The sequence below is a fragment of the Arthrobacter sp. ISL-95 genome (assembly GCF_018613695.1).
In the GTDB taxonomy this organism is placed as follows: domain Bacteria; phylum Actinomycetota; class Actinomycetes; order Actinomycetales; family Micrococcaceae; genus Arthrobacter.
This window is the reverse complement of sequence record NZ_JAGGPR010000005.1, coordinates 1-57,671: the sequence shown is the minus strand read 5'-3', so window position 1 is coordinate 57,671 and position 57,671 is coordinate 1. Positions and strand designations below refer to the sequence as shown.

Annotated in this window: 52 protein-coding genes and 1 tRNA gene; 22 read left to right on the top strand and 31 right to left on the bottom strand. The window is 62.5% G+C overall.

Annotated features, from left to right (window positions below):
• The gene (locus J7I86_RS06440; RefSeq protein ID WP_214817702.1) at window positions 1-606 is read right to left on the bottom strand and encodes a helix-turn-helix transcriptional regulator; all 606 of its coding nucleotides are present in this window, start codon (window positions 604-606) and stop codon (window positions 1-3) included.
• Between the two features lie 122 nt (window positions 607-728).
• On the bottom strand, window positions 729-1,955 hold the full coding sequence (locus J7I86_RS06435) for an acetoin utilization protein AcuC (RefSeq protein WP_214817692.1): 1,227 nt from the start codon (window positions 1,953-1,955) through the stop codon (window positions 729-731).
• 102 nt (window positions 1,956-2,057) lie between these two features.
• Here J7I86_RS06435 and J7I86_RS06430 point away from each other — a divergent pair, with 102 nt between their 5' ends.
• Entirely contained in the window at window positions 2,058-3,491 is a 1,434-nt protein-coding gene (locus J7I86_RS06430) for a TrkH family potassium uptake protein (RefSeq protein ID WP_214817689.1), read from the top strand.
• Between the two features lie 40 nt (window positions 3,492-3,531).
• Entirely contained in the window at window positions 3,532-4,170 is a 639-nt protein-coding gene (locus J7I86_RS06425) for a TrkA family potassium uptake protein (RefSeq protein ID WP_011775951.1), read from the top strand.
• A 6-nt stretch (window positions 4,171-4,176) separates the two neighbouring features.
• Here the strand turns inward: J7I86_RS06425 and proC are convergent, their stop codons facing one another.
• The 7 genes from proC to J7I86_RS06390 form a co-directional block, all read right to left on the bottom strand.
• Entirely contained in the window at window positions 4,177-5,007 is an 831-nt protein-coding gene (gene proC / locus J7I86_RS06420; protein WP_214817686.1) for a pyrroline-5-carboxylate reductase, read from the bottom strand.
• 340 nt (window positions 5,008-5,347) lie between these two features.
• Window positions 5,348-6,181 (bottom strand): sugar phosphate isomerase/epimerase, encoded by an 834-nt coding sequence (locus J7I86_RS06415; RefSeq protein WP_105693287.1) that lies wholly within the window; start codon window positions 6,179-6,181, stop codon window positions 5,348-5,350.
• A 1-nt stretch (window position 6,182) separates the two neighbouring features.
• A complete protein-coding gene (locus J7I86_RS06410) occupies window positions 6,183-7,307 on the bottom strand; it encodes a Ppx/GppA phosphatase family protein (protein WP_214817683.1) in 1,125 nt (374 codons plus the stop codon).
• A gap of 89 nt (window positions 7,308-7,396) precedes the next feature.
• Window positions 7,397-7,831, bottom strand: a complete 435-nt coding sequence (locus J7I86_RS06405; protein WP_141281152.1) for an SseB family protein — start codon at window positions 7,829-7,831, stop codon at window positions 7,397-7,399.
• A 66-nt stretch (window positions 7,832-7,897) separates the two neighbouring features.
• Complete coding sequence (gene topA, locus J7I86_RS06400) at window positions 7,898-10,621, bottom strand: type I DNA topoisomerase (protein WP_214817680.1); 2,724 nt, start codon at window positions 10,619-10,621, stop codon at window positions 7,898-7,900.
• 125 nt (window positions 10,622-10,746) lie between these two features.
• Entirely contained in the window at window positions 10,747-11,385 is a 639-nt protein-coding gene (locus J7I86_RS06395; protein ID WP_396019857.1) for an ArsR/SmtB family transcription factor, read from the bottom strand.
• Window positions 11,386-11,450: 65 nt separating this feature from the next.
• The gene (locus tag J7I86_RS06390) at window positions 11,451-13,100 is read right to left on the bottom strand and encodes a methyltransferase (RefSeq protein ID WP_309476677.1); all 1,650 of its coding nucleotides are present in this window, start codon (window positions 13,098-13,100) and stop codon (window positions 11,451-11,453) included.
• Between the two features lie 93 nt (window positions 13,101-13,193).
• On the opposite strand from J7I86_RS06390, the gene J7I86_RS06385 reads away from it, so the two are divergent.
• Both J7I86_RS06385 and J7I86_RS06380 read left to right on the top strand, forming a co-directional pair.
• Window positions 13,194-13,637, top strand: coding sequence for a hypothetical protein (locus tag J7I86_RS06385; RefSeq protein ID WP_286179435.1), 444 nt, complete (start codon window positions 13,194-13,196; stop codon window positions 13,635-13,637).
• 65 nt (window positions 13,638-13,702) lie between these two features.
• Window positions 13,703-14,233, top strand: coding sequence for a hypothetical protein (locus tag J7I86_RS06380; RefSeq protein ID WP_214817671.1), 531 nt, complete (start codon window positions 13,703-13,705; stop codon window positions 14,231-14,233).
• 8 nt (window positions 14,234-14,241) lie between these two features.
• Here the strand turns inward: J7I86_RS06380 and J7I86_RS06375 are convergent, their stop codons facing one another.
• A complete protein-coding gene (locus J7I86_RS06375) occupies window positions 14,242-15,138 on the bottom strand; it encodes a rhodanese-related sulfurtransferase (protein ID WP_214817668.1) in 897 nt (298 codons plus the stop codon).
• A gap of 148 nt (window positions 15,139-15,286) precedes the next feature.
• Here J7I86_RS06375 and J7I86_RS06370 point away from each other — a divergent pair, with 148 nt between their 5' ends.
• Together J7I86_RS06370 and J7I86_RS06365 are read left to right on the top strand one after the other, a co-directional pair.
• Complete coding sequence (locus tag J7I86_RS06370) at window positions 15,287-15,979, top strand: GNAT family N-acetyltransferase (RefSeq protein WP_214817665.1); 693 nt, start codon at window positions 15,287-15,289, stop codon at window positions 15,977-15,979.
• A gap of 83 nt (window positions 15,980-16,062) precedes the next feature.
• Complete coding sequence (locus J7I86_RS06365) at window positions 16,063-18,405, top strand: DEAD/DEAH box helicase (protein WP_214817662.1); 2,343 nt, start codon at window positions 16,063-16,065, stop codon at window positions 18,403-18,405.
• A 50-nt stretch (window positions 18,406-18,455) separates the two neighbouring features.
• Here the strand turns inward: J7I86_RS06365 and J7I86_RS06360 are convergent, their stop codons facing one another.
• From J7I86_RS06360 to ssd, 7 genes are all read right to left on the bottom strand, one after another.
• Entirely contained in the window at window positions 18,456-18,818 is a 363-nt protein-coding gene (locus J7I86_RS06360; protein ID WP_214817660.1) for an Rv3654c family TadE-like protein, read from the bottom strand.
• Window positions 18,815-19,201 (bottom strand): TadE family type IV pilus minor pilin, encoded by a 387-nt coding sequence (locus tag J7I86_RS06355; protein WP_214817658.1) that lies wholly within the window; start codon window positions 19,199-19,201, stop codon window positions 18,815-18,817. The genes J7I86_RS06360 and J7I86_RS06355 overlap by 4 nt, the downstream gene beginning before the upstream one ends.
• Window positions 19,198-19,629, bottom strand: coding sequence for a DUF4244 domain-containing protein (locus tag J7I86_RS06350; RefSeq protein ID WP_214817649.1), 432 nt, complete (start codon window positions 19,627-19,629; stop codon window positions 19,198-19,200). The genes J7I86_RS06355 and J7I86_RS06350 overlap by 4 nt, the downstream gene beginning before the upstream one ends.
• A gap of 159 nt (window positions 19,630-19,788) precedes the next feature.
• A complete protein-coding gene (locus J7I86_RS06345) occupies window positions 19,789-20,385 on the bottom strand; it encodes a type II secretion system F family protein (RefSeq protein ID WP_214819571.1) in 597 nt (198 codons plus the stop codon).
• 2 nt (window positions 20,386-20,387) lie between these two features.
• Window positions 20,388-20,984, bottom strand: coding sequence for a hypothetical protein (locus J7I86_RS06340; RefSeq protein ID WP_309476676.1), 597 nt, complete (start codon window positions 20,982-20,984; stop codon window positions 20,388-20,390).
• Window positions 20,985-21,178: 194 nt separating this feature from the next.
• Complete coding sequence (locus J7I86_RS06335; RefSeq protein ID WP_309476675.1) at window positions 21,179-22,543, bottom strand: TadA family conjugal transfer-associated ATPase; 1,365 nt, start codon at window positions 22,541-22,543, stop codon at window positions 21,179-21,181.
• Entirely contained in the window at window positions 22,540-23,697 is a 1,158-nt protein-coding gene (ssd, locus tag J7I86_RS06330; RefSeq protein ID WP_309476674.1) for a septum site-determining protein Ssd, read from the bottom strand. Before ssd ends, J7I86_RS06335 begins: the two co-directional genes overlap by 4 nt.
• A 153-nt stretch (window positions 23,698-23,850) precedes the next feature.
• Here ssd and J7I86_RS06325 point away from each other — a divergent pair, with 153 nt between their 5' ends.
• Both J7I86_RS06325 and J7I86_RS06320 read left to right on the top strand, forming a co-directional pair.
• Complete coding sequence (locus J7I86_RS06325) at window positions 23,851-25,542, top strand: bifunctional 3'-5' exonuclease/DNA polymerase (protein ID WP_214819566.1); 1,692 nt, start codon at window positions 23,851-23,853, stop codon at window positions 25,540-25,542.
• 184 nt (window positions 25,543-25,726) lie between these two features.
• The gene (locus J7I86_RS06320; protein WP_214817645.1) at window positions 25,727-25,927 is read left to right on the top strand and encodes a DUF1508 domain-containing protein; all 201 of its coding nucleotides are present in this window, start codon (window positions 25,727-25,729) and stop codon (window positions 25,925-25,927) included.
• Between the two features lie 9 nt (window positions 25,928-25,936).
• Here J7I86_RS06320 and J7I86_RS06315 read toward each other — a convergent pair whose 3' ends face one another.
• From J7I86_RS06315 to J7I86_RS06305, 3 genes are read right to left on the bottom strand one after another with little or no spacing between them, the layout of a single operon-like run.
• Window positions 25,937-26,614: a CoA pyrophosphatase gene (locus J7I86_RS06315; RefSeq protein WP_214817643.1), complete on the bottom strand. Its 678-nt coding sequence runs from the start codon at window positions 26,612-26,614 to the stop codon at window positions 25,937-25,939.
• The gene (gene nth, locus J7I86_RS06310) at window positions 26,611-27,405 is read right to left on the bottom strand and encodes an endonuclease III (RefSeq protein WP_214817629.1); all 795 of its coding nucleotides are present in this window, start codon (window positions 27,403-27,405) and stop codon (window positions 26,611-26,613) included. Before nth ends, J7I86_RS06315 begins: the two co-directional genes overlap by 4 nt.
• Window positions 27,406-27,416: 11 nt before the next feature.
• A complete protein-coding gene (locus J7I86_RS06305; RefSeq protein ID WP_214817626.1) occupies window positions 27,417-29,003 on the bottom strand; it encodes a hypothetical protein in 1,587 nt (528 codons plus the stop codon).
• Window positions 29,004-29,474: 471 nt separating this feature from the next.
• On the opposite strand from J7I86_RS06305, the gene acs reads away from it, so the two are divergent.
• The 4 genes from acs (at window position 29,475) to J7I86_RS06285 (ending at window position 34,819) form a co-directional block, all read left to right on the top strand.
• On the top strand, window positions 29,475-31,520 hold the full coding sequence (acs, locus tag J7I86_RS06300; protein ID WP_214819564.1) for an acetate--CoA ligase: 2,046 nt from the start codon (window positions 29,475-29,477) through the stop codon (window positions 31,518-31,520).
• Window positions 31,521-31,724: 204 nt separating this feature from the next.
• A complete protein-coding gene (locus J7I86_RS06295) occupies window positions 31,725-32,513 on the top strand; it encodes a DeoR/GlpR family DNA-binding transcription regulator (RefSeq protein WP_141281483.1) in 789 nt (262 codons plus the stop codon).
• A 151-nt stretch (window positions 32,514-32,664) separates the two neighbouring features.
• The gene (locus J7I86_RS06290) at window positions 32,665-33,456 is read left to right on the top strand and encodes an ABC transporter ATP-binding protein (protein ID WP_214817623.1); all 792 of its coding nucleotides are present in this window, start codon (window positions 32,665-32,667) and stop codon (window positions 33,454-33,456) included.
• On the top strand, window positions 33,449-34,819 hold the full coding sequence (locus tag J7I86_RS06285) for an FtsX-like permease family protein (protein ID WP_286179434.1): 1,371 nt from the start codon (window positions 33,449-33,451) through the stop codon (window positions 34,817-34,819). The genes J7I86_RS06290 and J7I86_RS06285 overlap by 8 nt, the downstream gene beginning before the upstream one ends.
• 198 nt (window positions 34,820-35,017) lie before the next feature.
• Here the strand turns inward: J7I86_RS06285 and J7I86_RS06280 are convergent, their stop codons facing one another.
• Window positions 35,018-35,695 (bottom strand): Crp/Fnr family transcriptional regulator, encoded by a 678-nt coding sequence (locus J7I86_RS06280; RefSeq protein WP_011775987.1) that lies wholly within the window; start codon window positions 35,693-35,695, stop codon window positions 35,018-35,020.
• A 234-nt stretch (window positions 35,696-35,929) separates the two neighbouring features.
• Here J7I86_RS06280 and J7I86_RS06275 point away from each other — a divergent pair, with 234 nt between their 5' ends.
• Both J7I86_RS06275 and aroQ read left to right on the top strand, forming a co-directional pair.
• Window positions 35,930-37,114 (top strand): MarP family serine protease, encoded by a 1,185-nt coding sequence (locus J7I86_RS06275; RefSeq protein WP_214817620.1) that lies wholly within the window; start codon window positions 35,930-35,932, stop codon window positions 37,112-37,114.
• Between the two features lie 94 nt (window positions 37,115-37,208).
• On the top strand, window positions 37,209-37,673 hold the full coding sequence (gene aroQ, locus J7I86_RS06270; RefSeq protein ID WP_214817606.1) for a type II 3-dehydroquinate dehydratase: 465 nt from the start codon (window positions 37,209-37,211) through the stop codon (window positions 37,671-37,673).
• 61 nt (window positions 37,674-37,734) lie between these two features.
• Here aroQ and J7I86_RS06265 read toward each other — a convergent pair whose 3' ends face one another.
• The 3 genes from J7I86_RS06265 to J7I86_RS06255 are packed head-to-tail and all read right to left on the bottom strand — an operon-like array spanning window position 37,735 to window position 39,358.
• Window positions 37,735-38,646: an NUDIX hydrolase gene (locus J7I86_RS06265; RefSeq protein WP_214817604.1), complete on the bottom strand. Its 912-nt coding sequence runs from the start codon at window positions 38,644-38,646 to the stop codon at window positions 37,735-37,737.
• 17 nt (window positions 38,647-38,663) lie between these two features.
• Window positions 38,664-39,200, bottom strand: coding sequence for a RidA family protein (locus J7I86_RS06260; protein ID WP_214817600.1), 537 nt, complete (start codon window positions 39,198-39,200; stop codon window positions 38,664-38,666).
• A gap of 2 nt (window positions 39,201-39,202) precedes the next feature.
• Window positions 39,203-39,358 (bottom strand): DUF4177 domain-containing protein, encoded by a 156-nt coding sequence (locus tag J7I86_RS06255; protein WP_011775990.1) that lies wholly within the window; start codon window positions 39,356-39,358, stop codon window positions 39,203-39,205.
• On the opposite strand from J7I86_RS06255, the gene J7I86_RS06250 reads away from it, so the two are divergent.
• The 5 genes from J7I86_RS06250 (at window position 39,357) to J7I86_RS06230 (ending at window position 46,581) form a co-directional block, all read left to right on the top strand.
• Window positions 39,357-41,675, top strand: a complete 2,319-nt coding sequence (locus J7I86_RS06250) for a transglycosylase domain-containing protein (RefSeq protein WP_214817583.1) — start codon at window positions 39,357-39,359, stop codon at window positions 41,673-41,675. The genes J7I86_RS06255 and J7I86_RS06250 overlap by 2 nt on opposite strands.
• 2 nt (window positions 41,676-41,677) lie before the next feature.
• Window positions 41,678-42,625: a metallophosphoesterase gene (locus tag J7I86_RS06245; protein WP_214817568.1), complete on the top strand. Its 948-nt coding sequence runs from the start codon at window positions 41,678-41,680 to the stop codon at window positions 42,623-42,625.
• A gap of 152 nt (window positions 42,626-42,777) precedes the next feature.
• Window positions 42,778-44,577: an ABC transporter ATP-binding protein gene (locus J7I86_RS06240; RefSeq protein WP_214817566.1), complete on the top strand. Its 1,800-nt coding sequence runs from the start codon at window positions 42,778-42,780 to the stop codon at window positions 44,575-44,577.
• Window positions 44,574-46,406 (top strand): ABC transporter ATP-binding protein, encoded by a 1,833-nt coding sequence (locus J7I86_RS06235; RefSeq protein WP_214817563.1) that lies wholly within the window; start codon window positions 44,574-44,576, stop codon window positions 46,404-46,406. Before J7I86_RS06240 ends, J7I86_RS06235 begins: the two co-directional genes overlap by 4 nt.
• A 98-nt stretch (window positions 46,407-46,504) precedes the next feature.
• Window positions 46,505-46,581 (top strand) — tRNA-Pro (locus J7I86_RS06230).
• A gap of 200 nt (window positions 46,582-46,781) precedes the next feature.
• Here J7I86_RS06230 and J7I86_RS06225 read toward each other — a convergent pair.
• Window positions 46,782-47,006, bottom strand: coding sequence for a hypothetical protein (locus tag J7I86_RS06225; protein WP_214817560.1), 225 nt, complete (start codon window positions 47,004-47,006; stop codon window positions 46,782-46,784).
• Window positions 47,007-47,133: 127 nt separating this feature from the next.
• Between J7I86_RS06225 and J7I86_RS06220 the strand changes: the two genes are divergently transcribed.
• Window positions 47,134-48,399, top strand: a complete 1,266-nt coding sequence (locus tag J7I86_RS06220) for a helix-turn-helix transcriptional regulator (protein WP_024818003.1) — start codon at window positions 47,134-47,136, stop codon at window positions 48,397-48,399.
• A gap of 75 nt (window positions 48,400-48,474) precedes the next feature.
• Here J7I86_RS06220 and J7I86_RS06215 read toward each other — a convergent pair whose 3' ends face one another.
• Window positions 48,475-49,413 (bottom strand): phosphoribosylaminoimidazolesuccinocarboxamide synthase, encoded by a 939-nt coding sequence (locus tag J7I86_RS06215; RefSeq protein WP_214817557.1) that lies wholly within the window; start codon window positions 49,411-49,413, stop codon window positions 48,475-48,477.
• A gap of 2 nt (window positions 49,414-49,415) precedes the next feature.
• On the bottom strand, window positions 49,416-50,726 hold the full coding sequence (gene purD, locus J7I86_RS06210) for a phosphoribosylamine--glycine ligase (RefSeq protein ID WP_159736340.1): 1,311 nt from the start codon (window positions 50,724-50,726) through the stop codon (window positions 49,416-49,418).
• Between the two features lie 131 nt (window positions 50,727-50,857).
• Between purD and J7I86_RS06205 the strand changes: the two genes are divergently transcribed.
• Window positions 50,858-51,874, top strand: coding sequence for an asparaginase (locus J7I86_RS06205; RefSeq protein WP_214817554.1), 1,017 nt, complete (start codon window positions 50,858-50,860; stop codon window positions 51,872-51,874).
• Window positions 51,875-51,914: 40 nt separating this feature from the next.
• A complete protein-coding gene (locus J7I86_RS06200; RefSeq protein WP_214817551.1) occupies window positions 51,915-52,322 on the top strand; it encodes a sterol carrier family protein in 408 nt (135 codons plus the stop codon).
• 69 nt (window positions 52,323-52,391) lie between these two features.
• Here J7I86_RS06200 and J7I86_RS06195 read toward each other — a convergent pair whose 3' ends face one another.
• The 4 genes from J7I86_RS06195 to J7I86_RS06180 all read right to left on the bottom strand — a co-directional run bounded on the left by J7I86_RS06195 (window position 52,392) and on the right by J7I86_RS06180 (window position 57,368).
• Window positions 52,392-53,879 (bottom strand): cation:dicarboxylate symporter family transporter, encoded by a 1,488-nt coding sequence (locus tag J7I86_RS06195; RefSeq protein ID WP_214817548.1) that lies wholly within the window; start codon window positions 53,877-53,879, stop codon window positions 52,392-52,394.
• A gap of 264 nt (window positions 53,880-54,143) precedes the next feature.
• Window positions 54,144-54,911 carry an SDR family oxidoreductase gene (locus tag J7I86_RS06190; RefSeq protein ID WP_214817546.1) on the bottom strand — a complete coding sequence of 256 codons (768 nt, stop codon included), beginning with the start codon at window positions 54,909-54,911 and terminating at the stop codon, window positions 54,144-54,146.
• A gap of 34 nt (window positions 54,912-54,945) precedes the next feature.
• Window positions 54,946-55,704: an aspartate/glutamate racemase family protein gene (locus J7I86_RS06185; protein ID WP_214817541.1), complete on the bottom strand. Its 759-nt coding sequence runs from the start codon at window positions 55,702-55,704 to the stop codon at window positions 54,946-54,948.
• A 98-nt stretch (window positions 55,705-55,802) separates the two neighbouring features.
• A complete protein-coding gene (locus tag J7I86_RS06180) occupies window positions 55,803-57,368 on the bottom strand; it encodes an NCS1 family nucleobase:cation symporter-1 (protein WP_214817538.1) in 1,566 nt (521 codons plus the stop codon).
• Between the last annotated feature and the right edge of the window lie 303 nt (window positions 57,369-57,671).

The following is a 57,671-nucleotide window of genomic DNA, read 5'->3' as shown; positions in this document are numbered from 1 at the left end:
CTATCGCTTACGGCCGAACTTGGGGAGGTTGGGCAGGTTGGGGAGATTCGCCAGAAGATCAGCGGCCTTAGTGGCAGCACGGCCAACCGTGCGGCCGATCTGCTGGGGCACAGTATCGTCCGAGGAGGGATCCAAGGAGACCGGGGTTCCGCTCGCGTGGACCTTCACAGCCTGGCCTACGGCGTCCGCACGAGTGGCCGGGACCTCCGGAACGGGAGCAGCGGCGACGGCGGGCTCAGCGGCAGGTGCCTCTGCGGCGGGTACTGCTTTGCCGGGTACAGCATCGGCGGGTACTGCACCGGCGGCTGGTACTTCGGAAGGTGCGACGACGGCGGGCGCCGGGGTGCCGACGTCGAACGTTTCCAGCCAGCTGGCTACGCCGGCCAGTGGCTTGGCATTCAGGGCATAGAAGCGCTTCTGTCCCTGAGCGCGCATGCTGACGAGATCCGCCTCACGGAGCACCTTCAAGTGCTTGGAGATAGTGGGCTGGCTCGCAGCCAGTTCTTCCACCAATTCGCCTACAGCTTTATCCCCAGAGCGGAGGGAGACCAGGATGTCGCGCCTGGTTGCCTCAGCTATGACGGCAAATACGTCGTCAGTCACCATGCCTCCCACCCTAGCGACATATACGCCAATTGGCATCCCTGTTTCGTGGCGCTACTGACACACCAGGCCCATCAGCTGACGCCTAGCCGAATCACGGAACGGTCAGTCGAACCAAGGAACGCTCAGTCGAACCAAGGATCCAGGCCGTAGAGGGGGAAGATCTCTTTGCGCGTGGCAATGACGGTCCGGTCAACCTCGTCCGCGGGATCGTAACCCACCTCCCAGGAGCGCCACCAGACGTCCACGTCATCGCCCATCGACTCCGGTGCCCCCACTCCGTACGTTTCCCTCACATACGTCCGCCACGCTTCCGGCACCGGGGTGCGCAGCGGCACCGGGCGCTGGGTCACCATCCCGATCAGATGGCTCCAGGCCCTGGGAACAACACCGGTGACGTCATAGCCGCCCCCGCCGGTAGCGATCCAACGGTTGTCGCAGTAGCGGGCGGCAAGGCCGGCGACGGCGGAGGCCGCCTCACGCTGCCCGTCAACGCTGAGGTTCAGGTGCGTCAGGGGGTCGTCACGGTGGGAGTCGCACCCGTGTTGACTAACAATTACTTCTGGTTGGAACGCCCCAACAAGCTGAGGCACCACCGCATGGAAAGCCCGCAACCAGGCCGCATCCCCCGTGTACGCAGGGAGCGCGACGTTGACCGCAGTTCCAAGGGAATTCGGGCCGCCGGTTTCATTGGCAAAGCCGGTCCCGGGAAAAAGGGTGAGGCCCGATTCGTGCAGGCTGATGGTCATGACACGGGGGTCGTTCCAGAAAATGCTCTGCGTACCGTCGCCGTGGTGCGCGTCGACGTCGATGCTCACCACCCGTTGCACGCCGCCGTCGAGCAGACGCTGGATGGCCAGGGCGACGTCGTTGTAAACACAAAAGCCGCTGGCCCGCTCGCGCGCGGCGTGATGCATTCCGCCGCTGAAGTTCACAGCTCGGACGGCCTGACCGCTCAGGATGGTCTCAGCCGCCACCAGCGAACCGCCGGCCAGGCGGGCACTTGCCTCGTGCATGCCGGCGAACGCGGGATCGTCCTCGGTTCCCAGGCCGCGGTCCTCCTCCGGAGCCGAGGGGTCAGCACTGACCCGGCGCACGGCCTCCACATATTCGCGGCTATGCACGGAAAAAAGTTCGACGTCGGTGGCTACCGTGGGTGCCTGGACGGCAACATGGTTGTGGTTGAAGAGGCCCAGGGATTCGGCCAGCCGCGCTGTCAGCTCAAGCCGCTGCGGCGCCATGGGATGACCCGGACCAAAGTTGTAAGCAGTCATGGCTGGATCCCACACCACCGTCGTTGGCAGTGCGGACCGCGTAATGCTGGAAGCTGTTGTTCCAAGCCGTGAGTTCATCCAGAACAGGCTACCTGAGCCCCGAGTACCCTTCCGCCCGGTTACGCCGCGGGAATAGTGGTTTACTACTCAGGAAAGCTTGTTCAACCGAGGAAGAGCGCCATGTCTCAAAGCCAGTCGCGGTCCACGAGCCCGACCAACTGGCAACCCAACCAGCAGGAGCGGGAAGGTCTCTGGATCTTCACGCGCGTGCGCGACTTCGTCGACAACATTGCCAACACATCACCGGCGCGTTTGGCGTTGACCGTTTTTGCCGTGGTGATCCTGGTTTTCACCGGGTTGCTGTCCTTGCCCGCCGCTTCCACGGCAGGCACGGTGACTCCCTTGTATCAGGCGATGTTCACGGCAGTCTCCGCCGTCTGCGTCACTGGACTGACAGTGGTTTCAACCGCCACGCACTGGACCTTCTTCGGCCAGCTGGTCATCTTGGTAGGCATCTTCGTTGGTGGCCTCGGCACGCTGACCTTGGCCTCCCTGCTGGCCCTCATGGTCAGCAAACGGCTGGGTGTGCGCGGCAAACTCATCGCCCAGGAAGCCATGAACAACGCCGGCAGGCTTGGCGAGGTAGGTACCCTGCTCCGGATCGTCATCGTGACCTCGGTGGTGATCGAGGCCGCCCTGGCCGTAGTGCTGATTCCCCGCTTCATGGTGCTGGGCGAGAGCTTCTGGCAATCCGTGTGGCACGGCGTCTTTTATTCGATTTCCGCGTTCAACAACGCTGGATTCACGCCGCATTCGGATGGCATCGTCCCGTACGAGACCGATCTCTGGATCCTCATTCCGCTCATGTTGGGCGTCTTCCTCGGCAGCCTGGGCTTCCCCGTGGTGATGGTGCTGCAGCAAAACGGGCTCAACTGGAAAAAGTGGAACCTCCACACCAAGCTCACCATCCAGGTCTCCTTCATCCTGCTCGCGGCAGGCACGGTCCTGTGGGCGTTGATGGAGTGGGACAACGTGCGGACCATCGCCCACATGGACATGGGCGATAAAGTTATCCATTCCTTGTTCGCCTCCGTCATGACCCGTTCCGGCGGCTTTAACCTGGTGGATCAAAACCACATGGAATCCACCACCATGCTCCTCACCGATGCCCTCATGTTTGCCGGTGGCGGCTCCGCGTCCACGGCCGGCGGCATCAAAGTAACAACCATCGCGGTCATGTTCCTGGCCATCATGGCCGAAGCACGCGGCGACGCCGACGTGAAGGTCTACGGACGCACCATTCCCCAAGGCACCATGCGCGTGGCCATCTCCGTGATCGTGGCCGGAGCCACCTTGGTGTCAGTGGCGGCATTCCTGCTGCTCTCCATCAGCGGCGCCTCACTGGACCGGGTGCTCTTCGAATCGATTTCCGCCTTCGCCACCGTGGGACTGAGCACCAACCTCAGTGCCGAGCTGCCGCCGTCGGGCGTTTATGTCCTGACCGCGCTGATGTTCGCCGGCCGCGTGGGCACCGTAACCCTGGCGGCCGGGTTGGCACTGCGCCAACGCAGCCAGCTTTACCACTACCCGGAAGAGAGGCCAATCATTGGCTAGTAGCACAGGGGCAGCAAACCGCCCCGCCCACAACTCACCAGTGCTGGTCATTGGCCTCGGCCGGTTCGGATCCGCCACCGCTGAGCAACTGGTCAAGCAGGGCCGTGAAGTCCTGGCCATTGAGCGCGACCGCACCCTCGTCCAGAAATGGGCGCCTGTGCTCACGCATGTGGTGGAAGCCGATGCCACCAATATTGATGCGCTGCGCCAGCTAGGTGCCCAGGAATTCAGCTCAGCGGTGGTGGGTGTTGGTACGTCCATTGAATCCTCGGTACTCATCACCGTGAACCTGGTGGACCTGGGTATCCAACACCTCTGGGTCAAGGCCATCACGCCCTCGCACGGCAAGATCCTCACCCGGATCGGCGCCAACCACGTGATCTACCCGGAAGCCGACGCCGGTGTCCGCGCAGCCCACCTGGTGTCCGGGCGAATGCTGGACTTCATCGAGTTTGACGACGACTACGCGATCGTCAAGATGTACCCGCCCAAGGAAACGGTGGGCTTCACCTTGGAGGAATCGAAGGTCCGCTCAAAGTATGGCGTGACAATCGTAGGTGTGAAGACCCCGGGCGAGGACTTCACCTACGCCAGGCCGGAAACCAAAGTGTCCGGCCACGACATGTTGATCGTGTCCGGACACGTGGACTTGTTGGAGCGCTTCGCGGCTCGGCCGTAGCTCCGGTCAGCCGAGCTGTTTGGTGATTTCTGCCGCACGGGCTGCTGCCGCGCGCGCGCCGTCCGCAATGATCTTGGGGATGCCGCCGTCGTCGAAGGCCATGATGGCCCGCTCGGTGGTGCCGTTGGGGCTGGTGACGGCAATGCGCAGGGCGGAGGGGTCCGCACCCGGTTCGGCCAGCATGAAACCGGCGCCCGCAACAGTTTCACGGGCAAGCATCACGGACAGCTCCTGGTCCAGGCCAAGCTCGACGCCGGCCGCAGCCATGGCCTCGGCCAGGTAGAACGCGTAGGCCGGGCCGGAACCGCTGATAGCGGAGAGCGCATCAACCTGGTCTTCAGGAATCTCCACCACAGTGCCGGCTCCGGCCAATGCTTTCTTGGCCTTTTCGAGCTGTTCAGGCGTGCAATGGGTACCCGGGGAGACTGAGATGACGCCGCGGCCCAGCCGTGCAGGTGTGTTGGGCATGGTGCGGATCACCGGCTGCCCGTCCGGCAGCGCCGCTTCGAGCTGGGCGATAGAGACTGCCGCCGCGACGCTGACAACAATAGTGTCCTTCGCCAGTGCGGGGCTGATCTCCCGGGCCAGGTCCAGAATGCCTACCGGCTTGACGCCCAGGATGACCATGCTGGAGCCCTTTGTGGCCAACTTGTTGTTGTCCGGCTCTTCCTCGCCTGCAATGGCCATGACTCCATGGCGCTGGGCCAATTCATCAGCCCGTTCTGCACGGCGGACGGTAGCGACGATGTCCGAAGGGTTCGTCCCGGCGGCAACAAGGCCTCCCAAGATTGCCTCGTTCATGGACCCACAGCCAAGGAATGCGATTCGGTTGCTCATGGCTCCATCATTGCAGTTGGCCGTGGACGGGTCTAACGGATTCCGGATTCACAGCTTGCTCCCAAGGTTAATGCAGGCAGCACTCATTCTTGGTCCGTAACTTAGTAGTTACCTCATTGAGGGTGCGAGTGATGAAGGCGGGCATGGGGATGTCCGCCAGCAGCACCGGTGGCCGGGCGGGTTTTCCCCATTTCCCGATTCGGCCGCCGGTGCTTTCGCTTTTAAACGCGGCGTACCGCCCTGGTCCCGCGCTTGTTGGCCCAGCCCACCTTTGTAGGGCGGGCCGAACGAACAAGCGCAGGACTTTCGAGGTTGGAAGTTAGGTGGTTCTCTACGCTGGCTAGTTGTCCACAGAGCGCAGCGACGGGACGCTGAGGTGCTGCCGGGCAAAACGCAGGGTTTCAGCCAGCATCTCCTCCCGCTCCCCCGCAACTTTGGCCTTGCGGGTTGAAATCTCGGCCACTACTACGCCGTCAAAACCGGTGGCGGCCAAGTGCTGCAGGGCATCGGCACACTGTTGGGTTCCGGTGCCCGGCACCAGGTGCTCGTCCTTGCCCGAACCCGAACCATCGGTGAGGTGAACATGCCGGAGTTTGCTCCCGAGCGCTTTGATGGCTTCCAGACTGTTGGCCCCGGCCGTGGCGGCGTGCGAGAAGTCCCAGGTGACGTCGTCGTAATCCTGGCCCAACGGGTCCCAGTGCGGCAGGTAGGCCACTGCCTCACGCCCACGGACCCGCCACGGGTACATGTTCTCCACGGCGATCCGCACCCGATACCTCGCGGCGATCTCCCGGACGCCTTCTACGAAATTCTCGGCGTAGTTGGACTGCCAGCGGAATGGCGGGTGAACCACCACCGTGTCACATCCGACATCCGCGGCCATTTGGCAGGACTTCTCGATCTTGTTCCACGCGGTTCCCCACACCTGCTGGGTCAACAGCAAGGTGGGCGCGTGGATGGAGACGATCTCCTGGTGGTACCTGTGGCTCAGCTGGATCAGGGCATCGGGGTTCTGGCTCACCGCGTTGTTGGTGACCATCACCTCAACGCCCTCGTAACCCAGGTCCTGCGCCACAGCGAAAGCGTCATGGACGCTCAGGGGGTATACGGACGCGCTGGACAGCGCCACGGGAATTTGGCGGTCATTCACTTCAGGTTCGACGTCGTTGCTCATCTCAGGAGGCCATCCCGCCTGCCACAGGGGCCGGGATGGGTGAAGGGGACGGTGTGTTTACAGGGACCGGGAATTCTTTGAACCCCGGGTGGGGTTCATGATCTTTCTCAGGAGCCTTGGCGGCTGCCTTTGCTGCCTTTTTCTTGGACTTGTCCTTCTTGCGCTTCCCCACGTGCGGCGCCGGGTCCAGGGCTTCCTCAAAGACCAATTGGTCCAGGCGGCGCAGGATCAGGCCCTCGCGGAGGGCCCAGGGACAAATCTCCATCTTGGGGAACTCGAAGAGTTCAAGCGCGGCTTCAGCAACCAGGACACCTGCCAGCAATTGGCGGGCCCGGGCATCGGAAACACCGGGAAGATACAGCCGGTCTTCCACGGTCATGGCCGAAATACGCTGTGCCCACAGCCCAAGGTCTGCTGCGTGGAGCTCGCGCTTCACGTACGGTCCTGCACCGCTGGGGGCTGCACCGGCGATGCGCGCCAAGGAGCGGAACGTCTTGGACGTGCCGGCCACCAGATTAGCCCGGCCCAGATCGTGGAAGTCCCGGACCACCGGCTTCAGCGTGGACCGGATGTACCGGCGCAGTTCCTTTACGCTCTTGGCGCTGGGCGGATCGTCGTGGAGCCAATCCCGCGTCAACCGGCTGGCACCCAAGGGAACTGACGTGGCGTACTCAGGAAGTTCATCCGTTCCGTACGCCATTTCAAACGAGCCGCCCCCGATGTCCAGGTCAAGAATGGGGCCTGCGCCCCATCCGTACCAACGGCGTACGGCAAAGAACGTCATGGAGGCTTCTTCGCTGCCCGTAAGTTCCTGGAGCGTCACCGTGGTTTCGTGCTTAACCCGGGCCAGAACCTCCGGGCCGTTGGTTGCTTCACGAATGGCCGAGGTACAGAACGCCAGGAGGTCTTCGGCCTTGTGGCTGGCTGCGAACTCCCAGGCTTCCAGCACGAACTCGATCAGCTCGTGCTGGCCGGCGTCGTTGACGTTGCCGTCGCCGTCAAGGTACTGCACCAGCGATAGCGGGCGCTTGTGGGAAGCAAAAGCTACCGGACGCGCGCCAGGATGAGCGTCCACCAGTAGCAGGTGGACGGTGTTGGACCCGATGTCGAGAACGCCAAGACGCATTCTGCCATTATTCACCGATTCGAAGCCTGCGAAGCAACCTGGCCGCGACGTTTCGCTGACGGATTGGTTGCCGACAGCTTGGGCGGGCCCTATTCGGCGGGCTCCCCGGCTTCGTCGGCGCGCTTGAAGTCGCGACGAATGTTCGCAATGCCCTCGGGGTCGATTTCGAAGCCAAATTCGCTTCCGGGGTTGATGACCATGCCCAGCTCATCACCGATGTTGCCGAGGATCGCGGACCCCATGGTGCCCAGAACGTGCGGGGCTGCTTCGAGGAAGCGCTCATCGACGCGGCTCGGGTGGCTGAAGACGGCAAGAACGGGCTGGCCGTCGGCATTGGAGAGCACCAACGGCTCTACTGAGGAGTCGGGACCATCCACGGCTTCCGAGCTGACAAGGTAGACCTCGTTGTTCAGGAAAGCGAGGATAACGTCCACCGGGTTCGCGTCCGGCTGTTCGGCCGAGGCGAGCTTGGCCTCGAGGTCGTTCAAGGGTTCGTTGTCCGGTGAAACCGTCTGTTCAGTCATGGTTCTACTCGACCACGATGCCGGCCAGGACGCAATTCGCAAGTGCTGCCCCGGCCGTCATCCTGGCTATTTTTTGGCTGTTGCCCTCTTGGCCGGTGCCTTGCGGGTAGTGGTCCGCTTGACCGGCCCCTTGGCACGCTTTTCTGCCAAAAGCTCGACGGCCTGTTCCCGGGTCAGCTCCTCAAGTGACGTTGAGCGCGGGACGGTGATGTTGGTGACGCCATCGGTGATGTATGGGCCGAAGCGGCCTTCCTTCACCACAATGTTCTTCTCAGACACGGGGTCCGGACCGAACTCAGCCAGCGGCGGCACGGAGGCGCGGGCGCCCCGCTGCTTGGGCTGCGAGTAGATCTCCAAAGCCTGCTCCAGGGTGATCGTGAAGATTTCCTCTTCCGAACCGATGGAGCGGGAGTCCGTGCCCTTCTTCAGGTACGGACCGAATCGGCCGTTCTGCACCGTGATGGGGTTGCCGTCCGCGTCTTCTCCGAGGACCCGGGGCAGGCTCATGAGCGCAAGTGCTTCATCCAAGGTGACCGTATCCACGGTCATGGACTTGAACAGTGAACCGGTACGCGGCTTGGCCTTCACCGGCTTCTTGGGAGGCTTGGGCTTGCCGTTCTTGTAATACTCCACCGGTTGATTGGCCAGTTGTTCCTCAGTCATCTCAGGGATGATCTCAGTGACGTAGGCGCCGTAGCGGCCATTCTTGGCAACAATGGTGTGGCCGGTGTGCGGGTCGGTTCCCAGAACCCGTTCCTCGGGGGCTGCGGTCTCCATGAGCTCTTTGGCTTTGTCGGCCGTGAGTTCGTCCGGAGCGAGTTCCTCGGGGACGTTGGCACGCGCGGACTCAACTACTTCGCCGGTCTTCGCGTCAAGAGTGGGTATGGAGCTTTCCAAGTACGGGCCGAATTTGCCCACACGCAGCGTGATGCCCTCCGCGATGGGGACGGAATTGATCTCGCGCGCATCGATTTCGCCAAGGTTGTTGACGATACTCAGGAGGCCGGGGTCTGCGTCTTCACCGTAGTAGAAGTGCTTGAGCCAGGCAGCGCCCACGGCTTGGCCGTTGGCGATCTTATCCAAGTCGCCTTCCATGTCTGCCGTGAACTCGTAGTCCACGTAATCCGTGAAGTGCTGTTCCAGCAGGCGGATCACGGAGAACGCAATCCAGCTGGGAACCAAAGCGGAGCCCTGCTTACGGACGTAGCCACGGTCTTGGATGGTGGAAATCGTGGACGCGTAGGTGGACGGGCGGCCGATGCCACGCTTTTCCAACTCAGCAGTCAGCGAAGCTTCCGTGTAGCGCGGAGGCGGCGACGTTTCGTGGCCGACAGCCACGATGTCCGAAGCCGTGAGGGAATCATCCTTGGCAACGTTCGGCAGGCGACGGGCTTCGTCGGATTCGTCGTCGCCACGGCTCTCGTCCTTGCCTTCTTCATAGGCCGCAAGGAAGCCCGGGAAGGTGATGACCGTACCGGAAGCCGAGAATTCGGCGTCGCGTCCGTCAGCTGCCACTGCGCCGAGGCGGATCGTGGCGGTAGAACCCTTGGCATCAGCCATCTGGGATGCCACGGTGCGCTTCCAGATGAGCTCATACAGGCGGAACTCGTCACCGCTCAGCTGCTTGGCAACCTGCGCCGGTGTGCGGAAGGAGTCACCCGCGGGACGGATGGCCTCGTGAGCTTCCTGGGCGTTGGCAGCCTTGTTGGCGTAAACGCGGGGGCTCTGGGGAACGTACTCGGGACCATACAGCTCAGAAGCCTGACGGCGGGCTGCAGTGAGTGCCTCATCGCTCAAGGCAGATGAGTCCGTACGCATATAGGTGATGTAGCCGTTTTCATACAGGCGCTGGGCAACCTGCATGGTGCTCTTGGATGAGAAGCGGAGCTTACGGCCGGCTTCCTGCTGGAGCGTGGATGTGGTGAACGGCGCGGCAGGGCGGCGGGTGTAGGGCTTGGTATCTACGGAGCGGACGCGGAAATCAGCGTTCTCCAGGCCGGCAGCCAAGGACGTGGCAAGTTCCTCGTTGAGGTGCACCACGTTGGAGGAGGTCAGCTGCCCGTTGTCATTGAAGTCCCGGCCGCTGGCTACCTTGGAGCCGTCTACGGCGGCAAGCTTTGCTTTGAACGAACCCGAGTCCGAACCGAATTGGCCCGTGAGGTCCCAGTACGACGCTGCCCGGAAGGCCATGCGCTCGCGTTCGCGGTCCACCACCATGCGCGTCACCACGGACTGCACACGGCCGGCCGACAACCCGCGGGCCACCTTGCGCCACAGCACCGGGGAGATCTCGTACCCGTAAAGGCGGTCAAGAATACGACGAGTCTCCTGGGCGTCCACCAAAGCCGTGTCCACGTCCCGGAGGTTGTCCATGGCGCGGTGGATGGCTTCCTTGGTGATTTCACCGAAGGTCATGCGGTAGACCGGAACCTTGGGTTTCAGGACCTCCAGGAGGTGCCACGCGATGGCTTCGCCCTCGCGGTCCCCATCGGTTGCGAGGTAGAGCGCGTCAGCGTCTTTCAGCTGGGCCTTGAGCTCGGCGACCTTTTTCTTCTTGTCCGGGGAAACAACGTAGTACGGCTTGAAGTCGTTTTCGACGTCAACTGCGAACTTGCCCAGCGAGGTCTTCTTCAGTTCGGCAGGGAGGTCCGACGGCTGCGGGAGATCCCGAATGTGGCCGATGGAAGCCTCGACGATGAAGCCCTCGCCAAGATACTTGGCGATGGTCTTGCTCTTGGCGGGAGACTCCACGATCACGAGTTTCTTGCCGGTTTTTGCCTTGCTGGGCACGGTGCTCCTACAGAAAAAATGTGTAATTGGGCTGGTGCCCATATTGGCCTAGTTCACCATAGTTTGCAGAATCCTGCGTTTTGGTTCGGAAACCAGGACGGACATTCGACGGTCCGGCGGGGCTGTTACTGACCGGGTGCTACGCGGTCGTCCGGGATCATTGACCACAAGGTTGCCACACGTTCGGCACCTTCGGGAATCCGGGTGGGATCCTCAAGTTCGTACTCCCGCAGAACCGCGCGGATTCTGTCCAGAAGTTCCCTGCGCTGCGGGTTGGTCAAGTACAACAAGTTGCTGGACAGGACAACCGCTGCCGGTTCTTCACCGGTTTCCCCGCGCTGCCGGCGTTCCCCGCGGGCCTTGGCGAACGCAGAAGCCCTGCGTCGGAAGGCATCAAGCTCAAGGTCCACCACTGCTATCTCCGGACTGGCGACGCTGCCACCGGAGATGGTGAAGTCTGTTCCAGCTGCCTTCCAGCGGCGTTCCCTGGCATCTCCTGCATTTTCCGCAGGGGCCACGATCCCCCACTTCTGAAGGGCCCGGAGGTGGTAGCTCATTGCACTGGGCGTCAGGCCTGTCCTGGCAGCGAGTTCGGTGGCTGTGTGGCTGACCTGTGTGGCGTAGAGCTCAGAGATGACCTCAAGCCGGGCTGCGTGCGCCAATGCACGGATGGCCTTGGGGTCGGTGATCTCAACCGTCTTCTCGGTACGTTTCCGCCGAGGAACGTCTCCAGACGCTTGGGATGTTTCGTTGTTCACAGTCACTTCATCAGTGTAGTCAGGGTCATTTCCCGGAGCTCCGGCGGTTGATGAGCGCGCCGCATCCGGGATCACGCGCTGACCTGCGCCGGGTCCGGAAGAAGGAAACCGTCCAGCAGCAGGTTGGTGACGTCGCGGAAGAGTCCTTCGCGGAACGCCTCTTCATCGAAGTCCTCACCCCCGCCCAGGAGTGATACCAGGGCCGAGGCGATCTGCCGGACCGACAATTGGCCATCGCAGGCCGAGACGAAACCTGCGAGTTCAGTGCTGAGCAGATTCGTCCGGCGAAGACCCGCCCCTTGCCTCAGGAGGATGACTCCCGGATGAGCAGCTCCTGGACGCTGGTGCCTTTCCTCCGTGACGTCCTCGGCAACTACCAAGTGCGCCATCTCAACCGAATGAGCCGCCACCCAATCCGCTCGCTGTATAGCAGCACCCACATGCGGTCCGATGGGTTGTTCGATCGGGTAAGTAATTTCCTCGAAGCGGTTGATGACCACCCCGAGCGGTTGCTCCGGACGGCGCAGCCAGATCATGCCGAAGCCAATACCTTCCACGTTCCTGGAAGCGAAATCATCCAAATAGGCTGCGTATGCCTCCTGATATTGCCCGTCCTCGCGGTTCTGCGAAGCGTCCTGAAGCCAGGTCTCCGCGTACTGCTCAGGGCCAACCTGCTCCCGCTGTATGAACCAGATGTCCAAGCCTGATTCCTTGAGCCAGGCCTGGGGCCTGTCCTTCCAGTCCGAGCCAGAGGTTACCTCCCAGTTGCCCAGCATTTGCGCCGTGCCGCCGGGCTCCAGGACCTCCGCGAGGGACTGTACGAGGGAAGCCACGATCTCGTCCCCGGGAAGCCCCCCGTCACGGTAGGTGAACTGGTCCGACGACAATTCGCCGCCCGTTCTCGGAGTGATGACGAAAGGCGGGTTTGATACCACCAGGCCGAACTGCTCTCCTGCTACGGGTTCCAGGAGCGACCCAAGCCGCAAGCTCACCCGCTCCTCCAGGTTTTTGGGGTCCAGCTCCAGTTCCGCAGCGTTCAACAGAAGGTTAAAGCGGGTGAAGGCGAGCGCCCTCTCCGAGATGTCCGTGGCCGTCACGTGCTCGCAGTGATGGAGCAAGTGGAACGTTTGGATACCGCAACCAGTGCCTACATCCAGCGCTCGCTTGCTGTGCTTCCTGAACGTAGTTTGGACCAACGTCGTGGAGGCCTGCCCGATTCCCAGGACGTGGTCATGCCTCAACACTCCCGGCTGCTGGTGGGCTGCGAGGTCGCTGGCAACCCAGAGTTCCGCGCCGCCACTGCCGTCCGTGTTGGCGTCCCAGCCATAGGGGCGAAGGTCAACCTTGGCCTTGACCATGCCGGAATCGACGTTGACCAGCCCCAACTCCGCGAGCCCTTCCGAACGGATACCGGGGAATGCGGAATCGATCTCCGCCACGGACTGTGGGACGGCGAGCAGCCAAAGGCGAACAACCGCCGCCAAAGACCGCTGCGCATGGTCCTCGGAGTTCATGAGTCGCTCACTGGCCAGGAGTGCGGGAATGAGTTGGTCCCTGCCAAGTGCCTCCGAAGCGGGTGCGCCCAAAAGTTCAGCTACGCCGTCCACCGTGTAGGAGAGAGCACGAAGATCTGCGGCGAGCGCCAAAAGCAGTTCGGGAAGGTCACTGCGGGGAGCATCGTCAGTGTTGCCGGAAGTAAAGGAGGAAGCTGTGTCAGTCACCTTGCAAGTGTAGGGGCGGCGCGCAGTGCCTTGGATGCTGAACCTGCCCCATGTGGACAAACACCGGCGCGGGAACCCGGTAGCGTTGGATGCATGCTCAACTTCTCCTCCACAGGGCGCCGCGCGGGCCTTGTTGCCATCACCGCTGCAGCCCTGCTTGGAGTTTGCGGCTGCCAGGCGCCAGCCAACATCGAGAATGCCGACGTTCCTGCCTGGAAGGAAAAGATCCTCCCCTCGGCGAGCGGCGTGGTGTTGGAGGATTCCGGAAAAATCCTCAACAGGGACCCGTTGGTCAAGGACGCCCCCAACGTTCCGGCCGGAAGCTACACGCTCACCATGGCTTGCGATGGTGGCGGCAAAGCCTATTTTGCGGTTTCATCAGGCGGCAACAAGATCGCGGACGCGGCCGCAGCGTGCAATGGCAGCCTTGACGTGGTGAAGATCAAAGTGCCCGGTACCGGTGCTTTCAGCATCGCCACGAGCAGCGTCGATGCTCCCCTGATCTTCGCTTACCACGTGGTCCCGGCAACCGCCTAGGCCCGAGCCCATACCCACACGTAGCAGGCCTTTGGGCAGCGGCTTTACGGGCGTAAAGTCAGTCCATGGGCAGCAAGGCAGCTCGCTCGGTGATGCCGCGACGGCCGGCGAGGGCCGCCGTCGTGATTCTCATTGCACTAAGCGGCAGCCTGACGGCATGCGAATATACCTATGACGAGGACGGAAGGCCGGAGGCCAACCCCACTTCCACTGCCGGCAATGTAGTTCTTCCACCCGATCCGGCGCTGGAGGAAACACTCACCGGGGAGGCGGTCGAAGAGTGGGCCAAACTGGCATTGCCCGAGTCCCAGGGGCAGTCTTTCTACTCAAGCAACGGCTACCTCAACGCCGGCGAGTCGAAGTCTGAGCAGACAGTGCAGTTGCCGGGCGGGACGTATGCGGTGACGCTGGCCTGCCGCGGCACCCGACGGGTGACGTTCAGCGTCGCGTTGGGCGGGGCCAAGCTCGTGGACCTTACCTTAGGGTGCGCCAATGCGCGCGTGAGCGTGGTCCAGTTGGAAAAGGACGCCATGCTGTCCATCACAGTGGGGTCCAGATCGGATGCCAACTTCGCGTACCGGGTGAGTAGGCTCTGACCCGGCTGTCAGGCGGCTTCGCAGCCTCCGGGGCAGCGGAGCGTTTCAGGACTGGAGGCACAGTCCCCGCAGTACAGGGTCAAAGTACGGCAGCTGAGGTTTGAGCAGTTCTCGAACTTGTTGGTGGGTGCAGCGCAGCGGACGCATTCACCGATGGTTTTGGCTTCCTCGCTGAATTCGACGTGCATGCGCTTGTCGAAGACGTACAGCGAGCCTTCCCACAGGCCTTTATCCTTGAACGTCTCGCCATAGCGGACGATCCCGCCATCGAGCTGATAGACCTCTTTGAAGCCCCTGTTGACCATCAGGCTGGACAACACTTCGCAGCGGATTCCCCCGGTGCAGTACGTGACGACGGGCTTGTCCTTGAGGTCGTCGTACTTGCCGGAATCGAGTTCTTTAATGAAGTCGTGGGTGGTGTCCACGTCCGGGACGATTGCGTCCTTGAACTTACCGATTTGGGCTTCGAACGCGTTGCGGCCATCGAAGAACACCACGTCCTCGCCGCTGGTCTTTTTGGCATCCACCAGTGCATGAAGTTCCTCGGGTTGGAGGTGTTTTCCGCCGCCGACTACGCCGTTCGCATCGACTTTCAGCTCACCGGGCGCTCCGAAGGAGACAATCTCATCGCGGACCTTGACGCTGAGGCGCGGGAAATCTGCGGCGCTTCCCTCCGACCATTTGAAGTCGATGTCGTGAAAGCCCTTATATTCGCGAGTGGTCTTCACGTACTGCTTCATGTTGTTCAGCTCGCCCCCCACCGTGGCGTTGATGCCGTCCTTTGATATGAGGATCCTGCCGGTGAGGCCCAGCTTTTCGCACAGGGCGCGCTGCCACAGACGCACGGCGTCGGGGTCGGCGATCGGGGTAAAGCCATAGAAGAGCACAATTCGGTTCAAAGCCACTATTAAAGGGTACTTGGTGCAGTAAAATCCTTGCGTTCGGGCAGCTTTGTTTGCGGGACTGCCGGCGGGAAGTCACAATTCCATAAGCAACCATCGCCGGGCTGACGTGGCTCTGTTGCTTCATGATGGGCTGGCATACTCTCTCTACATGAGTCCAGACGCCTTGGTTGAAGACATTGCGCACCTCTTGGAAGTCTGGGTGGCCGGTTGGTCCGGCTGCCGCGGCTATGAATTACGCCAAGAGGGACGCTTCCCTGCCGCACTTCGCGCCGACAAAACCGGTGACTGGGAGTATTTCGCCCACGATCCGTCAGATGATGAGTTCGCCGCCTTGGCCGATAAGACGGCAGAGGCCCCCACACGGATCCTGACGGTCCTCACCAACGATGTCCAGAGGTACAAGTACCTCGCTGAACAGCGCGGGCTGACCGTGACCTCCGCATCCCAGACCATGATGATTGTGGACATGGAAACCCAGGATGCAGAGGATCCGTGGCTCCCGGACGACGATTTGGAGCTTGCTACCTCCGAATCCAACGGCGTCCATTATGCGGTTGTCCACTCCGGTGAGCAGGTGGCCGCGAGTGGCCGCGTGTACGTGGTCAACGGCACAGCCATCTTCGACAAGATCGTCACCGAACCTGATTTTCAACGCCGCGGCCTGGGCAGCTTCATCATGAAGGCGCTGGCAGCCCAAGCCTTCGCGCACGATGTGGAGAACGGCCTGCTCCTGGCATCGCTGGACGGCCAAAAGCTTTACTCCCACCTGGGATGGGATGTTGTGTGCCACGTCCTTCTGATGTCCGGCGGGACCGAAGGTTCGGACCTGTCAGGAGCATAGAAACTCCCGTTTAACAGCAATACTCGACGGCGGCGCCTCCGGGTGCCGCCGTCGGTGTGCCGGCACAGTGACAGAATGATTCGGTGGCTGCACCGAACTCATTGATCTCCCTGCTGGGCCGGACACCGGACCCTGAGCAGCTGCGCCATGTCCACACCATCCCCGCCCGGAAAGCAGTCAACGAGCCCTGGCCGGGCTGGGTCCACCCGGATGTTGTGGCAGCCTACGGTACTTTGGGCATCCACGAACCGTACCGGCATCAGATCCAGGCGGCAGACCTTGCACATTCCGGACAGCATGTTGTCATCGCCACGGGAACGGCCTCTGGAAAGTCGCTCGCCTACCAGTTGCCCGCATTGGATGCGATACACCGTTCCGAGCTGCGGGTCCTGTCAGATCCCGGCAAGATCCACGATGATGGCGCTGTCACGCTGTACTTGTCCCCCACCAAGGCCCTGGCGGCCGACCAGCTCGCAGCGATCCGCTCGCTGAAACTGCCCACGGTCCGGGCAGAAACCTATGACGGCGACACTGATGTCTCGTCCCGGCGCTGGATCCGCGACCACGCCAATTTCATCCTGGCCAACCCGGACATGCTGCACTTCGGTATCCTTCCCAACCACACGTGGTGGGCCCGGTTCTTCCGGCGGCTGCGCTACGTCATTGTGGACGAGGCACACAGTTACCGTGGTGTGTTCGGCTCGCACGTGGCCAATCTGATGCGGCGCCTCCGCCGAATCTGCGCGTACTACGGCGCTGGAACCTCCTTCCCCGAACCGGTGTTCATTGCCGCTTCCGCCACAGCCTCGGACCCCGGGGTTTCCTTTGGGCGGCTCATCGGTGCTCCCGTCCGGGAAGTTTCCGAAGACTGCTCGCCGCACGGTTCCACCACGGTGGCTTTCTGGGAACCCGCACTCACTGACGTCAAAGGTGAGAACGGTGCCAAGCAGCGGCGAACGGCCGTAGCTGAGACTGCGGATATCCTTGCGAACCTCGTATCTTCGCGCGTCAGGACCATCGCGTTCATCAAGTCGCGGCGCGGTGCCGAGTCCATTGCGTCCATCACCAAGAGACTGTTGGATGAGGTGGATCCCAGTCTTCCCGGGCGCGTGGCTGCGTACCGTTCCGGGTATCTGCCCGAGGAGCGGCGGGCCCTGGAACAGGCGTTGAGATCCGGCCAGCTGCTGGGGGTCTCCAGCACATCCGCCCTGGAACTAGGCATCGATATCTCGGGTCTTGATGCCGTGCTCGTAGCAGGATGGCCTGGCACCAGGGCCTCCCTCTTTCAGCAGATCGGCCGCGCAGGACGGGCAGGACAGGACGCCATTGCTGCCTTCGTGGCAAGCGACGATCCCCTGGACACGTACCTGGTGAACCACCCGGAAGCGATCTTTGACGTTTCCGTGGAAGCAACCGTCTTCGATCCCGGCAACCCGTATGTCCTTGGCCCACACCTGTGCGCGGCGGCAGCCGAGTTGCCGATCGGTCCGGCGGAGCTCGATCTCTTCGGCCCCACCGCCGAAGGGCTCCTGGACCGTTTGGTCATCCAGGGATACTTGCGTAAGCGTCCCGCGGGATGGTTCTGGACGCACCCGGAGAGCGCTGCCGGCATGGTGAACCTCCGGGCCGACGGAGGTGGGCCCGTGAGCATCGTGGACGCCGAAACAGGCTCGCTCCTGGGGACCATGGATTCGCCACAAACGCACTATCAAGCCCACACGGGTGCAATCTATGTTCACCAAGGTGAGAGCTACCTGGTGGAGGACCTCAACGAAACCGATCACTGCGTCATGGTGCGCCGGGTCAACCCGGACTTTTACACCACGGCCAGGGATGTAACCCAGATCGAAGTCCTTGAGACTTCGCGCTCGGTCCAGTGGGGTGACATCACCGTGCACTTTGGCGACGTCAAAGTAACTACCCAAGTGGTCTCCTTCCAACGCAAGGCCTTGATTTCCAACGAGATCCTCGGTGAAGAACCCCTGGATTTGGGAGCCAGGGACCTCTTTACCAAGGCCGTCTGGTTCGTGGTGGACAACCGCTCGCTGCACGGAGCCGGACTGGTGGAAGCGGAGTTCCCCGGGGCCCTGCACGCGGCTGAACATGCTGCGATCGGGCTCCTCCCTTTGGTGGCTTCCAGTGACCGCTGGGATATTGGTGGCGTCTCCACCGCCCTGCATGCCGACACCGGAGTGCCAACGATCTTCGTTTACGACGGCCACCCCGGTGGCGCGGGGTTTGCTGAACGGGGCTTTGAGAAGGCCAAGATTTGGCTGACGGCCACCCGGGAAGCCATTAAGGCCTGTGAGTGTGACGCCGGCTGCCCGTCCTGTGTTCAGTCCCCTAAATGCGGCAACAAGAACAACCCGTTGGACAAGGCAGCCGCCATCACCCTCCTGGGCGTCTTGTTGAAGGACGCCAGCTAACGCGAGTCCACGCAACAGCCCCGCTCGCCGGTAAGTGCGGCTTGGCCTTGCTAGGGAGGAGGTCCGGCCCTTGCACGCCCAGCGGCGACGCCCCACTGGAACGGATGGGCCAGCTCCGTGCCGACCTCCACAACGTCCCCGCCGGCAACAGTGCAGAACGTGATCTTTGCGTTGTGTTTGCTGGCCACGTCAGCCGCCACTGCACAAGGCTCCCCGGACGTGAGCCCTCGGGCAGCATCTGCGGCGGCGAGCGCTGCAAGATCAGCCGCAGACGCAGCCCGGGATGCCGTCACTCCGGCCTGCGCCAGTAATAGCAGTCCCAGCAGCAGCGCCATGACCACCCCACCCAAGGCCAGGCCGAGAACGGTTCCAGCGCCGCGTTCATGCTGCGTGTCTGGCGAAGGCGTCTTCACGGGGTGCCTGCTTCTGCCCGTGCTGTTGCCGAGGCCTTCAGCGTCCAGGGGATAAGCGGGCCCAGAGCCCCGCCTACTGGCGAGGAAGCAGTCACCGTGACCCACTCACCGTCGTCGATCATTGACGATGCGACGCCCTCTCCGGCAAGTCGCTTGACGATCCCATCCACGGAGCCGGAGGTCTCACCCCGCGCAGAGGCGCGCGCTCCTGCCCTCGCCGCCTCCTCCAGCCGAAGTTGGGTAATACCCGCGGCGCCGCCTGCCAGCAGGAATGCCAGGAGCAACACGACGGCCGGCATTGCGACGGCGAACTCCGCCGTGACGGCGCCGCCTTCCTTTGCGTTCCTGGACGCTCTCCCGCGGGCAGGCAGCAGACCGGTCATGGCAGGGACAACGCCGTACGGATCAGGTTAAGCAGGAAGCCTCGGACCTCTTCGCTCCGAAGAATGACTACAAGCAGCCCCGCGAGACCCACTGCAGCAAGCGTGGCTATGGCGTACTCGGCGGTGGCCATGCCCACTTCCGAGCCCATCAGCTTTGTCCGTGTGTATGCCCTTGTCCAGAAGCCATCGTCCTCAAGTGGCCCGTCATCGGACTCCGGAAGTTCCTCAAAGTCGAGTCCTAACTGCAAGAGTTCGTCTTCGAGTTCGAATCGCTCAAATTCGTTATGTTCGAGTTCGTACTCCGAGAGTTCGTCATGTTGGGTTGTCACTGGTTCCGTGGAGGGAGCCTCAGGGACTTCAACGGGATCCGGCCGGTCCCTGGGCATATCACTCAGAAGGCCAGGAAGCGTAGTGGACAGTGTTTTCACGGTAGGTTTCCTTTCAAGAAGCGCCGGCTCTGTGCCGGCAGAACCGACTCTTCCGTGGTCCGGAGAAGCCCGAAAGTAGGCGATCTCCGCAAGTGGATAACCCGTCCGGTCCGGCTGGGTGTGGAGGAAAGGTTGTGGCTCCGAGGGCCTTCTCCACGTTCAACCTGAAGGGAGCATGGCGATCAGGACCGGGACAATGCCAAGGCAGATAAAGGCAGGCAGGGAGCAGAGACCCAGAGGAACTACAAGCTTCACGCCCAAGGCAGCTGCCCGCTTCTCCGCGGCCCGGAACTGCTCTCGCCGTTCCCTCGCCGCCTGTGCATAGAGGATGGAAGCAGACGGCGCACCGGTCAGGGCAGCGAAAGCCAACGCATCCTTGAGGCGCACTACTTCAGGGGCGTGCTTGGTAGGCGTCCGCCAGGCAGTCTCCCAGTCGGCACCGATGGCCAGCGCGGCAACAACGGGCCGGAGGGAACGCCTGATGGGAGGCGAGGCACACTGTCCGATGAGTTCCAGTGCCCGCCCGATTCCGGCTCCGGCATCAAGCATCGAAGCCACCAACTCCAGCATCATGGCCGTATCGCGAAGCCCGTCTGATCCCGTGTCAGCGTGGGTTGATGCCGAAGACTCCTTCGCTGCTTCGATTTCCCTTCCCCGCGGAAGCAACTGTGTCCTCATGCGTGTGGGTGCCGCGAAGCTCAGGAATGAGGCCAGCGCAATGACCGCGATCATCGCCAAAACCGGGGCGTCATACATCATTAGCTCCCCGTAGCAGACGTCACCAGTCGGGAGGACCAGACACGGCCAGCTGCCGTGAGGAGGAGTCCAACCGCGAACGTGGCGACACCCAGGAAGTTGTTCAACAAGATCCCCAACGGGTCAACACCCAACGCCATTCCCAGCCCAAGCCCGAACACCGGCAGCCACGACAACAGCCGAACAGTAGCTTTTGGCCCTGCGAGCGCCGTTTGACGGGCTGCCTCGGAGTCTTCTTCTGCCTCCAATTGGGCCGCAAAGCGGGTGAGGAGATCAGCCAGCGGACAGCCACTGGTCTCCGCGATGTCCAGGCAGGCTGCCAGTTCCATCCATACGCGGCGCTCTGAACTTCCGCGGCGCGGATACGCCTTTGCGGCAGTACTTCGGATGGCTTCGGCTGCGGAGTTTCCCACTGTGGAAGCTGCCCGGGCTGCTGCGAGAACTTGCAGCGCCTCGTTGGACAGCACAGAGATCCCCTTTTCTGTTGCAGAACCCGTGCCACCGTCCTCGATGTGCCGTGAACCGTGAACAATCCATAGCTCCTCCCACAGCCGGAAGGCTCCTCGTCCGCCGCGTAAGAGGGCTGCGAGCTGTTGCACCAACACCCCCAGCGACAACGGCTCGGGACGCTTCCGCCGCCCTGGACGTACGAGCCGCGTTCTTGGACGTGCATTGGAGTGCCGGGTCCGGCCCGCCGGTTCCCCCAGCCTCCTCCGGAGACGCCGGATACCAGCCCGATGGCTCCTGACTTGCAGCCAAACCGCGAGCGCCGTAACGAGGACGAGGGCGCCGATCATGGGCTGTCACCAAGACGATGCGTCCCCAAGGGACGTGACCCCGCTGACCTCGGGTTGGTCGTCATTCGGGCCCTGCGTCGTGGCAGATCGGCTCGTCGTGGCAGAACTTCTTGTTGTGGCGGGTCTTCTCGTCGTGGCAGATCGGTTTCTTGTGCCGGCAAACCGTCCACCTCCGAGGGAGCCAGCAAGAGCCGGGCGGCGAGTTCAAGCCACGCCGGCCCGGGTGTCATTCCTGCGGGGTTCCAGCTGAGGGCCGGCACCACTTTTTGCCCCTCCCCGGTATCTGTCACTACCCCGATGGACGCCACCTTCCGTCCGGACGGTGTTCGGTCCACGTGGATCACCACGTCAAGGGCGCTGGAGACCTGCAACCTCACGGCTTCGGCGCTCAACCCCGCCAAGGCACCGAGTGCCACCAAGCGAGCTGGCACGGCCTCGGCAGTGTTGGCGTGAATGGTGCCACCGCCGCCGGTATGGCCGGTATTGAGTGCGGTCAGCAATTCGCGGACCTCGGCCCCACGGCATTCTCCTACGATCAATCTGTCCGGACGCATGCGCAGTGCTTGGCGAACCAGTTCACCGAGATCCAGTGCCCCTCCGCCCTCAAGGTTTCCGTGGCGCGATTCCAACGTGACAACATGCGGGTGGACGGGGTTGAGCTCTGCGGCGTCCTCTATCAGGACCAAACGCTCCGCCGGATGACTCAACCCGAGCATGGTGGAGAGCAGGGTTGTCTTGCCTGAGCCTGTGGCACCGCTGATGAGGAAACTCAATTTGCGCGCCATGACGGCCCGGAGAACCGACTCGACGTGCTCAGAAAACATGCCGCGTTCCCTGAGCTCGGCGAGGGTAAATACTTCATCCCTGCGGATGCGAATGGACAGCAGGGTCCCCACCGTTGATATCGGTGCCAGGACTGCGTGCACCCGATACCCGCCTTTGAGCCGGACGTCCACGCAAGGGGAGCCATCGTCCAATCGCCTTCCCCCGGCTGAAACCAAGCGTGTGGCCAGCGATTTGATCTGTTGCTCGGTGTCGAAGATGACAGGTGAACGTTCCAGGCCGTTTCCGCGGTCCAACCAGACGGAATCGGGGCCGTTGACGAAGATGTCCGTGACGGCAGGATCCTGCGCGAGTGGCTGGAGAGGCCCTAATCCGTTGAGTTCCGCGTTGATGGATTCAGCCGCCTCCAATGCTCCGGCTGTTCCCAGTAATCTGCCGCTTGCCTGGACTGCTGCCGCGACAGTGGAGGGTGTTACGGGGCCGCTCCCTGCGAGCACTGATTCCCGCACCGTTTCAAGAAGAACCGAGTCCAGCCTGCGGCCCTCCCGGCGGCGGTTTCCCTCGGGAAAGAGGCTCACTGGATGGCGCCGTTCAGTTCCAACACGGAGCCGGCGAAGCGGCTGACTGGTTTCCGGCGTCCGAGTTCCAGCAATCGCCCCAGCTCAGTGCCGGGAGCAACACCACGGATCTCCGGCACGACACCCAGCAACGGCAATCCCAGGGACTCGGCAATCAGTGGAGCATCCACGGACGTGGTGCTGCTTCCGCGGACCAGCAAGCCGGCATCGATGGGTGGAAGTTCATTGAGGACGCGAGCAGCGGCCACTGCAGATTTGAGGTGGGCCCTGGTCAACACCATGATCCTGTCGCAATCCCACGCCAGCGTGCCCAGGCCCTCCCCGCTACGTCCGATGTCCACAAGGATGAGTTCGAAGCTCCGGCGTGCGGCATCAACAACAGCAGCCACGGCTCCCGCTGCCGGGACATCGACCGGTTCCCGGGTCCCGGGCCAGGACAGATAGGCGAAGCCTCCTGCAACAGGCAGTGAATCCCGGAATTGCGAAGGATCAATACTGCCCCGGGTTCCGGTGAAGTCCGGCCATCGGAGGCCGGGAATTTCGTCAGCCGTCACTGCCAGTTCAAGGCCACCACCCCAGCGGTCACCATCAATAAGCACGGTGCCGATGCCATGCCCGGCCGCAGCTTGGGCAAGCCAGATGGCAGTGGTGGTGGCTCCCGCCCCACCACTGCCACCGATGATTCCCATGACCGTGCCCCCAGGGTCCGGGGAGCCGGCCATGCTCAGGTGTTCAGCAAGCCAAGCGGCGGCCTCGGGAAGGACGGCGACCCGCTCGGCTCCGAGCGAGGCGGCTAACCGCCACAACTCGTCACCTTCAGAGGCTTTGCCGAGCAACACAGTGGGAGCCCTTCGTCTGGGCGGTAACTCGCGGATATCGCTGCCTACCAACACGACGTCGGCGTTGTCCCAGCCGTGGACGGCTTCCATCACATCCACGGCCATTCTGAGACTGCCCCCTGCGGCAGCGACTATCCGTTTGGCCTCTTCCTGAAGGTAGGGGTCTCCTGAAACGAGCAGGATCCCGACGGCTTCCCGCGGCACCCAGGATCCGTCCGCGTCCCCTTGCATTGTTTGCTTGCTGGCTTGCCCGTAACTGTCAGTGGTCTGTTGGGGGTGCCCCGGTTGCCTGTGCCGATGATCTCGCTTGCTCATGGCGTCCACACTGGTTGAATCGGCGGATCAACATAAGGTTCGAACGCCCGTATGTGCACAACATGGCGTAGCCGGAGCTGTGGAGGAACAGTCGCTCCCAACAACGCACACATCAGCACCAAGCACACCCCCGCACAAGGCAGAATGGACACCATGTATTTGCTGCTCGCCGCCCACCAGGAAGGCGCAGCCATACAAAGGATCTCCCCTACCGGTAAGGCGACTGCTGACATGCGCGTCGTCACCCGCGGTGAGTTGCCCGGCGTCGTGCGTGAACTGGAAGCTCAGCGGCCCCGCTGGGTGTGGCATCGCGCCCAGGACTGGTATCCAGAGCTGCTGGCCCATGGCATAGAGCTGGAGCGTTGCCACGATCTCGCGCTCTGCGGAGCCATTCTGGCCCACTCGGAATTCACGGCCCACACGGACTATGCCAGGCATGCGGTAAAGCTCACGCAGGACGACGACTCAACACCACCGCGCGCCCTTCAGCCTCCACCACCAGCCGCAGATCAAGGTGCGCTCTTCGAGGATCTGTCCCCCACCAGCCCTAAGGCCGGGCTGGCTGAACTCAAAGAGGAGTTCGCGGCGCAGCAGCACGCGATCTCGCAGGTCCCCGAGGAGCACCAGCAGAAACAGCGCCTCCAACTGCTGCTCGCCGCTGAATCGGCTTGCGCGATCATCGCGGTAGAGATGCAACATTCCGGCGTCCCTTGGCGCGAAGAACTGCATCAGCAGATCCTTGCCGATGTTTTGGGTCCCCGGCCGCCGTTGGGGCACCGACCCCCGGCTCTGGAGGCTCTTTGCGCCGAGCTCAGAAGTATTCTCAACTCCCCCAACCTTAATCCGGACTCACCCCAGGACCTGATGCGCGCCCTGCACCGGAACGGGATCGAAGTAAAAAGCACCCGCCAGTGGGAGCTTCAGGAGTCCAAGCATCCAGCCATCCAGCCCCTCCTCGCCTACAAGAAGCTCTCCCGGCTTCACACCGCCAACGGCTGGTCGTGGCTGGACGCGTGGGTGCGTGACGGGCGCTTCCATCCTGAGTATGTAGTGGGTGGAGTCGTGTCAGGTCGTTGGGCTTCACGCGGTGGCGGCGCGCTCCAGATCCCGCGCAATATCCGGGCAGCGGTCCATGCGGATCCGGGTTACAAGCTCATCGTCGCCGACGCCTCACAACTGGAGCCGCGCGTCCTCGTGGCGCTGGCCCAGGACACCAAAATGGCGGAGGCAGCGCGGGACAAGGACCTCTACGCAGGCATCGCAGCCCAAGGCTTTGGGGGCGATCGGGCCAAGGCGAAGATTGCGCTGCTGGGAGCCATTTACGGCGCCACCACGGGCGAGTCCGGCAGGCTCATGCCGCAGCTGACGCGTACCTATCCACGCGCCGTCGGCTTCGTGGAGCAAGCAGCGCGTGAAGGCGAGGCAGGCCGAACCGTCACCACGCGGCTGGGCAGGAGCAGCCCGCCACCGTCGGCCGGCTGGCTGCGGAGTCAGCAATCCACCACTGCCGAGGAACAGCGGCGCGCCGACAATCTGGCCCGATCCCGGGGCCGGTTCACCCGCAACTTCGTGGTGCAAGGCTCGGCTGCTGAGTGGGCGGCCTGCTGGTTGGCGGAATTACGACGTCGGCTGCGGACCTTACGTGCCGAGGGCTCACCCAGCGGGGAACTGGTTTTCTTCCTCCACGATGAAGTAATGATTCATGCTCCAGAGAATGCCGTGGACGCTTGTATCCGCGCCATCGAAGACGCAGCAGCGTCGGCGAAGGAACTCATGTTCGGGCGGATCCCTGTGGAATTTCCAGTGAGCCTGGCAGTGGTCGATTCGTATGACACGGCAAAGTAGCGGACCCTAGCCGGAAGCCGGGGCACTATCCAGTCATATCTCGCCATATGAGCCGGGATGACCCATCAGTGACCGGTACTGCCAAGTAACTTTAGTTCTTCCTTGGTTCTGGATAGTTTTCACTATGTGGATAGTTTTACTGTTCAGAGCAGGATCAGACAGCATCACAAGGGGGAAGCATTCGATGGCTGGCAGGTTTGAAATTCTTAAGGACAACGCCGACGGTTACAGGTTCCGCCTCACTGCGGCCGACGGAACCGTGGTGGCTGAGTCACCCACGTTCAAGCACCTCGAGGGCGTCGTGGCGGGCATCAACGCCGTACGGGAAAACGCCGCAACCGGTCTGATCGTGGACCGGTCAACCACGGCCCGCAAGGCTGCCTAAACAAGCTGCCTAAAGGTCGATTTCCCGCAGCTTTTCCTTGTCCCAGGGAACGGTCCAGCCGAGTTCATCGAAGAGACCGCTGAGGACCATCCCCGTGAAGCCCCACACCAGCACGCCATTTACGGTGAAGCCCGGGCTGGTGTACGTGCGGCCGAACCGCGAGATAGTGGCAGTGACCCGGTTGACCGGGTCCAGAAGGTCGCGTACGGGCACCCTGAAGACCTGCGCTGACTCGGCATAGTCCACCACCCGAACAGGCGACGGTGCATCCCACCACGCCAGCACCGGTGTCACCCTGAAGTTGCTCCGGATGAGTCCAAGTTCCGGGATGACTCCGAGAACCCGGACACCGCTAGCGTCCAAGCCGGTTTCTTCCACAGCTTCGCGGAGCGCCGCGCCGATCACGGATTCATCCTCCGGGTCCACGCTGCCACCCGGGAATGCCACCTGGCCCGGATGGTCATCGAGGGTGTGTGCACGTTCCAGCAAAAGGACGTCAAGATCGGCCGGCGCGATAGGCCGACCCGACTCGGCAGGGACGTTGTCCAGCACACCAAAGAGCATCAGGACTGCCGCGGCCCGGTTAGTTTCGGGGGTGACGGGAAGCTTCTCCCAGAGGGCCGAGTGCTGTTGCTGGCCGTCTTCGAAGCGGGCGACCAGCGCTGACAGTTCCTCAAGCGCGGTCACCCGGGCCTCCTTTGCGATTCCATGCGTATTTCCGCTGCCCTGTGCGTCTCGGCCAGGAGTTTTTCCAGCAAAGCTTCGTTGCCCGGCGCGAGTTCATACTTCAGCAGCTTGGCGGCCTTGACGGGATCCGTTTCGCCCTCGCCGTAGCTCGGGCAGAGGCTCGCTACCGGACAAGCACCGCAGGCCGGCTTCCTGGAATGACAGACCCTGCGTCCGTGGAACACCACTCGATGCGAGAGCATGGTCCAGTCCCGCGGTTCAAACAATTCTGCGACGTCGAACTCGATCTTCACAGGATCATCCGAGGCCGTCCATCCAAAGCGGCGGGCCAGCCTGCCGAAGTGAGTGTCCACCGTGATTCCGGGCACCCCGAAGGCATTACCCAAAACGACGTTCGCGGTTTTCCGCCCGACGCCCGGGAGCGTCACCAGATCTTCCAGATGTCCCGGGACCACGCCGTCGTACTCGTCCACCAGCCGCGTGCTAAGCGCCAAAACGTTCCGCGCTTTGGCCCGGAAAAAGCCCGTGGGCTGAAGTATTGTCTCCAGCTCAACGGGATCGGCCTCAGCCATGGCGCGGGCATCCGGGTAGCGGGCAAACAGGATCTTGGTGACCTGGTTGACCAGCACATCAGTGGTTTGGGCCGAGAGGACCGTGGCCACCACCAGCTCAAACGGGTTCTTGAAATCCAACTCCGCATGCGCGTAGGGATACTTCTCCGCAAGAACCCTGTTGATCTTGCGTGCCCGGCGTTTGAGCGCGAGCAGCGAACCAGCTTCAGCGATGGCCACGGTATCCCTGCTTAGCCGCGTTCGATGTTGCTGAGCTCCCGGAGAACCCCAACCTTGCCGTCGGTGTCCTGGACCAGGAACTCATGGCCTCGGTCCTCCAGCGCCAGAACCCATCCACCGGGCTCGATGGTGAAGGCCGGGGTGCCCGTATGTTCGTCGTACGCGGTCCGCGGCTGGCCGACGGCGAACCAGAAAGCCTCATACTGAGGCGAATCGGATTCTTCGGGACGGCTGGCCGGGTCCACGGTAGCGCCAATCGAGTCGCTTACCCTGCGAGTGTCACCGGAGACGATGGGCGTGGCCATGGTGGCAGCCCACGGCTGTTGGGCCGCTGGTTGGGACGCCTGCTGAGCGGCGTGCTCGGTTGTAGCAGGCTGAGCCGCCTGCTGCGTGGTGGAGGGCTCGGCGGGTGCGCCTGCGGCCGAACCCTGCGCATCCTTAGGGCCCGATGCTCCAGCAGGCTCTGCCTTCTCAGGCGATGACGTAACGGGAGAAGCGCCGGCTCCGGACGGCGTAGGCGCATCCGCTGAGCCGAACGTTGCAGCCCCGGCGGGTTCAGCGACGGCGCGGCCGCCAGTTACGGGGCCAGTAGCAGCAGTTCCACCGGTCGCGGGTCCACTACTTGCGTGGCCGCTACCATCCCCGGGTTTGGCGTCAGCTGTATGCACGACGGCGGAGGCTTCGGTTGCCGGCGAAGGCGTGGTTCCGTAGCTGGCCGGCGGAGCGAAGGGGCTGGCGCCCGCGGCGGCACCAGCAACGCCCGCACCTGCGATACCAGTGGAAGCTGCTGCAGCCGCTGTACCGGGAACATGCGAAGCCGGAATGTGCGAAGCGGGAGCCTGGTAGCCGGGCGCCGATCCTTGGAGCCCGGGGGTTGATCCCCGGTATCCGGAGGTCGGCCCGGTGGCTTCGGAAGGCTTCGGCGTCTTGGGGGCCTTCGGCGCTTTGGGAGCAGCCGGCTTGCGGCTGGGCACAGCTGCCTCGCGGGCAACAACGTGTGCCGGCGTTTCAGCGCGGCCCTTGAAATCGGCGGAAAGCCACGGAAGATGCGGGGCCAGGACCGTCGCGGCCAACAGGCCTACAGAACCAACCAGACCCAGCAGTACGCCGCCGTTGAACGAGTTGGCAAGAGTTAGGAAGAACAGGGGGAGCGCAAACGAGGCAACCACGGACGCGAACTGGTCAACGGACAGCGAGCCGACGCGGACGATTGTTCCCGGCTGCAACCTGCGGGCTACGAAGAGAGCAACCACAACCAGCGGAAGGATGATGCCCAGCAGCAGGAAGAACAAGTTACCCAGGTTCCAGAGGTTATAGCGCTCCCCGAACATGGGCAGCAGCGAAGCGACGAACATCAAGAGCGTGGAGCCGAAGACAGTTAGGTCCCGGATGGTGAAGGGCCCGGCAACGGCGTCATACTTGCCAGCGTTATTCTGAGCTGCGTCGTTCTTAACTGCAGAGTCCTTCTTGAGAGGAGCTCCGGACGTACCCGTCGCAGGGTTCCCGGCAGCGTTGCCACCTGCGGCGGTGGCCGTTCCAGCCGCGGTGTCCGGTCCGATCGGGTGTGAGTCGTGCGGGCCTGGGCTCAGCTGGTTCATCTATTTCTCCTTCGTACGGCGGCGCCTTGGACAGTCCGGCCCGGCGACCTCCGCGGGGATTCCGCGCAGAACCGGACACGCCAGAAGTGCGTCCCAAGACTTCTTCAGCCTATGCCACCCCCCTGACAGGGTTCTAGCTGAAAACGGCCATACAGCTTCGCCCACAGCAAACTCCAAGGTTCCTTACAGAATGCGGCCTGCAATTGCTGCGCCAGCAGCGGAACCCCACGTCCGCCGTCGTGCGTCATGTAAACGGTTCCCCACGGCCAAAGCCGCCATTCGTCGCTAAATCCGCGCCGCTCACGGCCGCGTTTGTGACCACGCACACGTAGCACCTCGCTAAGCGATAGTGTTGATGGCGGACAGCACTCTGCGAACCCTTGAGGGACGCGCTCGACGCCGACGACGGCCCGGGCGGGGATCTCACGTCAGGGTCCGCGCAGCAAAGATCGATGAATGATGAGGTTCACCATGTCCCAGGACACCACCGGATCCACGACTACCGCTGCAGCGTCAACTGCTCAGAACGGTCCCGCCGCACACGTCGAGGCGCTTGAAAACCTCCTCCATGAGAACCGTAAGTTCGCGCCCTCGGCAGAGTTCGCCGCGAACGCCGTGACCAGCGCGGATGCCTATAAAGAGGCTGAGGCGGATCGTCCCGCGTTTTGGGCCAAGCAGGCCCGCGAGCTGTTGACGTGGGACAAGGACTTCACCGAGGCCTTGGACTGGTCCAACCCGCCGTTCGCCAAGTGGTTCGTCGGCGGTGAAGTCAACGCCGCGTTCAACGCGTTGGACCGCCACGTAGAAAACGGCCTGGGCGACCGCGTTGCCATCTATTTCGAAGGCGAACCGGGAGACACCCGCACCTACACGTATGCGGAGCTGACCGAAGAGGTGAAGAAGGCCGCCAACGCCTTCGAGTCCCTCGGAGTTGCCAAGGGTGACCGAGTGGCCGTGTACCTGCCCATGATTCCCGAAGCCGTGATCACGCTGCTTGCCTGCGCCCGGATCGGCGCCGTGCACTCAGTGGTCTTCGGCGGGTTCTCCGCTGATGCACTGCGTTCCCGGATCGAGGATGCCGAAGCCAAGTTGGTGGTCACCGCCGACGGCACCTACCGTCGAGGCAAGCCCAGCGCCCTCAAGCCGGCAGTGGACGAAGCCTTGTCCAAAGAGGGGCATACCGTTCAGAACGTTGTGGTGGTCAAGCGCAATGGCGAGGACGTCAACTGGGTGGAGGGCCGCGACCTTTGGTGGTCCGACACCGTCGATGAAGCCTCAACCGAGCACACCGCCGTCGGGCATGACTCCGAACACCCGCTGTTCATCCTCTACACCTCAGGCACCACCGGCAAGCCCAAGGGCATCCTGCACACCACCGGCGGCTACCTCACCCAGGGCGCGTACACGCACAAGGCCGTGTTCGACCTCCACCCGGAAACGGACGTGTACTGGTGCACCGCCGACGTCGGATGGGTCACCGGCCACTCCTACGTCACCTATGCTCCGCTCATCAACGGCGCCACCCAGGTCATGTATGAAGGCACCCCGGACTCCCCGCACCAGGGCCGCTGGTGGGAAATCGTGGAGAAGTACAAGGTCTCCATCCTGTACACCGCCCCCACTGCCATCCGGACGTTCATGAAGTGGGGCCGGGACATCCCGGACAAGTACGATCTCTCCTCCATCCGCGTCCTGGGCTCGGTGGGCGAATCCATCAACCCGGAAGCCTGGATGTGGTACCGCGACGTCATCGGCGCCAACGCGGGAAAGAATGGCGAGAAGAAGGAACACCCGGCACCGATCGTGGACACCTGGTGGCAGACCGAAACCGGTGCACAGATGATCGCCCCGTTGCCGGGCGTGACCGCCACCAAGCCAGGCTCGGCACAGGTTCCGCTCCCCGGCATCGCCGTGGACGTCGTGGACGAAGCCGGCCAGTCCGTGGCCAACGGCGAAGGCGGTTACCTGGTGGTCCGCGAACCGTGGCCCTCCATGTTGCGCGGTATCTGGGGCGATCCGGAGCGGTTCAAGGACACCTACTGGTCGCGCTTCGAGGCCATGTACTTCGCCGGCGACGGCGCCAAGAAGGACGAAGACGGCGACGTCTGGCTCCTGGGCCGCGTGGACGACGTCATGAACGTTTCCGGCCACCGCCTCTCCACCACGGAAATTGAATCCGCCCTCGTCAGCCACCCGTCCGTCGCTGAAGCGGCCGTGGTTGGTGCCGCAGACGACACCACCGGACAGTCCGTGGTCGCGTTCGTTATCCTCCGCGGTGACGCCGTGAACAAGGGCGACGAAACCGTACTGGAACTGCGGAACCACGTGGGCAAGGAAATCGGTCCGATCGCCAAGCCCAAGCAGCTGCTGATCGTTCCGGAACTGCCCAAGACACGCTCGGGCAAGATCGTGCGCCGCCTCCTCAAGGACATCGCAGAAGGCCGCGACACCGGCGACGCCACCACACTGGCTGACCCCGGCATCATGCAACAGATCGCGGACTCCCTCCGTAAGTAAATACTTCACGACGGCGCCGCTCACCTCCCGAGGCGAGCGGCGCCGTCGTGCGTTAGGAGCTGTGCGTTAAGCACTTGCGTGACGCAGCGGTGCCGCCGCCGCGCTTGGCCTGCCGTGCTTGGCCTGCCGTGCTGCCGGTGCCCTGCGCCCTAGACTGGAGCCAGACTCAGCCCCATGTTTGACGAGGTTCCCAGAAAGGCCCTGATGCTTCAGGCAGCACGCCACTCCGCCATCATCGACGCCGTCCAGCGCGAACGCGTGGTGCGGGTCTCGGACCTCGCTCAACTGCTGGGGGTCTCCCCCATGACCGTTCGCCGCGACATCGAAGCGCTCGAGGAAGCCGGCCGTGTTGAGCGCATTCACGGCGGTGCCAAACTTCCCGGCGATGCAAGCACCCACGAGCCCGGCTTCGAACTCAAATCCACGCAACTGCCCGCGGAGAAGCACGCCATCGCTGTGGAAGCCGCAGCCTTGGTCCAGGAAGGCATGGCCATTGGCCTCGGCGCCGGCACCACCACCTGGGCTTTGGCCAAGGAACTCGTCAACGGGCCACGCATCACCGTGGTCACCAACTCGGTACGGATCGCAGATCTCTTCCACCACGGCTCCTCCTCCGGACCAGCACGGTTCGGGTCCACGGTGATCCTGATCGGCGGTGAGCGGACACCGTCGGACGCTTTGGTGGGCCCCATAGCTACGTCCTCGCTGAAGCAACTCCACTTGGACGTCCTGTTCCTGGGGGTCCATGGCATGGATGCCCACGCCGGGTTCACCACCCCCAACCTGCTGGAAGCCGAAACCAACCGCGCTTTCATGACGTCCGCCCGGAGCACAGTGATCCTGGCCGATCACAGCAAGTGGGGCGTGGTGGGCATCGCCTCGATCGCCCGGCTGGAGGAAGCTGACGAGCTCATCACGGACTCGCTTCTTGGTGAGGACGCCCGGCGCGTGCTGGCCGAGAACGTGGCCAAGCTGCGGATTGCCGAAGCCTGACCCAAGTAAGTCGCAGTTGAGCGCGTGTTGAGGGTTCTAAACGCGCTGTGCTGCTACTTAGTTGGGTCTCATACCCCGGGTGGAGTCCGGCCCGCAGAGTTCAGCCGCGGGACTGATGCCGCGGCAGGGGACGTTTGGGGATGCTGGATATATGAACGCCATCCTCCACGCCCAGCAGCTCACCAAGCACTACCCCGGCAGCATCGCCTTGGACCATGTCGACTTCACAGCGAATGCCGGCCAGTCCATTGCGATCATCGGCCCATCAGGCTCCGGTAAGACCACCCTTTTGCACTGCCTCGCCGGAATTTTGAGGCCCGACGCCGGTGCCATCACCTTGAACACTCCGTCTTCGCCTTTGCGGCTGGACACCTTGGGAGATGCTGCATTGTCCCGGTTGCGGCGCGAGGAGTTCGGTTTTGTCTTCCAGCAGGGCATGTTGCTTCCAGAGCTCACTGCCTTGGAAAACGTGGCGCTGGCCCTCATGCTAAATGGCACGGACCGCACCATTTCAGAGAACAGGGCCGCCGAATGGTTGGCGGCCTTAGGTTTGGCAGGAATGGAACAACGCCGCTTGGGCGAACTCTCGGGCGGACAGGTGCAGCGCGTTGCCATTGCCCGCGCCCAGGTTACCGGCGCCCGGGTGGTGTTCGCCGACGAGCCCACCGGAGCCTTGGATTCGGCCACCTCCAACGAAGTCCTGGACGTACTACTCCACTCAGTGGCCGCGAACGGGCGGACGCTTCTGGTGGTCACTCACGATCCCAACGTCGCTGCCCGCTGCGAACGCGTTGTGGAGTTGCGCGATGGCCGGATCGTGGCAGACACCGGAAACTCCATGTCGGCTTCCAACCTTCCAGCGCAAGCCGGCCAGGCACCGTCCAGCCAGGCAGCCCCGGGCACGCAGGCAGCTTCCAACTTCAAGGGTGCCTACAATGTCTAGCCTCTCCATGGCCCTGCGCCTCACACCGTATCTGGCCCGAAGCAACGGGAGCAGCTTCCGGGAAGCCGGTCTTCGCGACGCCGGGCTCCCCATCCTCGCCTTCGGGACGGTCACGGCCCTGCTGCTCACCGTTGCCGGTGGTTCACAGGTTTTCTGGTCCTGGTCCGACGACATCGCTGGCACCTACCAGGCCTTGGCCGTGGTCGCCATGGTGCTGCTGATCATCCCTTTGTTGACGCTCGGCGCCTCGGCCGCCCGACTCGCCGCCCGCCGTCGTGATGACCGTTTGGCTTCCTTGCGGTTGCTGGGCGCCAACAGCGCCACGGTGGTCTGGATGACCGTCATAGAGTCAACCGTCCTCGCGGCCGTGGGAGCAGTGGCCGGCGCGGGGCTCTACGCCTGCGTGGCGCCGTTCCTGGGGTTGATCCAGTTCCGGGGACAAGCAATTGGAAGCCATGCGTGGCTGTCGGTGCCTTCCATTCTCGGCTGTGTCCTGGCCGTCTGTGTCCTTGCCGCAGCCAGTGCCGCGCTGGGGCTTCGGAAAGTTGTGGTGACGCCGCTGGGCGTCCGGACCCGGCAAACGGCCGACGGCGCGCACTGGGTTCGCGGACTCGTCGCAGCTGTGGTGGTGGTTGTTGGAGTGGTGGCGATGGGGATGCTCAGCAGCTTCGGCGCGTTCATTGTGATCATCGCGGTGATGGGCGGTTGCTTCGGGCTTGCACTGCTGGCGTTGAACCTCATGGGACCGTGGATCCTGCGGCTGCGGGCGTCCTCGCAACTCAAGCACGCCAAGAAGCCTGAGCAACTGCTGGCCGCGCGGACCGTGCTGGAGAGCCCCAAAGAATCGTGGCGGCAAGTTGGGGGCGTCGCGATGACCAGTTTTGTTGGGGTGTTCGTGGGTGTCGGCATGGCGGTGGCCGACACCATGGGCACCAGCGGCGATGCCGAAGCTACGCTGCTGGTCAGGGACATCAACACCGGGGTGATGATCACTCTGCTGGGCTCGTTCCTCATGGTTGCCTGTTCCGCAGGCGTGAACCAGGCTGCTGCCGTGCTGGACAGGGCTTCCACCCTGGTGGCACTGGACCGCGTAGGAATGCCGCAAAAACTCATGGTGGCAGCGAGGGTCAAAGCCGTGATGTCGCCCCTGTTCCTGGTGGCGGGCATTTCAGCTGCCGCGGCTGCCGCCTTGGTCCTGCCGCTCACGGGTGCCGTGCTGCTAACCCAGCCCGTGGTGTTCCTGACCATCGGCGGGGTGTTCGCCGCTGGCTTCCTGCTGGTCCGGCTGGCTGTTGCCGCGGGAACGGCGCAGATCAGCCAGGTGCTGGCCCGCCCCGAGCGCTACGCGAACATGGATTCGTAACCTGCCAGTCGCCCCGTCTGAATCCGACGCCCACTCACATCCCTCGGGCTTCCGGCCGTCCCTCTCTCACATCCCTCGGGCTTCCGGCCGTCCCTCTCTCACATCCCTCGGGCTTCCGGCCGTCCCTCTCTCACATCCCTCGGGCTTCAATGAAAGAAGCCGCCCCGGCGAACACCGGGGCGGCTTTTTCGAAGCTGTTTAGCGTGAGCGCTGGCGAAGGCGCTGCATGTCCAGAATCACCACGGCGCGGGCTTCCAGGCGGAGCCATCCACGCTGGACGAACTCGGCCAGTGCCTTGTTGACGGTCTCGCGGGAAGCGCCCACCAGCTGGGCCAGTTCTTCCTGCGTGAGCTCGTGGGCTACCAGGACGCCGTCGGTGGCGGGGCGGCCGAAGCGGTCAGCGAGATCCAGGAGGGCCTTGGCTACACGGCCAGGGACGTCGGAGAAGACGAGGTCGGAGAGGGAGTCGTTGGTCCGGCGAAGACGGCGGGCCAGAGCCTGCAGCAGCTGCGCGGAAACCTCAGGACGCGTGCGGAGCAGGGCGTTGAGGCTCTCGTTCTTGAGGCCGGCCAGACGGGTTTCCGAAACGGCGGTGGCCGTGGCGGTACGCGGGCTGGGGTCAAACAACGCCATTTCGCCGAAGAGCTCACCCGGGCCGAGGATGGCCAGAAGCGACTCGCGGCCGTCGGGGGACGTGCGGCCAAGCTTTACCTTGCCGGAAACGATGAAGTAGAGCTGGTCACCCTGGTCGCCTTCGCGGAACACCGAAGCCCCGCGTGAAAGGTCCACCTCGGTGAGTTCGTCCGTCAGCAAGCGGAATGCGTCGTCGTCAAGGGTGGCGAAGAGGGGTGCGCGGCGCAATACCTCGATGTCCATGAAATCTCCTGAATATAAGTTTCGGTCGTGGCGCTCAGGCCATTGTTTCAGAATTTTTAAGCTTCTGTGACGTACTTGGCACGTGAAACGCTGAAATGGCGCGGTTTTCGGGGCATCCTGCCCACTCTGAAGCCTTTCACAGCGGTATTAACGGCTCCTTTCCGTGACCGGACTAACGGTTTGCTGTCAGGGTGGACATCTAGAATTGGCGCTACCCGGCTATGAGGAGCATTGGTGTTTGGCTTGACGATATTGGATTTGGCATTGATTTTGATGCTCCTGTCCTACCTGATCTATGGCCTCCGCAATGGCTTCATGGTCACACTTGGTGGAATCGCGGGATTCATCGTCGGCGCCATTGCGGCGTTCATGGCAGTCCCGCTCGTCAGCGGCTGGGTGACCGACAGCGGTTGGAGGCTCACCGCCACGGTGGGTGCCGCCGTCGTTCTTATCGCCTTGGGGCACGGCCTTGGAACCATGATCGGGCGAAAAGTCCGCCACGCTGTGCGAATCAAGCCGTTGCACGCCGTGGATCGTTTGATCGGCGGCGTGGTGAGCGTGGTGGTGGCGGCGCTGGTGATGTCCATGCTGGCGTTCAGCATCAGTTCCCTGGGCGTGCCGTTCGTGTCTCAGCAGCTCGCGGAGTCGCGCGTCATTCGCTACATCGACAACCTGACTCCCACGCCCGTCAAGAGCACCATGGCCCAGCTGCGGTCCACGGTGATCGGCGACGGCATCCCCAAACTCATTGAGGGCATCGGACCAGTCACACCGGTGCCTGTTCCCAACGAGTCAACCGACACTCCTGCCCTGAATCAGGCCGCCGAGTCCGTCCTAAAGATCGCCGGCACCGCGTTCGAATGCGGGCAGAACCAAACCGGCTCAGGATTTGTTGTCTCGCCCGGGCGCGTCGTCACCAATGCGCACGTTGTGGCAGGCGTGTCGCAACCGGTGGTGGAAGTTCCCGACGGCGGCGCGTTGCCGGGTCGGGTGGTCTACTTCGACTCCCAGCGGGACATCGCCGTCCTAGCCGTGGATGGGCTGCAGTCCAGTCCGCTTCCCCTCAGCGCCGACCTTCCGGCCGGTAGCCCGGCCGCGTTCGCCGGGTACCCGCACGGCGGTCCGTTCCAGTCCAAGCCAGCCTCTGTTCAAGGTATTTCGACCATTCTGGTTCCGGATATTTACGGCAACAATCCTTCGCCAGAGCAGGTCTACAGGCTGGCGGGCGATGTCCAGCCGGGCAACTCCGGGGGCCCGTTGCTGACCATGCAGGGACAGGTGGCCGGGCTGATCTTTGCCAAAACCACGACTGATGCTGCCCTGGGCTTCGCCCTCACCATGGAGGACCTGGAACCGGTGGCTGCGCAGGCTCCCGGCCTCAGCAGCCCCGTTTCGGCCGGTCAGTGCACCCGTAAGTAAGGCGTCTTCCGCATCGTGGGTGTTTTCCGGCGCCCCCTGCTCACGGAGCGAGCACAATTCCCGCACGCTCAGACACCGCTATAGATTGGGAGCCATGACTGAAGCCACTTCCGCCACCGAAACCGGCCGCGGCACCATCCTTGTGATCAACGGCCCCAACCTGAACCTTTTGGGCACCCGCGAACCTGAGAAGTACGGCACGTCCACCCTGGCTGATGTGGAGCAGCTGGCCATGAGCGCAGCGGTCGCCCACGGTTTCACCGTTGACTGCGTTCAGTCCAACCATGAGGGCGACCTCCTGGATGCCATCCACGCAGCACGAGGCACCGCCGTCGGAATTGTGATCAACGCCGGCGCTTATACGCATACGTCCGTGGCACTTCGTGACGCCCTGGCGGCTGTGCAGCTGCCCGCCGTCGAGGTTCACATCACCAACGTGCACCAGCGGGAAGAGTTCCGCCACCACTCATACCTGTCGGGCGTGTGCAACGCGATCATCGTGGGCGCGGGTGTGCTCGGATACAAACTGGCCATCGATTACTTGGCGGACTCGGTCTGACGTTTCCACGGGTGAGCGAGCGTCCGGCTCAAACCCGAGGGATGTGAGAGAGGGACCGGACCTAGCGTTCGCGCTGGGGCTCTCCGGCTACGGTACGGGCGGCTTCGACCTCGAGCATGAGGATTCCGCCCTCGTCCACCAGTTTCGCTTGGTACACGTGAGCTTTGCGCTTGTAGCTCAGGTACGCGATGCAGCCGTTGGCGTTGGCCATCTTTTCGAGCATGATTTCCGAGCCCGGCACCAGGAGCTGGCCGAGCTTGAGGCCCACGGTGTTTTCCTGGCCCACTTCGTCACCGAGTGCTGGGGTGTCCCGCATGGTGATGGCTTGGGCGGCACACACCCAGCGGCCCCACACACCCTTGCTGCCCAGGATGCTGGGCTGCTGGTTCACAGGGACGGTGGCTGCGAAGTACCGCGTGTTGAAACGCGCATGGGCAAAGTCCGGGCTGAGCCAGTTCACCAAGGGTTTCAGGAGGTCCGTGCGGAGGGACAGTCCGCGCTTGGAAAGCATCTCCGTGAAGGACTTCTCCTGGGCGGCCACGGCTTCGCGGGCGCGCATCCAGTCAATGGTGGAGTTCGATTCAACGGTGGAGGAAGGGTCGGGGCCTGCGAGCAGGACTCCCGTTTCTTCGAAGAGTTCACGGATGGCGCCCACCACGTGACGGCGGGCGAGCCCGACGTCGTCCGTTCCCATTTGCTCAGCCCAATGCTGAGGTGAGGGGCCCAACCAACCTACGGGGTCGTCGTCGGACGGGTCCAGAGATCCGCCCGGGAACGCGACGACGCCCAACGGCGAGGAACCTGGCCTGTATCCAAGCCAGGTTTCCAAGCCGGTGGGCGAATCGCGCAACAACACAACGGAGGAAGCGTAGCGGGCGGCCCTGGGGGTCCGTTCGCCAAGCTCAAGCCAGTTTCGTGCTGCCCCTTCGAGTTCCGGGGGCAGTACAAACAGACGGCGGGCAAGCTGCGGCAATTGGGTGAACCGGTTCCTTAGCTGAATTCAGCGATGAGCTCGACTTCAACGGGAGAGTCGAGCGGCAGGACAGAAACGCCGACAGCGGAGCGTGCGTGCTTGCCGGCGTCGCCGAAGACCTGTCCGAGAAGCTCCGATGCACCGTTGATCACGCCGGGCTGGCCGGTGAAGGTGGACTCGGAGGATACGAAGCCCACCACCTTGACGATGCGGGTAACGCGGTCAAGATCGCCGATAACGCTCTTGACCGCAGCGAGGGCGTTGATGGCACAGATGGCTGCGTAGCGCTTGGCGTCTTCCGGACCAACGGTGGGTTCGTCGGACGCGCCCAACTCGCCGAGGGAGACCTTGCCCGTAGCTTCGAGTTTGCCGTTAATAAACGGCAGCTGTCCGGAGGTGTAGACATAGTTGCCAGAGACGATGGCAGGTACGTAATCAGCCACCGGCGCGGCCACCTCCGGGAGGGTCAATCCGAGCTCTGCCAAACGCTGCTCAACAGCAGACGCGGGGGCTCCGGATTCCGCGGCAGACGTGGTTTCTGCGGGGGTTGTCATGATTACTGCTTCTCCCTCTTCAGGTATGCAACAAGGCCTTTGCCATCGGGTCCACCGACGACCTGGACGAGCTCCCAGCCGTCCTCGCCCCACTGGTCCAGGATCTGCTTCGTAGCGTGGATAATGAGCGGAATCGTGGCGTACTCCCATTTGGTCATGACAGAAAGCCTAGCCCTTGCCGGTAAAGTGGAAAACATGGTGACTCGCAAGAACCCACTATTCGACACTGCCACCACCCTCGGAAAGATTCTAGGCTTCCTTGGTGTGAGCACGATTTGTGGCGTCCTCGTGGCGGGCCTTTTGGTCCCCGCAGCCGCCGTTTCGGGCAGTGCCGCAAGTGGTTCAATTCAATTCTTTGACACTCTGCCGGCAGAACTTCAGGTGGATCCGCCCAGCCAGAACACCACCATCCTGGCGAAGGACGGTACGCCGATCGCCTCGATCTACGCGGAGAACCGGACCAAGGTTCCGCTGGATCAAATGAGCCCGTTCATCAAGGACGCTGTCATCGCTATCGAGGACAGCCGTTTTTATGAGCACGGCGGCATTGACACCACCGGCATCATGCGAGCACTGGTGAGCACCGCCCGCGGCAACAAACAGGGTGCGTCCACCATCACGCAGCAGTACGTGAACAACGTCATCAACGAATCCCTCGTCGCAGCTGACAGGGAAGAAGACGTCAAGCTCAACGGTGGCGGCAAGGGAGTTGGCGACAAGCTCCGGGAAATGAAACTTGCGATCGCCCTGGAGAAGAAGTTCTCCAAGGAGCAGATCCTTGAGGGCTACCTCAACATCGTCTTCTTCAACCGCGACGCCTACGGCATTGAGGCCGCTTCGAAGTTCTTCTTCAGCACCTCTGCCAAGAACCTGACTCTTCCGCAGGCTGCCCTCCTGGCAGGCTTGGTGAACAGCCCGTCGGCCTTCGATCCGATTGCGAACCCGGACAACGCGAAAGTGCGCCGCGACCTGGTGCTCGCCGCCATGGTCAACCAGGGCAAGATCACCCAGGCCCAATACGACGAAGCTGTTGCCACCCCGGTCACCACGCAGGTCACTCCGGCGCGCCAGGGTTGCGCTTACGCCACCATGGCCCCGTATTTCTGTGACTACGTGCTCCACCTGCTCTTCAATGATCCTGCCTACGGCGATACCCAGGAAGAGCGCATCAAGCGGGTCCAGCGCGGCGGCCTCACCATCCAGACCACGCTCGATCCGACGGCCCAGAACGTCGCGCAGCAGCAGGTGGACGCTACGGCAGGTGCCAACCCGGACAAATGGGGCGCCTCGATCGTCTCCGTGCAGCCGGGCACCGGCCAGATTGTGAGCATGGCCCAGAACACGGTCTGGCTGCCTCAAGAAGGCAAGTTCGATCAGACGCAGAACTTCAATGTGGACGTCCTCGATTCTGAAGGAAACGACCTCAACGGCATCGGTGGATTCCAGCCTGGCTCTACGATGAAGCCCTTCACGTTCGCCCAGTGGCTGAACGAGGGTAAGTCGATGAACCAAAACGTCAACGCGGCCGTTCGCAGATACCCACAGAATTTCCCCTGGAGAAACACCTGTCCCACGCCGACAAATGGTTGGTATGACGCGAGCAATGGGACCATCGACCTTCAAAACTCCGATGAGGGTTACTACCGGAACATGACGGTGCTCTACGGCCTCAAGAACTCGATCAACACCGCCACTTTCGCTTCTGCCGCACAGGTGGATCTCTGCGGAATTCAGGGAATAGTAGATGCCACAGGCATCCACGGTGGTCTCCCCGCCCGGGATGACACCGGCAAGATCACCGACCCGAATCCCAAAGTGCCCATGACAACTTTGGCCAATCTGATTGGGTCCACGCAGACGGCCCCGCTGACCATGGCAGCCTCGTTTGCAACATTCGCGGCTGATGGCAAGTACTGCGAGCCCATTGCCATCACATCGGTGAAAGACCAGTCCGGTGCCCAGCTTCCGGCTCAGTCCTCCAGCTGTAAAGATGCGGTGAAACCTGAAGTGGCCCGCGGCGTTGCTTACGCCATGGGGAAGGTGCTCGACGAAGGTTCGGGTTCCTTGATCCGCCCGGCTCTGAATTCAAAGAATTTCCCGGTGGCTGCCAAGACCGGTACTAACGACTCCAACGGCTCCACCTGGGTTGTCGGTTACACCTCCGGTTTGGCAACGGCCTCCTGGTTCGGCGATCCCTTGGCTGATCAGTCGCGCTATGGACGCAACCTGACAGTGAATGGCAAGTTCTACCCGAGCATTGATGGTTACATGATCGCCGGCCCTCAGTTCACCAACTACATGCTGGCGGTGGCACCTGCGTACGGTACGAATCCGTTCCAGCAGCCGCCGTCGAACCTGCTCGGTACAGCTCCGGCCCCGCAGCGAAACAACACTCCGTCGAACACGCCGTCCACTGCGCCCAACCCGGCACCTTCCTCAGGGAACGGTAACAACGGCAACGGCAATAAGAACTGATCATGTCCTTTAGCGATTCATTGGCAAACCGCGTCCGCACTGTCGGGCGCGGTTTCGCCGTCACTGCTACAGTCGGCGCAGCAGCGGGGGCAGCAGCCGCCACTTACGGTTGGTGGGAGAAGGACCAGTTCGAGGTCCGTCACGAGACCCTGCCCATTCTTCCGGAGGGCTTCAAGCCGCTCCGTGTCCTGCACCTGAGCGACATCCACTTCGTCCCCGGCCAGGAGAAGAAGACCCAGTGGCTGCAGTCGCTAGCGGATCTGAAGCCTGATCTCGTGGTCAACACGGGTGACAACCTCAGCCACGCGAAGGCCATCGATCCCCTGATCCAGGCCCTGCGCCCCCTGCTGGAGTTTCCGGGCGTTTTCGTTCCGGGTTCCAACGACTACTATGCCCCGCGGATCAAGAATCCGGCAGGCTACTTCCGCGGTCCTTCCCGGATGCGGACCGATCCCACCGCCTTGGACTGGCCCAAGCTCCGCTCGGCGTTCGGCATGGGTGGCTGGATCGACCTCACCAACCGAGCCCAGTCAGTGGTACTGAACGGGCTGCGGTTCGACTTTTCGGGAGTTGATGATCCGCACCTCGGCCGCGAACGTTATGCCGGCTGGCCCCGCGGAACAGTCAACCAGGACGCCCGCCCCCACTTGAAGGTGGCCGTCATCCACGCACCGTACCAGCGCGTGCTGGACCACTTCACTGAGGCCGGAGCGGATCTGATCCTTGCCGGTCACACCCACGGTGGCCAAATCTGTATCCCCGGCTACGGTGCGCTGGTCGCCAACTGCGACCTTCCCAATTGGCGTGCCAAGGGCCTTCACGATTGGGAAAGTGATAGCTTCACGACGCCGGTGAACGTCTCCGGCGGCATCGGCACCTCGCGCTTCGCCCCGGTCCGCATAGCCTGCCGCCCGGAAGCAGTGCTGCTGACGCTCACGCCTCGCAGCTAGAGTCCGAGCGATTATTACGATCCTCAATAACTGGGTCAAACATTTCACCTACGTTGCGTTGTTCTGTGAAACGAATCACGCCATGACATAGGGTAGTTGCTACGGGAAACTACCTCCGCACCATCTGAAGATCCAGCTGTTGAGAAGCGGGCATGTCCAAGCAAACGTCATTCTTCACCTCCGTCGGCCGCCTGTACCCTCACGTGCGGCCCATCCTCCCCCGACTATTCATGGGCCTCATCTGCGCCCTATTGGCCAGCATTGTTGCACTGACCATCCCGCAAGTGTTGCGGGTCCTGGTCAACAACTCGCTGCAGCCTGGCGGTTCCACGGACGCCGTCTGGATTGCCGCCGTCGTAATTCTTGCTTTGGGTATTGCTGAAGCCGGGCTGGTGGCCCTGCGCCGGCAGTTCGTCATCAACCCCGCCACCACGGTGGAGACCCGGATGCGCGTGACTCTGTACGGCCACTTGCAGCAGCTCACCGTTGCGTTCCACGACCGCTGGGGTTCGGGCCAGTTGCTCTCGCGCGCCATGACGGACTTGAGTTTCCTGCGCCGCTGGATGGCCTTCGGCGCGATCATGTTGGTGGTCACCACGCTGACGGTGATCATCGGCGTGGGCGTGATGTTCTCCATGAGCTGGCAGCTGGCGCTGATCTTCCTGGCAGCGGCCGTGCCGATCATGATCAACTCTTTCCGCTTCCGCCGCCGCTTCAGCTTGGTCACCCGTCTCAGCCAGGACCAAGCCGGCGACCTCGCCACCACCGTGGAGGAATCCGTCCACGGCATCCGCGTGCTGAAGGCTTTCGGCCGGAGCCGCGAAGCGCTGGAAAACTTCAACGGCCAGGCGGAAGAACTGCGCCAAACCGAGATCGCCAAGGCCAAGCAGCAGGCCGGGTTCACACTGGTGGTGACGTTGCTGCCGGAACTGGCGCTGGGCTTCGGGCTGGTGGTGGGCATCATGCTCGCCGCGAGTGGGGAACTCAGCATCGGCGCTCTGGTGGCGTTCTTCGCAACAGCTGCCGTGGTGGCCACGCCCGTGGAATTCTCCGGCATGCTTCTGGCCATGGCACTGACCGCCAAGACCGCCCTGGACCGTCACTTTGAGGTGATGGACACGGAAAACACCATCACCTCGCCGGACCAGGCCGCAGTTCCGGAACGCGTGAAGGGTGCCTTGCGCTTTGAGCACGCAGGTTTCGGGTTCGACGACGGCGGCACCCTCCTGCACGACGTCACCCTGGATATCCACCCCGGCGAGACCATGGCCCTGGTGGGCATCACGGGTAGCGGCAAGAGCGCCCTGCTCCAGCTGGTCCCCCGCCTCTACGATGTCACCGAGGGCGCCGTGACGATCGACGGTGTGGATGTCCGTGACTACGAAATCGACGAACTCCGCAAGATCGTCGCCGTAGCATTCGAGGACACCACGCTGTTCTCCAGTTCGGTCCGGGACAACGTCCTCCTAGGCGCTCCGAATCCCAGCGATGCTGCCCTGGACGAGGCGTTGGACGTGGCTCAGGCACAGTTCGCGTACTCGTTGCCGGACGGCGTGGACACCCTGATCGGCGAGGAAGGTTTGAGCCTGTCCGGCGGCCAGCGGCAACGCATTGCGTTGGCCCGCGCCATCGCCGCCAAGCCGAGAGTTCTGGTCCTGGACGATCCCCTATCTGCCCTGGACGTAAATACCGAGGAACGCGTGGAGGCCCGTTTGCGTGAGGTCCTGCGCGAAACCACCACTCTGATCGTCGCGCACCGCCCCTCCACCGTGGCCTTGGCGGACCGCGTGGCATTGCTCGAAAACGGAACCATCACCGCCGTCGGGACCCATACGGAACTGTTGGCCGAGAACGATCATTACCGCTACGTCATCGCCAGTCTGGACGCCGGTCCCAAGGACCTGGATACCGAACTTGACGAACTCGAAGAAGCAGAGGAGGCCCGCCGGTGAGTGCCGCAACGTTTGGAACCGCCAACGAGGACAACACTCTCCTCAGCAAAGCAGACAGCAAAGCCGTACGACGCCGGTCGCTCACCTTGCTTGCCTCACTCATCCGCCCTGTGCGCTTGCGTTTCTGGCTGACGATCGCAATGGTGGTGGTTTCGCAGCTCACCCGGGTTGCCGGGCCTGCCCTGATTGCTTTCGGAATCGACAATGCCCTTCCTGCGTTGCAGGCTGGCGACAATGGACCCTTGGTGCTGGCTGGTGCTCTGTACTTGGCGGCTGCGATCGCCACGGCCGGAATGACCGCCCTGTACGTGACCTCCACTGCCCGGCTCAGCCAGGCCATGCTGCTGGATCTGCGCCTGCGGGTCTTCCGGCATACCCAGCGGTTGAGCCTGGAATTCCACGAGAAGTACACCTCCGGCCGCATCATTGCCCGGCAGACCTCGGACCTGGAAGCGCTGCGCGAATTGTTGGATTCGGGCGTAAGCTCCTTGGCGTCCGGCATGCTGTTCATGGTGTTCACCGCTTTCACGATCTTTGCGCTGGACTGGCGCAGCGGTTTGATTGTCCTGGCGGCCGGTGTGCCCATGTTCTTCCTTGCCCGCTGGTACCAAAAGCATTCACAGATCGCCTTCCGTGAGTCGCGTGTGGTCTCTGCCCGGCTGATCGTCCACTTCGTGGAGACCATGACGGGTATCCGTGCGGTGAAGGCGTTCCGCAAAGAGCGCGAGAACGCTTCCCGGTACGGTGAGTTGGCCGAGGACTACCGCAAGAACACTGTCCGCTCCATCAACCTGAACGGCATTTTCCAGCCCGGCTTGGTGCTGATCGGCAATGTCTGCGTGGCCGTGGTCCTGCTGTTTGGCGGCTTCCGGGTGCTAAGTGGAGACCTTGCCGTTGGCGTGCTGCTGGCACTCATCTTGTCCACGAAGCGCTTCTTCCAGCCGGTGGACCAGATGGCAATGTTCTACAACTCGTTCCAGAGTGCACAGGCTGCGCTGGAAAAGGTGTCCGGACTTCTTGAGGAAATACCTACCGTCCGTCCACCGAAGAACCCCGTGGCGTTGAAGAGCTCACGCGGCGAAATCGACTTCAAGGGCGTGGAGTTCGGTTACAGCGACGGCAAGGTGGTTGTTCCGACGCTTGATCTGCACATTCCGGCTGGTCAAACCGTTGCCTTGGTGGGTCAAACGGGTGCCGGCAAGTCGACGTTGGCCAAGCTCGTGGCCCGCTTCTACGATGTCACGTCGGGGGCCATCACCTTGGACGGCATCGATCTAAGGGACCTCTCCACCACGGACCTCCGCCGCGCCGTGGTGATGGTGACGCAGGAGGCTTTCCTCTTCAGCGGCTCCGTGGCGGACAACATCGCTCTCGGTCGTCCCGAGGCTTCGCGGTCCGAAATCGAGGCCGCTGCTACAGCTGTGGGGGCCCACGAGTTCATCATGAGCCTCCCCGAGGGATACGACACGGACGTCAACAAGCGGGGTGGCCGGGTGTCTTCCGGTCAACGCCAGCTCATCGGCTTCGCCCGCGCTTTCCTGGCCGCACCGGCCGTGCTGATACTGGACGAGGCAACGTCCTCCTTGGACATCCCTTCTGAGCGGATGGTCCAGCAGGGATTGTCCAGCCTATTGGAGGAAGTGGCTGGTGGCAGGGGAGCCCGCACGGCCATCATCATCGCCCACCGACTCTCAACAGTGGAGACAGCTGACAGGGTTCTTGTGGTCCACGACGGACGTATTGTGGAGGACGGGACCCCCGCTGAACTGATCACGGGCGGTGGACGGTTTGCCCAACTGCACGGGGCTTGGCGGGACTCGTTGGTGTAGCTTTCGCGGCGTGGCGGCTGTGAGTAGCGACACCGGCTCCTCGATTTCGCATCACGGGACGTTTCGGCTATTCTTGAACAGTTGCTTTCGCAGCGGATCGGGATGTAGCGCAGCTTGGTAGCGCGCTTCGTTCGGGACGAAGAGGTCGCAGGTTCAAATCCTGTCATCCCGACCAAACACGAAAATGGCGTCGAGAAATCGGCGCCATTTTTGCTTTAAGTTGGCCAACGCACCCGGACTTATCCACATGTACCATCGTGCCGGTTGGCCTACCTGCCGCGCGTCACTATGCTTTCAGTGGCCTACCAGGGCAGGACATAAAAAACCCCGGAGCATCGCTCGTCACGCTCCGGGGTTTCTTTTACTACAATTGTTTTACATAGGATCAGGCCAGTTGCCGATCGACATCGTGCTGACTGTCGTTTCGGACGTGTCCTTCTTGGGCGTCGTGGTTGTGGACCGCATAGGATCCGGCCAGTTACCAATGGCGCTTACTGTGCTGGAATCTGCTGCGGGAGCAGCAGAGACTACACCGGGAGCCGCAACCGCGAGCGTCAGTGCGCCCGCCACGGCCACTGAAGCAATGATTTTCTTGAACATGATGTTGTACCCCAATGCGAGTCGGATTCGTTACGGAAATTGCACGGTCCCTGTTGACATACATTGTAAAATGTTTTCCACAGAGACTGTCAAGGTTTTGGTCAAAAGACACCTGTAGGAGGGACCCGTGGGAAACGGATTCGGCGAGAAGCTACGTGCCGAACGGCTCGAACGTGGGTTAACCCAGGCAGAGCTCGGCAAAAACCTGTATTCACCGAGCTATATTTCGTTGCTCGAGACAGGTCGCCGCGAGCCCACCGCCGAAGTCATCGAGGAGCTCGCCCGCCGGCTTGAGCTGGCGCCCAAAGCACTTGAAGCGTGGAGCCAACCCGTTTCCGTAAGCGACGCCGAGTACGTCCTCGCCGGCCTCTACGCCCGGCAGGCCTGGGATCTCCGCGACTACCAACTCGCCGCCAGCCACGCAGCAACCGCAGCGCAGATTGCCCTTGAGGCCAAGAACAACAGCGCCTGGTGGAACATGACGTACATGCAGGCCGAGTGCGTGATGAAGCAAGGCCAGTTGAAGGAATGCCAGCAAATTGTTGAACACCTCCTGGAACACCCCATGGCCACGGAATCGGCCGGTCTTGGAGTGCGCGCATGGCAGATGCTTGCCGCGGTGTGTCACGGACAAGGTCAGCTGGCCACCGCCGTCGAGCATGCCAAACAAGCCGTCAAACTCAGCGAGCAGCTGCCCAAGGGATCCACACTCATTATCGGTGCGCACCGCGCGCTAATCGGCGCTCTTGCCGAGAGCGGCAAGCTGGACGAGGCCTGGGAGTACTGCCTGGCGATGATCGAGCACATGGACGAGCACTCCATGTCGCAACTGGCCGGCGAAGTGGCTTGGGTTGTTGGCAACGTTGCCTTCATGCGCCACGACTACGTTGAGGGTATCAAGCACCACGAACGTGCAGCCAAGCTCCTCTCCCCCGCCAACGACATTGAACTGTGGGCCCGATTCAACAAAGCGTCCGCAGCGGTTCGACTGTCCTCTGGGATCGTTGAACCGGAGACGTTGTCTGCCATTGAACGTGCCGAACTCGCGCTGTCCATAGTGGGCGGCAACAAGACGGACCAGTTGGAGGTCGCATTCATCCGCGCCCGCTGGCTGTACCTGACAGGGGATATCCCTGCAGCCGTGGAGAAGCTCCGCGAAATTTACGCAGACCGCAAGGTGCTGGCCCGGCACACCGCCGGGGAAGTCTCGCTGTTGCTGGGGAAGTCCTTGAAAGCAGCAGGGGAAGCCGCTGAGGCTCTCCAGTTCCTGGAAGAGGCACAGCACGACTTCAGTGCGGCAGGAGCCTCGGACCGGGTGCAACAGGCCATGGACGCAGTGCTGGAGATCCGCCTGGCCGAGCGCCGTGCCGCGAAGGAACACTCGCAAGCCTGACTTAACCCAAGTAAGTCCCAGTTAAGCGCGTTTTGAGCGGTCAAAACGCGCTTAACTGCGACTCAGTTGGGTGCTTTAGGCGAAGGTGCGGCCCGTGAGCTTCTCGTAGGCCTCCACGTAGCGGGCGCGGGTGCGCTCCACAACCTCGGCAGGCAATGCCGGCGGCGGAGTGTCGGAGGACTTGTCCCAGCCGGACTCGGCGGAGGTCAGCCAGTCGCGGACGTACTGCTTGTCATACGAAGGCTGCGACTGACCCGGCGCGTACGTGGACGCATCCCAGAACCGTGAAGAGTCCGGGGTGAGTACTTCGTCGCCCAAGGTGATGATGCCAGTGGCTGCGTCGATGCCGAACTCCACCTTGGTGTCAGCCAGGATGATGCCGCGTTCGCGGGCGATCTCCTCGGCACGCGTGTAGATCTTCAGCGTGAGTTCACTGAGGCGGGCAGCGATGTCGTCGCCTACCATGGCCACGACGTCGTCGTAAGTGATGTTGACGTCGTGCTCGCCCACTTCGGCCTTGGCAGAGGGCGTGAAGAGTGCTTTCTCCAAGCGTGAACCATCGACCAAACCCTCCGGCAGTGGAATGTCGCACACCGTGCGGGATTCCTTGTACTCAGCCAAGCCGGAGCCGGTGAGGTAGCCGCGCGCGATGCATTCCACAGGGAACATGTCCAGCTTCTTGCAGATCATGGCCCGGCCCTCAACGGCGGCAGGAACGCCACCCTCAACCGTGGAGGCCAGCACGTGGTGCTCAACGTCCAACTGATCGAACCACCACAGGCTCAGCTGCGTCAGGACGCGGCCTTTGTCCGGTATTTCGCTGCTCAGCACGTGATCGTAGGCGCTGATGCGGTCGCTGGCGACAACCAGCACGCAGTCCTGGCCGATCTTTTCCGTGATTGCTTCGTCGGTCGGGACGTACAGGTCGCGGACCTTGCCGGAGTAGACGTGCGTCCAGCCCGGGAGTTCCAGTGTTTCGGTTTCGAAGCCGCCGGTGGGGATGCCTTCAGTCATGTTCAGGCCTGCACTTTCGGGATGGTTCCGGTGGCCGTGTACGGCACGCGGATTTCGCCTCGGGCGGCTTTGCCACCGATGTCCGTACGGAACTGTGAGCCTTCAAGCTGAACCAGCTCAACGCCGTCGTACGCTTTTTCGCGCGCCTCCACAAGATCGGAACCGAGCGCCACCACCGCGAGGACGCGTCCACCGGCGGAAACCACCTTGCCTTCGTCGTCCAACTTGGTGCCGGCGTGAACCACATGGACGCCGTCCAGCTCGTCAACCTTCTTCAGGCCGCGAATGCGATCGCCCGTGCGGGGCGCGTCCGGGTAGTTCTCGGCAGCAACGACGACGGCGACTGCCGTGTCCTTGGACCAGCGCAGCTCTTCTGCGGTGTCCAGTTCGCCCTTGGCAGCTGCCAGCAGCAGCGCGCCGAGCGGGGTCTTGAGGCGGGCGAGGACGGCCTGCGTCTCGGGATCGCCGAAGCGGACGTTGAACTCGATGACGCGTGTGCCACGGGATGTCAGGGCGAGGCCGCAGTACAGCACGCCAACAAAGGGAGTGCCGCGGCGGGCCATCTCGTCCACGGTGGGTTGGGCCACGCGGTCGATGACTTCCTGGACGAGGCCCTCGGGAGCCCATTCGAGCGGGGTGTACGCACCCATGCCGCCGGTGTTGGGGCCTTCATCGTTGTCGAAGATGCGCTTGAAGTCCTGCGCCGGGGACAACGGAACGGTTGTACGGCCGTCACAAAGGACGAAGAGGGAAACCTCGGGGCCGTCAAGGAATTCCTCGATCACCACGGTCCCACCGGCGTCGAAGCACGCCTGTGCGTGTGCCAAAGCCTCCGCGCGGTCTCTGGTGACCACGACACCCTTGCCTGCGGCCAGGCCATCGTCCTTGACAACGTGCGGTGCGCCGAAGGTGTCCAGGGCGTCAGCAGCTTCCTCGGCGTTGGTGGCAACGCGGGCCATGGCCGTGGGAACGTTCGCTTCGGCCATGATCTGCTTGGCAAACGCCTTGGAAGCCTCCAGTTGGGCGGCTTCCTTACTGGGGCCGAATACCGGAATGCCTGCTTCGCGGACGGCGTCGGACACACCGGCAGCCAAGGGCGCCTCGGGTCCTACAACAACCAAGTCCACGCCCAACTTGGTGGCGAGGGCGGACACGGCTTCCGGATTGTTCCCGTCAATCGCGTGGGTGGGAACGAGTTTGCTGATGCCGGCGTTGCCTGGGGCCGCGTGGACCTCGGAAACGTTGGGATCTTCAAGCAGAGAGCGGACAATGGCGTGTTCGCGGCCGCCTGGGCCAATGACGAGTACCTTCACAGTCCTCAAGGGTACTTTGTGAAGGGCGAGCCGCCTAAGCTGTGTCATTCACCGGACCCCACGTGCACGGGATCACGCGCGGGCGCGCGTATGACCGGGGAACCACCTTGCCGCGCCCCTAGACTTGCTTCATGCCCATAAGTTCGCATGAAACGTTCAACGTTGAGTCTGCGGTGGAACTGGCAGTGATCGAACGAAGTGGCTTTATTGAGTCCCGGCACATCGGCGCGGCCGTGGTTCTTTCCGGTGACGGCTCGGTGGTCACCCGTCTCGGTGACATCGACGCTCCCATCATGGCCCGCTCCACCCTTAAACCCTTCCAAGCCCTGGCTTCCATGCAATCCGGCGTTCCCCTCCGCGGCGCACAAGTTGCTGTGGCCTGCGGCAGCCACACGGGGTCCTTGGACCACATGGACATTGTTGAGGGAATGCTCAAGGCAGCGGGCGTGAAGGAAGATAACCTTCAGTGCCCCACCGCCTGGCCCCAGGACGAGACGGCCCGAAACTGGCTTGTCCGTTCGGAGCGCGGCCAATCCAGGCTCGCTTTCAACTGCTCCGGCAAGCACGCTGCATTCCTGTGGGCGTGTACCGAAAACGGCTGGGACTTGCGCAGCTATCTTGAGCCCAATCACCCACTCCAACAGCGTGTTCGCTTGGTGATCGAGGAATACAGCGGCGAAACGATCTCCCACTTGGGCATAGACGGCTGCGGCGCACCTGTTGCCGCCATTTCGCTGACCGGCCTCGCCCGGGCCTACTCCCGCTTGGCCAAGTCCCCGGGTGATAAATCGTCCAACGCGCGCGCCGCCACCATTGCCACATCCATGTTGGACTACCCTTGGGCCGTCCAGGGTAAGGGCGAGTCCAACACAATCGTCATGGAAGAACTGGACGTCCTGGCCAAAATCGGGGCTGAGGGCGTCTTGGTCCTGGCGACCCCCACCGGCGCCACTGTTGCCGTGAAGATGCTGGACGGGAACCTCCGGGCCACCTCTCTGGTGGGACTGACTCTTCTGGCTGTGAGCGGGGCCGTGGACATCCCGGCAGTTTCCAACGTTCTTGAGCGAGTAGTTGAGCCCGTACTCGGCGGCGGCCACGAGGTCGGCAAGATCCGGCTTGGCCACGCCGTCTCCGCCCTGCTGGACTAGTAATTCTTGGCTGGACTAGTACTTCTGAGGAGAAAAACCCATGGCCGTCGCACGACGCCGCGTCAACATTGAGGAAGGCCGCGCCGCGCTGGCAGCCTGGCAGGCCGCCGTCGAGCCTTCCAGTGGCAACGGCGGTGAGCCGGGCAGCAATGCCGGGACCCCGCCGTCGCGCGCCTTGATTGCGACGGCGGTGCGCTACTCCCTGGAGGAAGTCACCGCCCGCGCACCCGGCAACTCCGTGGAAGTCCGGGTGCCGCCGTTCGGCGTGACGCAGTGTGTTGAGGGGCCCCGCCACACGCGCGGTACTCCCCCGAATGTGATCGAGTGCGACGCCGCCACCTGGCTGTCCTTGGTGACTGGCAGGATTTCCTGGGGAGAGGCAGTGTCGAACCACCAGCTGACGGCGTCCGGCTTGCGTGCGGACCTCGCCGAGCTGCTTCCGCTCTGAGGAGTTGTTGTACAGCTAATGCCCCTAAGACGGCGTCTTAAGGGCATCAGCTATACAAAAACTATTGTGCTAGTCCGGGCAAATCGGCGTGGTCGGTTTGCCGGGCTTGCTCATCTCAAACTGCGGGATGGCGTCAGCAGTAGGGCCTCCGCGGAACTTTGGCGAGGGCTCCTGGCCACCACTGATGCGTTCCAATTCCTGCTGTGCGTAGACGTCTTCCTTGCCGAGCATGATGGCGGTGTCCTCGTTGGTGATCTCACCGTTGAAGGCGCGGACCATGACGCTGCGGTCGAACTGCCCTTCCCACTTGGCCACCACAAACGTGGCCACGCAGTTGCCGAGCAGGTTCACTACGACGCGCATGGAGTCCATGAGGCGGTCGGCTCCGAGGAGGAGGGCGACGCCGGCAACCGGGAAGATGCCGAGGGCGGCAGCGGTAGCGGAGAGTGCAAGGAAGGACGAACCCGGGACTCCGGCCATGCCCTTGGAGGTCAGGAGCAGAACACCCAGGGCTGCCAGCTGCTGGCCAAGGTCAAGGTTGTGGCCGAACGCCTGGGCCAGGAACAACAGCGAAATGGAGAGGTAGATCGCGGCGCCGTCCAAGTTGAAGGAGTAACCGGTGGGAACCACCAGACCTGTGGTTGCACGGGAGCAACCGGCGTTGGTCAACTTGGTCATGATGCGCGGCATCACAGCTTCTGTGGACGCGGTGCCCAGCGCCAAGAGGAATTCCTCGCGGGTGTACTTGAGGAACTGCCACAGCGGTACGCGGGCGAAGCCCCAGGCCACCAGGAACAGCAGACCGATGAAGATGATGGCGGCACCGTAGCACGACGCTATGAGAAGCGCGTAAGTGCCGAGCGTACCCACACCATACTGACCGATGATGAAGGCCATGGCACCGAACGCACCGATGGGAGCCACTTTCATGATCCAGGACATGATCTTGAAGATCAGCTCCAGGACGGTTTCCATGAGGCTGATCACCGGAAGGCAACGCTCGCGGCCAATGACCACAATTGCTGCGCCGAAGAAGACTGAGAAGAACAGCACCTGAAGCAGACTGTTGTTGGCAAAAGCACCGATCACGCTGACGGGAATGACGTCAAGGATGAACGCTGCGGCATCCTTGGGGACGGCGTGGCCGGTCTTGGCATCGAGTGCGTCCTGGGAAAGCGTAGCGGGGTCGATATTAAGGCCAGCACCAGGCTGAACGATATTTCCGACGATGAGCCCGAAGACGAGGGCGAAAAGAGTGGCGCCGGTGAAGTACAGGAGCGCTTTGACCCCGACCCTTCCGACCGCCTTGACGTCGCCCACTGCCGAGATGCCCGTGACGATCACGAGGAAAATCAGCGGAGCGATGATCATCTTGATGAGTTGAATGAATCCATCGCCCAGTGGCCGGAGTGCGGACCCAATGGTCGGCCAAAAATGACCGATGAGTACACCTGCGACGACGGCGATCAGGATTTGAAAAAAGAGCGACTTGTACAGCCGCTTTTTCTTCTGCGGGGCCGAACTCGCCTTCAGCGCCGCGGAGTCTGGGATCTTCATTGATCTGAACCAATCAGTTGGGAACAGCCCCACATTTTGTGGGGGTTTTTCAAATGTAAGCCTGGTCACACCATTCCGCAAGGGGAAATTCGATTTCCATATTGTGGAAGTCATATCTGGTTTTTACGGTGGGTGCCCGTGTTCCACCACCTTCTTTGGCACAGAAAAGCCCGCGACACACCCTCTTACAGGCGTGTCACGGGCAATGAGAAATCAAAGTGGGTGGTGGCGGTACGCGCCCACACCTCGGGGGCCTTCGTTGGGCTAACCGCGGCCCACGAACGGCATGCCGGCAGCCGTCACCACCAAGGATCCAACGCTGGCCGACGCCGGCATGTTGGCCATCATCAGCACAGCACGGGCAGCGTCGTCCACAGGGAACATGGGCTCCACCTTGCGACTCCCGTCCGCCTGCAGCGCACCGGACCCCACGCCGATGGTGTCCATGATTTCGGTGCGGGTATTGCCGATGTCGATTTGCCCGCAGGTGATACCAAATTCACGGCCGTCGAGCTCGATGCTCTTGGTCAGGCCCGTCATCGCGTGCTTGGTCACCGTATATGCCACAGATCTGGGCCTGGGCGAGTGCGCCGAAATGGAGCCGTTGTTGATGATGCGGCCACCTCGAGGCTCTTGGGCTTTCATTGCCCGCACAGCCTCGGCTGCACACAGCATGGAACCGGTGACGTTCACGCGAAGTGTAGCTTCCCACTCATCCACGCTGATCTCGCCCACGTCGCCGGCCGGACCGAAGATGCCGGCATTGTTGAACAGCACATCAACCCGACCCCAGCGTTGGCGAACCTCCGCGAAAAGGCGCGCGACGTCGTCGGGCGCTGTCACGTCGCACGGAACCCCCAGCGCGTCCGGGTGATCGCCCGCAGTTTCCAACAGTTGCGCCTCACGTCGGCCGGCCAAGGCAACGCGGTAACCCTCGGCAAGCATGAGCTTGGCGACGGCCCGCCCAATACCCGAACCGGCCCCGGTCACGACGGCGACCCTGGGGTTTGTGGGCGGGCTGGAGTCAGTCATGTGGTTGCCTTTCGGGGAAGTGCTCGTGACAGAGTCAGCTTGCGGCTTCGGCTGGCTGGGCTGCTGCTTGCGCTGAGGTTATCGGCCAGCCTATTACGGTCTTCGGACGCGGCGTGGCATACGTCCTGACTTTGGACGTGGTCAGGCCGAGGCGCACCAGGGATTCGGCAATGGTCACCGCCGCGGCCACTCCGTCCACTACAGGGACACCCGTGCGCTGGCGGATCTGCTCGTCCAATTCGGCCATGCCGCCGCAGCCCAGGACAATAACCTCCGCCTTGTCATCGCGGACCGCTTGTTCCGCCTGGCTCACGATTGCTTCAACGGCTCGCTCTGGATATTCCTCGAGTTCCAGCACAGCCATACCGCTGGCCCTGACGGAGGCACACCGTGCATCCAAGCCAGCGAGCTTGAGGCGGTCCTCGATGAGTGGAACCGCGCGGTCCAACGTGGTGACCACTGAATACTTGTGGCCCAGGAACATCGCGGTGCTGGCTGCCGCCTCGGTGATATCCACCACCGGGACGTCCAGGAGTTCCTGCAGGCCTTCGCGGCCGTGCTCCCCATAGCCCGCCTGGATGACGGCGTCGAACGGTTCGGGATAGTTCACCACGGCGTCCATGACAGCAATTGCAGCGAGGTAGCTTTCGAAGTTTCCTTCGCACGAGTCGGCTCCGAAGCGCGGAGTAATGCCGATGATTTCGGTGCCGGGGGCAGCCACCGCGCGGGCCTGGGCCGCGATGGAATCCGTCATGGACTGGGTGGTGTTCACGTTTGCGACAAGGATGCGCACGGGTTTCCTCTCAACGGCAACGCCCGTCCTCTGCCGAGTGGCCGGGATCCCGTTGCTGGAATCCGGGAGGACGGGCGACGCCTTGATGTTTCGGTAAATCAGTGGGTGCTGGCGACGGCGATCGGCTCGCCGGAAACGTCCTCGTGGAGCTGCTTCTTGTCAGCCACCGCGAAGAACGTGAGCGCAGCAACGCCGGCTCCGATAAACCAAGCGAACGGTGCTGCCGCCGCCAAGGCTGGAATGAACGCGATGGCGATCGCGATCGCTGCCGCGGGGACCATTGCGATGATGGCCTTTGGGTTTACGCCCCGCTTGTAGAAGTAGGCGCCCTTGGGGTCCTCAGTGTAAAGCTCGGGGACGCTGACCTTGCCGCGGCGGACCAGCCAGTAATCGGCCATGATGACGCCGAACAACGGTCCAAGCAACGCACCGAGTCCACCCAGGAAGTACACAATGACGATCGGGTTGTTGTAGAGGTTCCACGGCAGGATCACCAAGCCAATGGTGCCGCTGACCCAGGCTGCTTTGCGGAAGTTCAGGTGCCGCGGGAAAAGGTTGGTCAGGGCGTAGACCGGAGCGACGAAGTTGGCCATCAGATTCACGGCCACTGTCAGGATCAGCAGGGCGAGGCATGCCAGGACCAATAGCAGGGTGTTCGGGATGCTTTCCACGATGTCCGAGGGGCTCTCAATAACCGTGCCGTTGATCTTGTACTGTCCGCCAGCCATGACCACGACGATGGCGCCAAAGACGAGCATGTTGATGGGGATGCCCCAGAAGTTGCCCTTGACGATCGACTTCTTGGATGTGGATGACCGCGTGAAGTCGCAAAAGTTCAGCACGAAGGTTCCGTAGATGGACACCCACAGTGCTCCACCGGCGAAGATGGTGAGCCACATTTCCCCACCCTCAAGGCCCTTGATGCCGGACCACTGGATGGCGCCGCCGGCCTCGATGAACACCCACACAGCAATCGCGGCCATGGTCACAAGGATGACCGGGCCTGCGAAAGCCTCGTACTTACGGATCATTTCCATACCGAAGCTGACGATCACCAGCTGCACGATCCAGAGCGCCACGAAGGAGAACCAACCCAAGGTTGAAAGGCCAAGGATGGAGTTGCTGTCCAGGTCCTTCAGACCGGGAGCCATGGCTACCAGCATGACGCGGAGGACCACCGAGGCCAGATAGGTCTGGATGCCGAACCAAGCCACGGCAACGGCGCCGCGAACCAGGCTGGCGATCTGCGCTCCCCTGATACCGAAGCTGATGCGGCTCATGACAGGGAAGGGGACGCCGGTTTTTTCGCCCATGAACCCGGAGAAGTTCAGCAGTCCGAAGAGGAGGATGGCACCGATTCCCAGCGCCACCAGGATCTGCCAGCCGCCCAAACCAAGGGAGAACAGTCCGATGGCGAAGGCGTAGTTACCCAGGCTGTGGACGTCGTTGGCCCAGAGGGTAAAGATGCTGTAGCTGGTCCACTTGCGGCCCTTGGCCTTGGTGGGTGCGAGGTCGATGTTGTAAAGACTGGGGCTGATGGTATGGCCTGATGCTTCGGAAGCAATAGCGCAAAGGTCCGTGTTGCCCACGGACGGGTGGTTGGGGCCACCTGCTGGTGTGTCTCCCGGGGTACCAGTGACGCCGACTGATGAAGTCGTCTGCATCGTGGATCTCCACTTCGTACTGATTCCACATTGCGGAATCTAGTTATTGAATAGTGAAAGCACTCTATGACTCAGGTCACGTAACGTCAAGGATTCCTTGTGTATGCAGGGTCACATTCGGTTGCTTGGGCAAAGCTTTCCCAGTTGACTGTTTTGGTTACGCAATCCGTGTTGACGATGCCCACCAGCAGACGTAATCTCGAACTGCAGAATTTTATTCTCACAATACGAAATTCCTTGAGCGCCCCCACAGAGCAAGCGCCCAGACATTCAATGAAGAGAGGTTGGACGTGGCTGCAGGAG

Coding starts and splice junctions, on each gene's coding strand:
- J7I86_RS06190 (WP_214817546.1), bottom strand. CDS start 54,911: ATGACTGACTCCAGCCCGCCCACAAACCCCAGGGTCGCCGTCGTGACC.
- J7I86_RS06255 (WP_011775990.1), bottom strand. CDS start 39,358: ATGACCAAATGGGAGTACGCCACGATTCCGCTCATTATCCACGCTACG.
- J7I86_RS06325 (WP_214819566.1), top strand. CDS start 23,851: ATGTATTTGCTGCTCGCCGCCCACCAGGAAGGCGCAGCCATACAAAGG.
- J7I86_RS06200 (WP_214817551.1), top strand. CDS start 51,915: ATGGCCGTCGCACGACGCCGCGTCAACATTGAGGAAGGCCGCGCCGCG.
- J7I86_RS06290 (WP_214817623.1), top strand. CDS start 32,665: ATGAACGCCATCCTCCACGCCCAGCAGCTCACCAAGCACTACCCCGGC.
- J7I86_RS06410 (WP_214817683.1), bottom strand. CDS start 7,307: ATGCGTCTTGGCGTTCTCGACATCGGGTCCAACACCGTCCACCTGCTA.
- J7I86_RS06285 (WP_286179434.1), top strand. CDS start 33,449: ATGTCTAGCCTCTCCATGGCCCTGCGCCTCACACCGTATCTGGCCCGA.
- acs (WP_214819564.1), top strand. CDS start 29,475: ATGTCCCAGGACACCACCGGATCCACGACTACCGCTGCAGCGTCAACT.
- J7I86_RS06195 (WP_214817548.1), bottom strand. CDS start 53,879: ATGAAGATCCCAGACTCCGCGGCGCTGAAGGCGAGTTCGGCCCCGCAG.
- J7I86_RS06440 (WP_214817702.1), bottom strand. CDS start 606: ATGGTGACTGACGACGTATTTGCCGTCATAGCTGAGGCAACCAGGCGC.
- J7I86_RS06380 (WP_214817671.1), top strand. CDS start 13,703: ATGGGCAGCAAGGCAGCTCGCTCGGTGATGCCGCGACGGCCGGCGAGG.
- J7I86_RS06295 (WP_141281483.1), top strand. CDS start 31,725: ATGCTTCAGGCAGCACGCCACTCCGCCATCATCGACGCCGTCCAGCGC.
- J7I86_RS06345 (WP_214819571.1), bottom strand. CDS start 20,385: ATGTATGACGCCCCGGTTTTGGCGATGATCGCGGTCATTGCGCTGGCC.
- J7I86_RS06280 (WP_011775987.1), bottom strand. CDS start 35,695: ATGGACATCGAGGTATTGCGCCGCGCACCCCTCTTCGCCACCCTTGAC.
- J7I86_RS06205 (WP_214817554.1), top strand. CDS start 50,858: ATGCCCATAAGTTCGCATGAAACGTTCAACGTTGAGTCTGCGGTGGAA.
- J7I86_RS06320 (WP_214817645.1), top strand. CDS start 25,727: ATGGCTGGCAGGTTTGAAATTCTTAAGGACAACGCCGACGGTTACAGG.
- J7I86_RS06415 (WP_105693287.1), bottom strand. CDS start 6,181: ATGAGCAACGACGTCGAACCTGAAGTGAATGACCGCCAAATTCCCGTG.
- aroQ (WP_214817606.1), top strand. CDS start 37,209: ATGACTGAAGCCACTTCCGCCACCGAAACCGGCCGCGGCACCATCCTT.
- J7I86_RS06405 (WP_141281152.1), bottom strand. CDS start 7,831: ATGACTGAACAGACGGTTTCACCGGACAACGAACCCTTGAACGACCTC.
- J7I86_RS06370 (WP_214817665.1), top strand. CDS start 15,287: ATGAGTCCAGACGCCTTGGTTGAAGACATTGCGCACCTCTTGGAAGTC.
- ssd (WP_309476674.1), bottom strand. CDS start 23,697: ATGAGCAAGCGAGATCATCGGCACAGGCAACCGGGGCACCCCCAACAG.
- J7I86_RS06260 (WP_214817600.1), bottom strand. CDS start 39,200: ATGACAACCCCCGCAGAAACCACGTCTGCCGCGGAATCCGGAGCCCCC.
- J7I86_RS06250 (WP_214817583.1), top strand. CDS start 39,357: ATGACAGAAAGCCTAGCCCTTGCCGGTAAAGTGGAAAACATGGTGACT.
- J7I86_RS06240 (WP_214817566.1), top strand. CDS start 42,778: ATGTCCAAGCAAACGTCATTCTTCACCTCCGTCGGCCGCCTGTACCCT.
- J7I86_RS06225 (WP_214817560.1), bottom strand. CDS start 47,006: ATGTTCAAGAAAATCATTGCTTCAGTGGCCGTGGCGGGCGCACTGACG.
- J7I86_RS06435 (WP_214817692.1), bottom strand. CDS start 1,955: ATGAACTCACGGCTTGGAACAACAGCTTCCAGCATTACGCGGTCCGCA.
- J7I86_RS06180 (WP_214817538.1), bottom strand. CDS start 57,368: ATGCAGACGACTTCATCAGTCGGCGTCACTGGTACCCCGGGAGACACA.
- J7I86_RS06355 (WP_214817658.1), bottom strand. CDS start 19,201: ATGACCGGTCTGCTGCCTGCCCGCGGGAGAGCGTCCAGGAACGCAAAG.
- J7I86_RS06215 (WP_214817557.1), bottom strand. CDS start 49,413: ATGACTGAAGGCATCCCCACCGGCGGCTTCGAAACCGAAACACTGGAA.
- J7I86_RS06245 (WP_214817568.1), top strand. CDS start 41,678: ATGTCCTTTAGCGATTCATTGGCAAACCGCGTCCGCACTGTCGGGCGC.
- J7I86_RS06305 (WP_214817626.1), bottom strand. CDS start 29,003: ATGAACCAGCTGAGCCCAGGCCCGCACGACTCACACCCGATCGGACCG.
- J7I86_RS06385 (WP_286179435.1), top strand. CDS start 13,194: ATGCTCAACTTCTCCTCCACAGGGCGCCGCGCGGGCCTTGTTGCCATC.
- proC (WP_214817686.1), bottom strand. CDS start 5,007: ATGAGCAACCGAATCGCATTCCTTGGCTGTGGGTCCATGAACGAGGCA.
- J7I86_RS06430 (WP_214817689.1), top strand. CDS start 2,058: ATGTCTCAAAGCCAGTCGCGGTCCACGAGCCCGACCAACTGGCAACCC.